General features: G+C 38.0%; 48 protein-coding genes (1 of these 48 cut by a window edge). 21 read left to right on the plus strand and 27 right to left on the minus strand.

Annotated features, from left to right (window positions below; translation table 11 throughout):
• The 11 genes from RBH95_RS10645 to RBH95_RS10695 form a co-directional block, all read right to left on the minus strand.
• On the minus strand, positions 1 to 427 hold the 5' portion of the coding sequence (locus RBH95_RS10645; protein WP_307899578.1) for a T9SS-dependent choice-of-anchor J family protein. 389 nt of this gene lie to the left of the window's left edge; only the first 427 of its 816 coding nucleotides appear in the window; it begins with the start codon at positions 425 to 427; its stop codon lies off the left edge, out of view.
• 209 nt (positions 428 to 636) lie between these two features.
• Positions 637 to 3,366, minus strand: a complete 2,730-nt coding sequence (locus RBH95_RS10650) for a fibronectin type III domain-containing protein (RefSeq protein ID WP_307899579.1) — start codon at positions 3,364 to 3,366, stop codon at positions 637 to 639.
• Positions 3,367 to 3,609: 243 nt separating this feature from the next.
• Entirely contained in the window at positions 3,610 to 6,771 is a 3,162-nt protein-coding gene (locus RBH95_RS10655; protein WP_307899580.1) for a GEVED domain-containing protein, read from the minus strand.
• Positions 6,772 to 7,054: 283 nt separating this feature from the next.
• Positions 7,055 to 7,873 carry an enoyl-ACP reductase gene (locus RBH95_RS10660; protein ID WP_307899581.1) on the minus strand — a complete coding sequence of 273 codons (819 nt, stop codon included), beginning with the start codon at positions 7,871 to 7,873 and terminating at the stop codon, positions 7,055 to 7,057.
• A 71-nt stretch (positions 7,874 to 7,944) separates the two neighbouring features.
• Positions 7,945 to 9,597 (minus strand): DNA repair protein RecN, encoded by a 1,653-nt coding sequence (recN, locus tag RBH95_RS10665; RefSeq protein WP_307899582.1) that lies wholly within the window; start codon positions 9,595 to 9,597, stop codon positions 7,945 to 7,947.
• 54 nt (positions 9,598 to 9,651) lie between these two features.
• Positions 9,652 to 10,542, minus strand: coding sequence for a DUF4835 family protein (locus RBH95_RS10670; protein WP_307899583.1), 891 nt, complete (start codon positions 10,540 to 10,542; stop codon positions 9,652 to 9,654).
• Positions 10,535 to 11,743 (minus strand): bifunctional phosphopantothenoylcysteine decarboxylase/phosphopantothenate--cysteine ligase CoaBC, encoded by a 1,209-nt coding sequence (coaBC, locus tag RBH95_RS10675; RefSeq protein WP_307899584.1) that lies wholly within the window; start codon positions 11,741 to 11,743, stop codon positions 10,535 to 10,537. Before coaBC ends, RBH95_RS10670 begins: the two co-directional genes overlap by 8 nt.
• An 8-nt stretch (positions 11,744 to 11,751) precedes the next feature.
• Positions 11,752 to 12,081: a DNA-directed RNA polymerase subunit omega gene (locus RBH95_RS10680; protein WP_307899585.1), complete on the minus strand. Its 330-nt coding sequence runs from the start codon at positions 12,079 to 12,081 to the stop codon at positions 11,752 to 11,754.
• Between the two features lie 12 nt (positions 12,082 to 12,093).
• Positions 12,094 to 12,909 (minus strand): outer membrane protein assembly factor BamD, encoded by an 816-nt coding sequence (locus RBH95_RS10685; protein ID WP_307899586.1) that lies wholly within the window; start codon positions 12,907 to 12,909, stop codon positions 12,094 to 12,096.
• 124 nt (positions 12,910 to 13,033) lie between these two features.
• The gene (gene dapA / locus RBH95_RS10690; RefSeq protein WP_307899587.1) at positions 13,034 to 13,912 is read right to left on the minus strand and encodes a 4-hydroxy-tetrahydrodipicolinate synthase; all 879 of its coding nucleotides are present in this window, start codon (positions 13,910 to 13,912) and stop codon (positions 13,034 to 13,036) included.
• A complete protein-coding gene (locus RBH95_RS10695) occupies positions 13,912 to 14,433 on the minus strand; it encodes a hypothetical protein (RefSeq protein ID WP_307899588.1) in 522 nt (173 codons plus the stop codon). The genes dapA and RBH95_RS10695 overlap by 1 nt, the downstream gene beginning before the upstream one ends.
• A gap of 70 nt (positions 14,434 to 14,503) precedes the next feature.
• Here RBH95_RS10695 and RBH95_RS10700 point away from each other — a divergent pair, with 70 nt between their 5' ends.
• Positions 14,504 to 15,259, plus strand: coding sequence for a 5'-nucleotidase C-terminal domain-containing protein (locus tag RBH95_RS10700; protein WP_307899589.1), 756 nt, complete (start codon positions 14,504 to 14,506; stop codon positions 15,257 to 15,259).
• A 38-nt stretch (positions 15,260 to 15,297) separates the two neighbouring features.
• Entirely contained in the window at positions 15,298 to 16,206 is a 909-nt protein-coding gene (locus RBH95_RS10705; RefSeq protein WP_307899590.1) for a bifunctional UDP-sugar hydrolase/5'-nucleotidase, read from the plus strand.
• 1 nt (position 16,207) lies between these two features.
• On the opposite strand, the gene RBH95_RS10710 is transcribed toward RBH95_RS10705, so the two are convergent.
• The 6 genes from RBH95_RS10710 to RBH95_RS10735 form a co-directional block, all read right to left on the minus strand.
• Complete coding sequence (locus RBH95_RS10710) at positions 16,208 to 16,966, minus strand: hypothetical protein (RefSeq protein ID WP_307899591.1); 759 nt, start codon at positions 16,964 to 16,966, stop codon at positions 16,208 to 16,210.
• A 201-nt stretch (positions 16,967 to 17,167) separates the two neighbouring features.
• Positions 17,168 to 17,887 (minus strand): hypothetical protein, encoded by a 720-nt coding sequence (locus RBH95_RS10715; protein ID WP_307899592.1) that lies wholly within the window; start codon positions 17,885 to 17,887, stop codon positions 17,168 to 17,170.
• A gap of 100 nt (positions 17,888 to 17,987) precedes the next feature.
• Complete coding sequence (gene ligA, locus RBH95_RS10720) at positions 17,988 to 19,982, minus strand: NAD-dependent DNA ligase LigA (protein WP_307899593.1); 1,995 nt, start codon at positions 19,980 to 19,982, stop codon at positions 17,988 to 17,990.
• Positions 19,983 to 20,171: 189 nt separating this feature from the next.
• Positions 20,172 to 20,762, minus strand: coding sequence for a TIGR00730 family Rossman fold protein (locus tag RBH95_RS10725; protein ID WP_307899594.1), 591 nt, complete (start codon positions 20,760 to 20,762; stop codon positions 20,172 to 20,174).
• The gene (gene prmC / locus RBH95_RS10730) at positions 20,759 to 21,643 is read right to left on the minus strand and encodes a peptide chain release factor N(5)-glutamine methyltransferase (RefSeq protein ID WP_307899595.1); all 885 of its coding nucleotides are present in this window, start codon (positions 21,641 to 21,643) and stop codon (positions 20,759 to 20,761) included. Before prmC ends, RBH95_RS10725 begins: the two co-directional genes overlap by 4 nt.
• The gene (locus RBH95_RS10735) at positions 21,622 to 22,134 is read right to left on the minus strand and encodes a GNAT family N-acetyltransferase (RefSeq protein WP_307899596.1); all 513 of its coding nucleotides are present in this window, start codon (positions 22,132 to 22,134) and stop codon (positions 21,622 to 21,624) included. The genes prmC and RBH95_RS10735 overlap by 22 nt, the downstream gene beginning before the upstream one ends.
• 10 nt (positions 22,135 to 22,144) lie before the next feature.
• Here RBH95_RS10735 and ribD point away from each other — a divergent pair, with 10 nt between their 5' ends.
• Genes ribD through RBH95_RS10755 form a run of 4 tightly spaced genes read left to right on the plus strand, consistent with a single transcriptional unit; the run spans position 22,145 to position 25,281 of the window.
• A complete protein-coding gene (ribD, locus tag RBH95_RS10740; RefSeq protein WP_307899597.1) occupies positions 22,145 to 23,197 on the plus strand; it encodes a bifunctional diaminohydroxyphosphoribosylaminopyrimidine deaminase/5-amino-6-(5-phosphoribosylamino)uracil reductase RibD in 1,053 nt (350 codons plus the stop codon).
• A complete protein-coding gene (locus tag RBH95_RS10745; protein WP_307899598.1) occupies positions 23,190 to 23,801 on the plus strand; it encodes an HAD family phosphatase in 612 nt (203 codons plus the stop codon). Before ribD ends, RBH95_RS10745 begins: the two co-directional genes overlap by 8 nt.
• Positions 23,801 to 24,661, plus strand: coding sequence for an EamA family transporter (locus RBH95_RS10750; protein WP_307899599.1), 861 nt, complete (start codon positions 23,801 to 23,803; stop codon positions 24,659 to 24,661). Before RBH95_RS10745 ends, RBH95_RS10750 begins: the two co-directional genes overlap by 1 nt.
• Positions 24,661 to 25,281, plus strand: a complete 621-nt coding sequence (locus RBH95_RS10755; RefSeq protein WP_307899600.1) for a YigZ family protein — start codon at positions 24,661 to 24,663, stop codon at positions 25,279 to 25,281. The genes RBH95_RS10750 and RBH95_RS10755 overlap by 1 nt, the downstream gene beginning before the upstream one ends.
• Here the strand turns inward: RBH95_RS10755 and RBH95_RS10760 are convergent.
• Complete coding sequence (locus RBH95_RS10760; protein WP_307899601.1) at positions 25,278 to 25,688, minus strand: thioesterase family protein; 411 nt, start codon at positions 25,686 to 25,688, stop codon at positions 25,278 to 25,280. The genes RBH95_RS10755 and RBH95_RS10760 overlap by 4 nt on opposite strands.
• A 198-nt stretch (positions 25,689 to 25,886) precedes the next feature.
• Here RBH95_RS10760 and dnaA point away from each other — a divergent pair, with 198 nt between their 5' ends.
• From dnaA to RBH95_RS10780, 4 genes are all read left to right on the plus strand, one after another.
• Positions 25,887 to 27,314 (plus strand): chromosomal replication initiator protein DnaA, encoded by a 1,428-nt coding sequence (gene dnaA / locus RBH95_RS10765; protein WP_053992583.1) that lies wholly within the window; start codon positions 25,887 to 25,889, stop codon positions 27,312 to 27,314.
• Positions 27,315 to 27,317: 3 nt separating this feature from the next.
• Positions 27,318 to 27,779, plus strand: coding sequence for a low molecular weight protein-tyrosine-phosphatase (locus RBH95_RS10770; RefSeq protein WP_307899602.1), 462 nt, complete (start codon positions 27,318 to 27,320; stop codon positions 27,777 to 27,779).
• 63 nt (positions 27,780 to 27,842) lie between these two features.
• Complete coding sequence (locus RBH95_RS10775) at positions 27,843 to 29,246, plus strand: PQQ-dependent sugar dehydrogenase (RefSeq protein WP_307899603.1); 1,404 nt, start codon at positions 27,843 to 27,845, stop codon at positions 29,244 to 29,246.
• 2 nt (positions 29,247 to 29,248) lie between these two features.
• Positions 29,249 to 29,965, plus strand: a complete 717-nt coding sequence (locus tag RBH95_RS10780) for an SAM-dependent methyltransferase (RefSeq protein ID WP_307899604.1) — start codon at positions 29,249 to 29,251, stop codon at positions 29,963 to 29,965.
• A gap of 21 nt (positions 29,966 to 29,986) precedes the next feature.
• Here the strand turns inward: RBH95_RS10780 and RBH95_RS10785 are convergent, their stop codons facing one another.
• The 5 genes from RBH95_RS10785 to dapF all read right to left on the minus strand — a co-directional run bounded on the left by RBH95_RS10785 (position 29,987) and on the right by dapF (position 34,024).
• Positions 29,987 to 30,661 (minus strand): peptidoglycan-binding protein LysM, encoded by a 675-nt coding sequence (locus tag RBH95_RS10785; protein ID WP_307899605.1) that lies wholly within the window; start codon positions 30,659 to 30,661, stop codon positions 29,987 to 29,989.
• Between the two features lie 107 nt (positions 30,662 to 30,768).
• A complete protein-coding gene (locus RBH95_RS10790) occupies positions 30,769 to 31,557 on the minus strand; it encodes a DUF2279 domain-containing protein (protein WP_307899606.1) in 789 nt (262 codons plus the stop codon).
• A gap of 125 nt (positions 31,558 to 31,682) precedes the next feature.
• Complete coding sequence (gene mltG / locus RBH95_RS10795) at positions 31,683 to 32,726, minus strand: endolytic transglycosylase MltG (RefSeq protein WP_307899607.1); 1,044 nt, start codon at positions 32,724 to 32,726, stop codon at positions 31,683 to 31,685.
• Positions 32,727 to 33,251 (minus strand): GNAT family N-acetyltransferase, encoded by a 525-nt coding sequence (locus RBH95_RS10800; RefSeq protein WP_307899608.1) that lies wholly within the window; start codon positions 33,249 to 33,251, stop codon positions 32,727 to 32,729.
• A complete protein-coding gene (gene dapF / locus RBH95_RS10805; protein ID WP_307899609.1) occupies positions 33,245 to 34,024 on the minus strand; it encodes a diaminopimelate epimerase in 780 nt (259 codons plus the stop codon). The genes RBH95_RS10800 and dapF overlap by 7 nt, the downstream gene beginning before the upstream one ends.
• Before the next feature lie 159 nt (positions 34,025 to 34,183).
• Here dapF and RBH95_RS10810 point away from each other — a divergent pair, with 159 nt between their 5' ends.
• The 7 genes from RBH95_RS10810 to rplS all read left to right on the plus strand — a co-directional run bounded on the left by RBH95_RS10810 (position 34,184) and on the right by rplS (position 40,907).
• A complete protein-coding gene (locus RBH95_RS10810) occupies positions 34,184 to 35,590 on the plus strand; it encodes a trypsin-like peptidase domain-containing protein (RefSeq protein WP_307899610.1) in 1,407 nt (468 codons plus the stop codon).
• A 149-nt stretch (positions 35,591 to 35,739) separates the two neighbouring features.
• Entirely contained in the window at positions 35,740 to 37,188 is a 1,449-nt protein-coding gene (locus RBH95_RS10815; RefSeq protein ID WP_307899611.1) for a glyceraldehyde-3-phosphate dehydrogenase, read from the plus strand.
• A gap of 404 nt (positions 37,189 to 37,592) precedes the next feature.
• Entirely contained in the window at positions 37,593 to 38,114 is a 522-nt protein-coding gene (locus RBH95_RS10820) for a hypothetical protein (protein WP_307899612.1), read from the plus strand.
• Position 38,115: 1 nt separating this feature from the next.
• Entirely contained in the window at positions 38,116 to 38,859 is a 744-nt protein-coding gene (locus RBH95_RS10825; RefSeq protein WP_307899613.1) for an LVIVD repeat-containing protein, read from the plus strand.
• Between the two features lie 130 nt (positions 38,860 to 38,989).
• A complete protein-coding gene (locus tag RBH95_RS10830) occupies positions 38,990 to 39,601 on the plus strand; it encodes a tRNA (guanine-N1)-methyltransferase (RefSeq protein ID WP_307899614.1) in 612 nt (203 codons plus the stop codon).
• A 145-nt stretch (positions 39,602 to 39,746) separates the two neighbouring features.
• Positions 39,747 to 40,424 carry a tRNA (guanosine(37)-N1)-methyltransferase TrmD gene (gene trmD / locus RBH95_RS10835; protein WP_307899615.1) on the plus strand — a complete coding sequence of 226 codons (678 nt, stop codon included), beginning with the start codon at positions 39,747 to 39,749 and terminating at the stop codon, positions 40,422 to 40,424.
• 132 nt (positions 40,425 to 40,556) lie between these two features.
• Positions 40,557 to 40,907: a 50S ribosomal protein L19 gene (rplS, locus tag RBH95_RS10840; protein WP_053992570.1), complete on the plus strand. Its 351-nt coding sequence runs from the start codon at positions 40,557 to 40,559 to the stop codon at positions 40,905 to 40,907.
• Between the two features lie 608 nt (positions 40,908 to 41,515).
• Here rplS and RBH95_RS10845 read toward each other — a convergent pair.
• Complete coding sequence (locus RBH95_RS10845) at positions 41,516 to 45,256, minus strand: glycosyltransferase (protein WP_307899616.1); 3,741 nt, start codon at positions 45,254 to 45,256, stop codon at positions 41,516 to 41,518.
• Positions 45,253 to 46,566, minus strand: coding sequence for a glycoside hydrolase family 2 TIM barrel-domain containing protein (locus RBH95_RS10850; RefSeq protein WP_307899617.1), 1,314 nt, complete (start codon positions 46,564 to 46,566; stop codon positions 45,253 to 45,255). Before RBH95_RS10850 ends, RBH95_RS10845 begins: the two co-directional genes overlap by 4 nt.
• Positions 46,567 to 46,745: 179 nt before the next feature.
• Here RBH95_RS10850 and RBH95_RS10855 point away from each other — a divergent pair, with 179 nt between their 5' ends.
• The 4 genes from RBH95_RS10855 (at position 46,746) to RBH95_RS10870 (ending at position 50,962) form a co-directional block, all read left to right on the plus strand.
• On the plus strand, positions 46,746 to 47,309 hold the full coding sequence (locus RBH95_RS10855; protein ID WP_307899618.1) for a pentapeptide repeat-containing protein: 564 nt from the start codon (positions 46,746 to 46,748) through the stop codon (positions 47,307 to 47,309).
• Between the two features lie 191 nt (positions 47,310 to 47,500).
• The gene (locus RBH95_RS10860; RefSeq protein WP_307899619.1) at positions 47,501 to 49,726 is read left to right on the plus strand and encodes an NADP-dependent isocitrate dehydrogenase; all 2,226 of its coding nucleotides are present in this window, start codon (positions 47,501 to 47,503) and stop codon (positions 49,724 to 49,726) included.
• A 185-nt stretch (positions 49,727 to 49,911) separates the two neighbouring features.
• On the plus strand, positions 49,912 to 50,730 hold the full coding sequence (murQ, locus tag RBH95_RS10865) for an N-acetylmuramic acid 6-phosphate etherase (RefSeq protein WP_307899620.1): 819 nt from the start codon (positions 49,912 to 49,914) through the stop codon (positions 50,728 to 50,730).
• Positions 50,720 to 50,962 carry a DUF6095 family protein gene (locus RBH95_RS10870; RefSeq protein ID WP_307899621.1) on the plus strand — a complete coding sequence of 81 codons (243 nt, stop codon included), beginning with the start codon at positions 50,720 to 50,722 and terminating at the stop codon, positions 50,960 to 50,962. Before murQ ends, RBH95_RS10870 begins: the two co-directional genes overlap by 11 nt.
• Before the next feature lie 80 nt (positions 50,963 to 51,042).
• On the opposite strand, the gene RBH95_RS10875 is transcribed toward RBH95_RS10870, so the two are convergent.
• Both RBH95_RS10875 and RBH95_RS10880 read right to left on the minus strand, forming a co-directional pair.
• Positions 51,043 to 53,760 carry a T9SS type B sorting domain-containing protein gene (locus tag RBH95_RS10875; RefSeq protein ID WP_307899622.1) on the minus strand — a complete coding sequence of 906 codons (2,718 nt, stop codon included), beginning with the start codon at positions 53,758 to 53,760 and terminating at the stop codon, positions 51,043 to 51,045.
• The gene (locus RBH95_RS10880) at positions 53,745 to 56,531 is read right to left on the minus strand and encodes an L-type lectin-domain containing protein (protein ID WP_307899623.1); all 2,787 of its coding nucleotides are present in this window, start codon (positions 56,529 to 56,531) and stop codon (positions 53,745 to 53,747) included. The genes RBH95_RS10875 and RBH95_RS10880 overlap by 16 nt, the downstream gene beginning before the upstream one ends.
• Between the last annotated feature and the right edge of the window lie 40 nt (positions 56,532 to 56,571).

Below are 56,571 nucleotides of genomic sequence, written 5' to 3' on the forward strand. Positions count from 1 at the left end.
CATCATCGTTCAATTCATTCTCATCCCAAGTTATAAGAGTATCAAAATCTGCTGGAGCTGTTTGAGAACCGGTAGAAATTCGAATTTGATATACAGTTCCATAATCATCATCAAATTCTTGACGTGTATAAAATCTCAGCTCCGCATTTGTTGCATTGGTCAAGTCTATTTGACTGGTAACCATCCAGTCTTCTGTATCGGCTACTGCAGCTTCATACATTATGTGAGCTGAATTGCTTCCTTCATAGGGATTACTTTGGTTGACAACCCAGTCTTCAACACCTAGTGCAGAACCAAATATGGCCCATCCCTCCGGAGGAAATCCATCTTCAAACCCTTCAAAAAAGCCTTCAAAAACTTGGGCTTTAGCATGAAAGTTAAATAACAGGGAAAAGATTGCACCCCATAAAAAAGTAGTTTTTTTCATAACATTAAATTTAATTGATTAAGCATAGTAAAATTACCTATAAAAACCTCAACCTCAATATGTTAAATAATTTTATCGTTTAAATTCTAATTATATCGACAAAAGCACCTATAAAAAACCACACGTTTTATATCACCCTAATAATCAGACTTATAAAAAGCAAAAAAGCGGCTTAAACAAGCCGCTTTTATCCAATTGATTAATTACTCTTAATGTTTAACAACCTTTATAGTCTCAACTATATTATCAATTGTAACTTGTACAAAGTACGCCCCAATACTCAATTGAGACATATCAATAGTACTTTCTATTTTTGCAGGATTCACCCTCAATACTTCTTGACCAACCATATTAAAAACTGACACGTTTTGGATTGTCGAAACTGACTTAATGTTCAAAACATTTTCTACTGGGTTTGGATAATATGAAAAACTACTTTCTTCAAAATGATCAACAATAGATAAAGTTGGGCTAAGGGTTGCCGTATCAGGACTGCTTACATCTATAGTAAAAGGACCTTCTGAGCCATCACTTGAACCACCGTAATACCCAATATTCACATAATACTGAACGCCTGCATCTCCCGTAAAAGAAACAGACTCTCCATCTCCAGAATATCCTGAATCACTACTAGTAACACATGTGAAATCTCCACAAGTTCCAGAGTAAACAGCCAATTCTAAATCCCAACCAGTTACTTCCGAAATATCAACTTCAATAGTACCACTCTCATCAACCATAAAAGTATACCAAACGCCATCATTCATGCCATACGAACAACTTCCAATAAAGCCATCATTATTGGTAGCTCCAATAGCATCTTGGCTAAAATTATATGGTAACTCAGATACTAATGTTGCGGAAGAACAAGCATCATTTTCTGGAGGACATGAATAATTAAAGCTATCTACTTCAAAGTCACAGTCCGTATTGGAGTGAACAGCTGAAATAGTAACTTCGGTACCATTTGAATAAGGACCAAAGTTATACAATGGTTGAGACTCAGATATCGTTTGCTCCTGATTCCCATCTGACAACGAAGTCAAATCTCCAAATTCGGTCACCAATACGTCAATATAGAACTGATCATTATCGCAATCGGGAACAACTGCCGCCGTCGTTTCAGCAGCCATACACATAACGCTTCCCAAACAAATATCGAAAGTATTATACTGTACACTTGAAGACCATCCATAAACTCTCACATAATAAAGTGTACCAACTTCCAATCCTTCTAACATTAAAGTATTTGGATCACTGTCGTCAATGATTGTCAATGCTTCACATCCATTGGTTGCATCATAAACGGCCATCCCCATATCTGTACTTGTACTTGTTCCTCCTCCAAGATTAACAACATTGCTAATTACAATTTGATGTATACTGGAAATGGCTTCAAATGAAAACCACACATCTGTATTGGGAGTCCCTGTAACATCATCTTCTTGAGAGGATGCCGTTGCGCCTAATGTGGTTGCACTTGTAACCTCTGTACATTCCAAATCCATATTAGCTATCAAAGAAATCGGAGCGGTGCAATCATCATTTGACGGAGGACAGTCATAAATGAAACTATCCACTTCAAAATCACAATATTCATCGGTATGAATGGCATCAATATCAACTTCAGAACCACTTATATAAGGACCAAAAATATATGTACCAGAACCAGTTACATCAATCGTTGTGGTTCCATCCGACAAATGCAAAATATCACCTTGATCAGTCACTTCAACTTCAATAGAAAACTCTCCATTATCACAATCTGCCACAATTGCCCCAGAAGCCTCTCCTTCCAAACAAGGCAAGGTTCCCACACAAATATCAAAGTTATTATATTGAACAGTGCCATACCATCCATAAACTCTCACGTAATAAGTAGTTCCTACGTCGAGGCCTTCCAAAATTAAAGTATTAGGATCGCTATCATCAACAAATACTAGAGCCTCGCATCCTGCTGTAGCATCATACACGGCCATTCCCATATCTGTACTGGTACTAGTCCCTCCTCCCTGATTCTCTACATTACTAATTTCAATTTCATGAGCTGGATAAGTTGCTACAAATGAAAACCAAACATCGGTATTAGGAGTTCCTGTTACCTCTCCCTCCTGGACAGATTCAGTAGCTCCTAATGTAGTCCCACTTGTTATTACGGTACATTCTAAATCTTCATTTACCGTCAAAGCAATCGCACCAGAACAATCATCATTTTCAGGAGCTACAGGAAGCGTGGAAAATGTATAAGGGCCTACCCAACCACTAGTACCATCAGACTCACAATCGGCCTGCACATAAAAATCATATTCGGTAAACGGTGTTAAATCGCTTTTGGTAAATCCGTTGGCAACACCTATATCAGTTGGTGTTCCAGTTGCTGTTTCTCCTTCCAAAACCACTTCTACATTATATAAAGAAGCTGTTCCAGATTCCTCCCAAGACAGTACTGCACTAGATGTAGTAATATTTGAAGCTGTTAAGCCTAAAGGTAATAAACAGCTCGGAGCATCTGGCACCGTAATCATTAAAGAAACTTCCAATTCAAGTTCGGGAGTATCTGGTTCCCAGTCAGAACTCACATCGTTATTGGAACCATCATCTGGACTATTTCCACCATTATCATTAAGTACTTCTCCATACGCTGTAATTGATATTAAAGTACCGTCCCAACTATCTGCAAACTTATCATAGCAGTTTACATAGTATACTCCAGGGGAAAGCTCAATATCTTCATTTATCAATCCTGCTCCGTTGGAATAAGTTCCATCTCCTTGGCCCCAAACCTGAGTGCCTGCACCATTTATTTCGGTAGTAATGTTTACCCATTTCTCTGAGGTATAAGAACCTCCTGATGTCGTTATGTTAATGACACTTTGAGCATTGCATAAAGAGAAAAAAGTTAAAAAGACCGTTAAAAACAGTAGTGTAGTTTTCTTCATAAAAGTTGTTTTTTAAGTGGTTGTTATGTTATTTATTCGCAAATTATTGCTTTAAAAATTTACCTACAACCACTAAAACACTTAATCGCTTAAACACCGAATACTTGGATAAAGTGTTAAATAAATTACACAATAAAACTAAATGTTATATAATTAACAATTTTAAAACTTCCCTTAATAGTATTAAACCACAAAAAAAGAGCCCAAATGGCTCTTTTTTTTTGAAAGTATTTATTTTTTAAATTACTCCTTTATAATTCTTACAATTTCAGAACTATCACCAATACTCACTTTTACAAAATAAGCACCTGTTTGCAATTGCGTCATGTCTATATCCGTTGAGGACGCATTTGGCATGAAATTCATCACTTCTTGCCCCAGCATATTGATAACCACAATACTTTCAATACTACTTTGTGAGCGAATCGATAATTTATCATTTACTGGATTAGGGAAATAAGTGAAGCTATTTGATGTTTCTTCAAAATCATTAACACTCAAACTTTCTGTTGACCATATTTTCAATTCAAATGTTGGGTTGGAAGGAACTGAAGAGCTATAAGCAAATACCCTTACATAGTAAGTTTCTCCAACTATTAGCCCTGTTGCTTGAATTTCTGGATCACTTCCGGTATCCTTACATGCTATATGTACTAACGAACCACATGTTCCCTCAAGTAACTCAACAACCCCATCAAACGCATCATCTAAAGTAATGTTCATATCTGTAGTCAATGCTTCAAAAGAATACCATACATCATCATTTGGGGTTCCAGTCCAACCATCACATGTTGGAGCCTCAACACCAGAATCTGTAGCTCCCAATATAGTTCCAGCTACTGGTGTGGCACTATCTGCATCTAGAACATCTGTTTCTTGAACCATAGTAATAGCCCCATCACACTCATCATTGTCTGGAGGACAATTGAAAACAAAAGTTCCCAATTCAACATTACAATCACTATCATCTCCATGAAGAAGCGTCAAAGTTTTACTGTCCCCATTTGCAAAGGGACCAATTTGCATTTCTCCAAGATCAGAAACTCCCCATGTCAAAACACCATCCGTAATTGCCGGAGAACCATCTCCCATATCAGTTACATCTATGACAATGAAAAATTGGTTATACTGACAATCTTCCTCTACAGAAACCGTAGCTTCAGCTGGCATACATGCCAATTGTGTTAAGGAAAAATCATAAGTAGTACTTTGGGGAGTCGCCCAAGTTGAAATAACAATATAATAGGTCGTTCCAGCTGTAAGCTCCACTTCAACAATTCTATCGGCTGTAGAAGAACTCCCTTCAAATCCAATACAGTTAGGAGAAGTCCCCGGACATCCGTCCAAAATATGTATCCCGGAATATGATGACCCTATGTTTGTTAAACTTGCAATATATATACCATCCTCACTAGGTGTAAATGTATATACTACATCATCCCCGTTCATATAATACGAGCTACAACTACTATCCCCATTCTCATAATCATCCATATAATTAGCGGTATCATCACTTGTGGTGTAAGGCAAAGAAGAAATTTCAATAGCTGTTTCACATATTTGACCAGGAACTGGACACGCATAACTATAATCACCAACAACAAAATCGCAGTCTTCAACTTCATGAACAGCAGAAATAGTAACTTCTGTTCCACTTGGATATGGACCGAAATTATACAAAGGCTGTCCTTCAGAAACCGTTTGTGTTTGAGTTCCATCAGTCAAATCAATTAAATCTCCAAAGGACGTTACTACCACATCCACATAAAATTGGTCACTATCACAATCTGGAACTGCTGCGGCCGCGACTTCTGCAGGAACACATGTAAGTTCTAGTATCTCTACCGTATAATCATGAGCTTCGCCATAACCAGAAGTGTTACAAGGTATTGGTTGTGATGAATATCGATTTCCAACTCGCATTCTATAAGTACCAGGCATTACAGACTCTGGAATAGTAATGGTACCATTGGTAACCGCATTTGCTCCAGAACCAGTACTTGCATCAATTGCCACTAATTCAATGGATCCTTCAGAATCATCAAACTCATAGTCTTGATTAAAATCAATCCAAATTCTCACTTTTTGACTTGAAAAGCCATGGCTTACATTATAATCATAGGAAGAATTATTAAAAAGGGAAATGGTCATATCTGAAAAATCACCATAAGCTCCATCCGAACATCCAGTATCTAAATGACTAAACTCTACTGCAGGTATTTCAAAATCATTAATTTGGTCCCCACTTGCACAACCACTAGAGAATACAGGTTCACAATAACAAAGCGTTTCACTTGTCGTAAGCATTGTTTCAGTGCATCCTTCCGATTCACCAACAGAGTTATAGGCTACAATCGTTACATAATATGTTGTATTGACCATTGGCTCAGAAATGCCATATGAAGTACTCCCTGCATTATCAACTGAATCAGCAATATCTGTTCCACCTGAAGTGGTTCCCACGGTTACATAGTAACCATCGGCATTAGCAATTTCAGACCATGTAATATCAAAATCATAATTCCCACAATCATTCATTTCTGTTGTATCAGAAGGACATTCTGGCAAAATCGTTGTTGTAAAACTTTCCTCTGCACAATCTGCGGCATTACCAAATGAATTATAAGGTACAATAGAAACATAATAAGTAGTCCCTGCAGACAAAGCTACATCATAAGTTAATTCATTCCCTACATCAACAGCATCCAAAACATCATTCCCTCCTGAAGTTGTTCCAACGGTAAGCCAATACCCTTCAACACCTCCTGTTGCTGCACTCCAAGTTAAACCGTTAAGTATGTTGGCATCAGTTTCTCCATCCGTTGGAGATGTAAGCATTGCATTACAGTTAGGAGGAGAAGTTACTTCTTGGTTAGCACTAAAATTATCCACATAAAAATAATAATCTCCAGCAACCCAAGTATTACTGATTCGTAATTTTATACCTGATCCATCTGGCAATGAAGCCCCAGGAATTACACCACTCATCGTAGCACAAACATTGCTAACCACATGATTATCATCATTGATTGTTAAGGCCGTGGTCCAAGTATCACCATCATCCAAGGAATATTGAAACTCAGCGGATCCCCAACCTGCAGGAGTTGGATCTACCGGGTTAGACCAGTTATAATTGACTATTTTATAATCAAATGAAAAGCTTAAATCTGTTTCATTTGATATGCCAGGATAATTGGGTGTAGTGATATTCCCAGTTGATGACCAACTGTAAAGATTGTCTCTTTCTGAGTTTCCTTCACAAGCCTGGGTCGATGAGTTGGTATAGGTGTCTACCCAACCGTCCGGTGTCCCAGAGTCAAAATTTTCATTAATTTCTATTTGTGCCATTCCTGCCTTGCAGAATATACCAAATAAAAAAATTGATAGCATCGTAGTTTTTCTCATAAATTGTTTAGTTTTTAGTTTTTAGAATTGTAATACAGCTAAAAGTATCAATATATTTTATCCTAAACTAGCAGCAATAATACTTAATCGACACATTACCAATATCTAACGATAAAACTCAGAATATTAGCATTTTTCTTACATTTTATAAAATTTTTAACAAGAAAAAACAACACATACACAACAAAAAACTACAAAAAACTACAATCAACTAATTAACTTAAATTTTGCAAACAAAAAAAAGGACGCTTAATAGCGCCCTTTTACTCAATATATATTTTTCTTATTGTTCCTTCACGAAAGCTTCCATGACTTCGGCACTTACTCCCATATTACTAAAACCTCCATCGTTGTATAAGTTTTGCAAGGTAACACGACGTGTTAAATCACTAAACATAGCCACAGTATAATTAGCACAATCTAAAGCAGTGGCATTTCCTAATGGCGACATTTTATCGGCATAGGCGATAAACCCGTCAAATCCTTTTACTCCTTGTCCTGCCGTAGTAGGTGTTGGAGATTGTGAAATAGTGTTTACTCTAACCTTTTTGTCTTTTCCAAAGAAATATCCAAAGCTTCTCGCAATACTTTCCAAATAGGCTTTGTTATCGGCCATATCATTATAATCTGGGAACACACGCTGTGCCGCCATATACGAAAGAGCTACAATACTTCCCCACTCACTCATAGCATCATTTTTATAAAGAACTTGCATCACTTTATGAAAAGATACTGCAGATACATCCCATCCTTTATGAGTAAAATCGTAGTTTTGATTTGTATAGTGGTTGCCTTTACGTACGTTTACCGACATACCAATTGAGTGTAACACGAAATCAATTTTGCCTCCTAAGATCTCCATTGACTTGGCTACAAGATTCTCAAGATCCTCCAAATTAGTAGCATCAGCAGGGATAATTTCAGATCCTGTTTTATCAGCCAACTCTTTAATTTGTCCCATGCGCATTGCAATAGGTGCATTGGTCAACACAAAGGTCCCTCCTTCTTCGTGAACACGCTCTGCGGTTTTCCAAGCAATTGAATTCTCATCCAATGCTCCAAAAATAATCCCTCGTTTTCCTTTTAATAAATTATATGACATGGTATTTATTATTTAGTCAATTGTTGTTTTTGGTTTTGTGGGCAAAGATACTATTAAAATGAGAATTTCCTCTAATTCAATAATTGTTTTGCATGCTCCAATGCTGAATTGGATACATCTATGCCTCCTAACATTTGTGCGATCTCCACAATACGCTCCTCATGGGTCAATCGTTTTAATTGTGTTTGGGTAACCTCATCAATATCGGTTTTAAACACCTTATAATGTGCATCCCCTTTTGCCGCTACTTGAGGTAAATGTGTAATGGTAAACACCTGCATGGTCTTACTCATTTCTTGCATAAGCACTCCCATTTTATCCGATATTTCTCCAGAAACCCCTGTATCTATCTCATCAAACATAATGGTTGGTAATTGTTGGTATTTACTCAAAATAGACTTAATCGCCAACATAATTCGTGAAAGCTCTCCTCCAGACGCCGCTTTTTTAAGTTCGTTAAATTGCCCTCCTTTGTTTGCAGAGAACAAAAACTCCAAATCATCCTTACCGTTATTATAAAACTGTTTAGACAATTCAAGTCCTATTTGGAATCTTGCATTTGGCATTCCTAAAACAGACAATAGCTTTTCCAATTGTTTCTGAAGTTCTGGAATTGCTGTATTTCTGCTTTTGTGAATCTTAAGAGCAAGTTCATTTAAATCCTTTTCGATAGCTTTCTGTTCTTGCTCCTTTTTAGAAATCACCTCATCCAAATTTTGGGTGATATTCACTTTTTCCTTCAATTCATCCCTTATGGCAATCAACTCCCCTACATTTTCAGCAACGTGCTTTTGCATCAAGTTATGAATCAACTGCAACTTGGTATTCACCACGCCCAATCTTTCTGGATCTGCCTCCAACTGATCTTGTAAACGCTCTATTTCAACAAAAACATCATCCAATTCAATTACCGTGCTATTGACTCTTTCAAACAACGATTCATAACTTTTGGAATAAGAAGACAACTTAGACAATTGGTTTTTAATTTCTGTCAAACTTGGAATTACCCCAACAGTTTCATCAATCAACAAACCATGCGAACTTCCTAAACGCTCACTGATTTCCTCAATATTGTTAAGTGTTTCGTATTCTTCTTCCAAAGCCTCCATTTCACCATCAATCAAATTGGCCTTTTCCAATTCTTCCAACAAAAATAAATTGTAGTCCAACTCTTTGGCTGCCTCATTTTTTTGTTGGTTTAAATCATTCAACTCACGTTGCACACCTTTATAAGCTTTCAGCTTCTTGCCATACTCAAGAATCACCTCTTGATTTTTGGCCAAAGCATCTATGACCTGAAATTGAAATGAATCATCCGTTAACTGAAGCGTTTGGTGCTGTGAATGGATATCCAATAGATACACCCCTAAAGTCTGAAGGTTCCCAAGAGTTACTGGGGTATCATTGATAAATGCCCTAGATTTCCCAGAAGGCAAAATTTCCCTTCTAATTATAGTTTGAGGTTCGTAATCTAAATCCTCCGATTTAAAAAGGGCTTTCAAATTATAATTGGTGATATCGAAAGTAGCCTCGATTACACATTTTTTGGATTCATCTTTAATGCTGCCCAAATCGGCTCTTTTTCCCAAAATCAACGAAAGCCCTCCTAAAAGGATGGACTTTCCTGCACCAGTTTCACCGGTAATTATAGATAAGCCGTTATTGAATGTCACATTCAGTTCATCAATCAGGGCATAGTTTTTTATTGAAAGATTTGTAAGCAAACGGAAATGTTTAAAATTAAACTATCAACTGAAATCGGATATGATCACAAAGGATCAATAACTTATGTTACGCCATTTTGAGGCGTAGGTTGGTGCAATTCTATTAAGAGAAGATACCACGTTGGTGATATTCACATTTGGTCCATCACTAAAGATTTCTTCAATCTCATCAGACTTTGCATCGAAAAACACACGCATCAAGAAAGAATTGGGTCTTTTGTTATGTAGCTTTTCCAAAGTCCCAATGGCAGTAGCAATCTCCTGCTTTCCTTTTTTAGGATTTTCATGCATCACATCCAAACCATTTCTGTGGTAGTTATACATCACTTCCCTGAACTGTTCAAAAGTTGGAGACATTAAGTTATCGATCAACACAAAACGGGATTGCGTACCATCTTCAAGTTTCCATCCCTTAAAGTTTTCCTGTTGTGAATAGTTTAAAATGGTTTGTGCCTGTTTAAAATACTCATCACCTCCATTAAGTTCAAATGTATCGGCATCCATCCCCAAAATCATGTAGATATGATAAGTTAATACCGAAACTAAGTTGGATTCGTATTGATTTGGATTGAATACTAAATTTTGGAATTCCAAATACTGAAACGTAAAGTTTCTATCGTTAAAATTGTAAACCGGCGTACTATAGGTTGAATTGAATACAGGTCTTGAAGATTGTACTTGTATGGAAGCCTGAAACACATCGGTATCATAATCTGCTATGGTGATGATCATGCTACAGTTAATGCGTTCCTGAGGTTTAAAGTCCTTGTTGGTCCAAGTAGTATTGTTGACAAACTCTGTTAATTGTCGCTCCAAAGTTCTAAACACCTGAACGTTTTCATTCCCAGTTTTTTGCGCATTAACCACTAAATTACAGTTAAGTTCCTGGGCATAACCAGATACAAAAAAGGCAACAAAAGAAATTACAAAAAAGACTCTATGCATTGAGTTGTTTAATTATTAGGTTCATTAAATCGCCTGCCACTTCGGCCTTCGATTTCAAGTCTTGACTCAAGACTTCGTTTGTATTGGTAATAAAAGTAACTTTATTTGTGGAAACCCCAAAACCTGCACCTTCATCATTCAGGGAATTTAGTACTATGACATCTAAATTCTTGGATTCCAACTTGCCTTTGGCATGTTCCAACTCGTTGTGAGTTTCCAAAGCAAAACCTACCAAGAATTGATTCTTTTTGATTTTCCCTAAAGATGCCAAAATATCTTGAGTACGTTCCAACTCTATACTAAACGTATCGGCCTTCTTTTTTATTTTTTTATCGGCCACATATTTGGGACGATAATCGGCCACTGCAGCAGACAAAATTGCAATGTCCACCGCTTTGAAATAGTTGTGAACTTCAGTGTACATCTCAGCCGCACTGAAAATTTTGATAAGTTTTATAAATTGGTTGTTGACTGTTTCGTGCGTTGGCCCTGTAATTAAAATCACCTCAGCCCCTAAATTGGCCGCCGCTTTAGCAATTTCAAACCCCATTTTTCCACTGGAATGGTTACCAATGAATCTAACAGGATCAATAGCCTCATAGGTAGGTCCTGCGGTAATAAGCATCTTTTTCCCCTTCAAAGGCAAACCTTCCAAAATATCCCTTTCAATTAAATCTACAATATCTTCTGGCTCTGCCATGCGCCCCTCTCCTACCAAACCACTTGCAAGTTCTCCGCTAGTAGCAGGAATCATAATGTTTCCAAAACTATTCAACAAGTCGAAAGAGCGTCTTGTAGTGGGATGTTTGTACATGTCCAAATCCATTGCCGGCGCAAAATAAACAGGACACTTGGCAGACAGATAGGTTGCCATGAGTAAATTGTCGCAAACCCCGTTGGCCATTTTGGCCATGGTATTGGCCGTAGCTGGAGCAATAAGCATGAAATCTGCCCAAAGCCCTAATTCTACGTGATTATTCCAAACAGCATCCTCCTCATCATGGGTAAATGATGAATATACGGGATTTTTTGATAAAGTTGAAAGAGTTAAAGGTGTAATGAAGTCTTTAGAAGCAGGCGTCATGACGACCTTTACGTCTGCGCCTGCTTTTATAAATAACCTTACTAGGTTAGCCGTTTTGTAAGCGGCAATACCAGCAGTAATGCCTAAAAGTACCTTTTTGCCACTTAATATCGACATTATTTTATTTATTCCTGAGTTTCTTCCTCAGTGTTTCTGTAGTAGATTTTATCATCATTCCACTCTTGAACTGCTAAAGCATGTGGCTTTGGCAATTTTTCGTAAAACTTAGAAACCTCTATCTGCTCTTTGTTTTCAAAGATTTCCTCCAAACTGTCATTGTAAGTAGCAAACTCCTCTAGTTTATCTACTAACTCTCTACGAATATCAGTGTTAATTTGCTCTGCTCTTTTAGCAATTACAGAAATTGCTTCATAGATGTTTCCTGTTGGAGCATCTATTTCATTTCTGTCATAGGTAACTGTACTGACAGGAGCATTGGTTTTCTTTAAATCCATCGTATTTATAAATTAACTTTTTGTTTCAAATTTATTTAATTCCAACTGCAATTCTTCATTCATTCTATTGGCATCCTCTGCAAATTTAGAATCTGCATAATACTTGATAAAAGAATTATAGTATCCTTGCGCCGTAATAAGTCGGGCTTCTTTTTTATACTCTACACTGTTTACTGCTAAACGATGAGCAGAATCCAATCGATAAAACATCGCTTCTTCCCTAAAAGTACTACCAGGATACTCCAATAAAAAGTTATCAAACGACTTTATGGCCGCCTCATAATCGGAAGCATCGTAGTATGCAATTTGGTTATACTGCTTTGCTATTTCAAAGGCTTTCCTTTCTAGCTTATAATCCAACTCTTTTACCATAGTATTAACTTCTGGTAAGTATTCTGAATCTGGGTATTTACTTAAAAAGAGTTGTAGCTTATCCAGAGCCACAACGGTTTCCTTTTGTTCTTTACTGTAAACTGGCGACAACATATAGTAGCTCTTTCCAGACAGGAAAGAAGCCTCCTCTGCCTTTTCGCTCCTAGGGTATGATGTTTCAAACCGTTCAAATTGGTAACCAGACAAATGGTAATCCCCCATTTCGTAGTATGTTTTAGCATACATATAGGTTAGCTTTTCAGCCTGTGGCTTCCCTCGATATTGAGGAATAATCTGTGCAAATAAACGGTTGGCTTTACCATACTTTCCTTGCTCATAAAGCTCGGTTCCTACACGAAACTTTTCAGCAACATCTTCGGATTTCAATGCTTTTTGAAATTCACTACAAGAAGTTAGCGAAAGTACCAGTAAAAATGTATAAAAAATGTTCTTCATAAAATGTAAACAGAATGCAAAAGTAATTATTTATAACGTATTATAAAAACAAAAGTTATATACGAAAATAACAGTTGCAAACTCTTTCACTATGTCTTTAAGTTAACTTTAACGTTTGGACAAATTAGTCCAAATTCCCGATAAAACTCTTAATTTTTTGTTTTAAACCTTCTGTTGCAGGTACTAACGGCAAACGTACAGTATCAGCAGCCAGATTTAAAGCCTCATAGACCGCCTTGATACCTGCCGGGTTGTTTTCTTCAAAAATGAACCCAACAATATCCATAAGCTTAAAGTGAATATCGTAAGCCTCTTTAGCCTTGCCTTCCAAACCTAATTTAATCATTTTAGAAAACTGCTTTGGCAATCCTTGTCCAATCACCGAAATCACGCCTGCTCCACCAGCCAAAACAACTCCTAGAGCCAAGTCGTCATCACCAGAAATAATCAAGAAATCTTCAGGCTTGTCTTTTAACAATCTAAAATATTGCCCCATATTGTTACCAGCTTCTTTAACAGCTACAATATTTTTGAAATCCTTAGCCAAACGCAAGGTAGTTTCTGGCAACATATTGGACGCTGTTCTTCCCGGAACGTTGTACAAAATAATGTCTACCGGACAAGCTTCAGAAATTGCCTTAAAGTGTTGGTAAATTCCTTCTTGGGTTGGCTTACTATAGTATGGAGACACTGATAGAATAGCGTCTATTTGTGATAAATCGGTAGACTTAATTTCTTCAATAACATTAGCCGTATTGTTTCCTCCAATTCCTAAAACTAAAGGTACTCTTCCGTTGTTAGCCTCTACAATTGTAGCTACGATGGCTTTTTTCTCTTCCTTGGTGATAGTCACGCTTTCTCCAGTTGTACCGCTTATTACCAAATAATCGGTCCCATTCTCCACATTGTAATTTACAATGTTTTTCAACGCTTCGTGATCTACGGACAAATCTTCATTAAATGGCGTAATCAAAGCCACTCCTGTCCCAAAAAATTTTGTCATTATAATTTATTTAGTACTGTTAGATATTTATGTAATTCTCTTTTGAAAAGGGAAAACTCTTTTGGGTGAACATCGAGGATTAGATCGTATAACCTGTCGTCGATCCCTGAAAGTCCCACTTTAAATCTTGACTTAGATTGTGCCGTGATAATATTAAGCTCCATACGGTCTTCCTTATAATAGCTTATCAACGCATCAAAATCCTTATCAACAAATGCTTTAAGGTCGCTATTCTTTATGGCTCCCTTCCATCCAAAATCCTTAGGTGTTACGTTAACGCCCCACAGGGTCTCTGGAGCCAACTTTTCGTCGGCAACAAAAACAATGATTGCAATTCTGTTTCGCTTCACTCCCAAATCTTCCAAAAATCTTTGAAAGTTCTCGAAATCAGAAAATTCATTTAAATTCAAAATCACTCCAACCGAATCAATCTTTTTATTGCCAACCTCTATATTCCTAGAATTTAACAATTTATTGATGTAATTTTGGTATGATTTTTCTTTAAATGCCTTTAAAATCATTTATCTTTATAATTTTTGCAAATGTAGTAAAAGTCACTACATGTTTTGTTAACTTTTCTCAAGAATCTAAATGAATCCAAAACATCTTTTTTTTGCTTCAATTCTGCTTACTTTCTTCTCTTGCCACCAAAGTCAACACCTGTACAAAATAGAAGGGAAACAGATTGCTATAACCGACAGTTTATCCTCCAATTCAGAAATTGACAGCTTTATAGCCCCATACAGGGAACACCTCAACAAAAGCCTGGACAGCGTGCTCTGCTATTCTGAAGACACCTATACCAAAGACGACACTAATTTTAACACGGCTATTGGCAATTTTATGGCGGACGCCATATACGAACAGTCAAACCCTATTTTTAAAAAACGAACAGGAAAAGATATTGATTTTGTGATGTTGAATCATGGCAGCATCCGTTCCATCCTGTCCAAGGGAAACATAACCATTAGAACCGCCTACGAACTCATGCCTTTTGAAAACACCATTGTTGTGGCCGAGTTAAATGGGGCGCAAATAAAAAAACTTTTGAATTATTTAACCCTGAGTAGCAAAGCTCATCCCATTTCCAAATTAAAAGTATCTGTAGATAAAGATTTCAACATCCTCTCCGCCACTATTAAAGACCAACCCATTGATTTCAATAAAACCTATTATGTGCTAACCAACAATTATCTATATAATGGTGGGGACCACATGGATTTTTTCAAACCTAATGATTCGGTGTACACCTTAGACTATAAAGTTAGAAATGCCCTTTTAGATTATTTCATAAAAAAAGACACCATTAGGTCTACCATTGATGATCGGTATATCCAAGTAGAATAACTTGCCCCATTAAGTGTTTACTTATAAACCTCAAGACTATGAAAAGAAGAGATTTTTTACAACAAACAGCAGCTACAACAACATTGGTTGGCCTGGGAAGCTTGGGATTTCAATCGTTTAGTGAAGCTAACAAAAAAATTACCATTCTGCACACCAATGATGTTCACAGCCATATTGATCCTTTTGGCCCAGACGACGGAATGAACCCCAATAAAGGTGGTGTCGCTAGAAGAGCTAGCCTAATAGAGTCCATTAAAAAAGAAAATCCACATACCTTACTCTTAGATGCAGGAGACATATTTCAAGGAACCCCTTATTTCAACTATTATGGAGGCGAATTGGAATTCAAATTAATGAGTATGCTGCAATATGATGCTGCAACCCTAGGCAACCATGATTTTGATAATGGCATCGACGGATTGTTTGCTCAATTACCACATGCCAAGTTTGATTTTTTATCGGCCAATTACGACTTTAAAAACACCATAATGGATACTCATACAAAACCCTACAAGGTGTTTGTTAAAGACGGTATTAAAATTGGCATTTTTGGATTGGGAATAGAACTAGATGGTCTTGTAGATAAGGATCTATACAAAGAGACTGTGTACTTAGACCCTATTGAGACCTCTCAAGAAATGACCAAAATTCTTAAGCAAAATGAACATTGTGATCTCATCATTTGTCTTTCGCATTTAGGATACCATTACGGAAAAAGTCCAAAAATAAGTGACCTTGAATTAGCTAAAGCCACAAAAGACATCGATTTAATCATTGGAGGCCATACACACACCTTCTTAAAAAAACCAACCGTCACCAAAAACGTTGAAGGAAAAAATATGCTGATCAATCAAGTTGGTTGCTACGGTATCAATTTAGGAAGAATAGACTTCTATTTTGACACTTTTAACAACAAATCGGCCGACGGCACTTCCATTATTGTATAACCTATGCTGTAGCATGTTCAGAGGAAGCCGATGACAGCTCTCCTCTATTAACAGTTTCCCGAACGGCCTTTCTATGGTGGTTACGCACATAGGCAACAAAAATTGACAAACCAGCTAAATGGAGCGCCACCGAAATCACCTCAAACAACCAAAAATATACATATAATTCACATATGTACTGGAGTACATCACCAAAGGCAAAACAAGCTATCGCCAATAAAAACAGGATGGACTGCTTACTTTCCCTGGTTAGATACAGCGCAAAGGATAAAAACACAAGAAACACAAGAATCAATGCCCTACCCACATAGAGCCACAGATTAACATCATTTAGAAAACTATCTTTTACTGCGCCGTAAAGCACGTATAACAAATAAGCATTGATTATAAAAATCAGGGACAGGTAAACCGAAATAATTCCTTCAAACTTAACTTTTCGAAGTTGACCAATCAATAAACCAAACAACAAAAGATAGCTACCCAAATAAGCCACTTCGGACAGTTGATTTGTGAATTCATTTTTATGAAATACCATAAAAACATCTCCTAAAAACGAGCACAAGAAAATTGTAAGAAAGATGTTGGCCATATATTTCATTCTTGCAAAATACAAGGTCAACAAAAGCGGAAGTACCACAATTTTTGCTATCCTGTCCAACATAAGATCATTCTTGACAATTGCCAGAACCTGCAGGGCAAACAAGGTACAAAAGACAATAATCAAGGATTTATTGGACATTATTTTATGCCAAAATTCCATAACTAGATTTTATAAGTAGGTCATACAAATATATGCGTTTTGTCAGTATTTTTTTGCATTTTATCGATTTTGAGAAATTTTCAATAAAACGACAAAAACTCTAAGAAAATAACAAACACTAAAACAAAACCTTTGTTTTAAGACAACATATAAACCTTTAAAACCGTAGGAAATTAGGGCAATTACAGGAAATATTATCCATTAAGAATTTACAAGCTGAAAGCTTTCTCCATATGTTAACCGCGACTGTAAATAAAAAAACACAAAGGCCAACACAAAAAAGACAGAACAAATAACATTTAGAATAGTTACCTCGGAAACATAGAAGTACGCCAATTGTAAAACTTCATAAAAAACAATACAAATAGAGCCTATTAAAAAATTCATTGCTTTTTTATCATCTCTATATAGGTATTGAAGCAATGCCAAAGACAACAACAGCATCAACACAGCATTATACACAAACTCCAATACAAATGGATACACGCCTAATTCTTCTTTGGTAGTATTTGTAACCACTACAACACAAAAACAATCCAGAACAAATAATACAAATGCATGGAATGGGAGTTTAACGACTACCTTTTTAACGTTGAGCGATGTAAGCAATTGGGCAATCAAAAACATATAGGATAAAATATACATAGCATTGCCTATGTAATAATAGTAGTCTCGTTCATTTTCCTCTAAATAATATTCCCATGTAAAAAAGTTAATAATATCGGAAAGGGTATAGGTTATTAAAAATAAAAAGAAAAAGAGCCCTCTATTCTTAACACTTACTGCATATAGCACAGTAAGAAACAATAGCAATATTGCCCTAAAGCCCATAGCATAATATTCGTATTCCAGAAGTTGTAGACCTAAAAAGCCCAAACTAAAAACCGTTAATATTGCAATTAATAAATTTCTCTTCAGCATAACCATTCGTGATTGGTTCCGGCCAAATATAAGATAAAAAATTGCAATTCAACGCAATAAAACGCATTTAATCGATAAAAAAAATACATTTTGTAGGATTTCACATAATCATTTGCAGAAATTCGGCTTCCGTAATAATTTCTAAATTCAATTGTTCAGCTTTTGTTCGCTTACTAGGGCCCATTTTATCCCCTGCAACAAGATAGCTGGTTTTGGAAGATATTGAAGATGAGACCTTTCCGCCGTTATCTTCTATTAACTTTTTAAGCTCATTCCTGGAAACCGTTTCAAAGACCCCAGATACCACAAAAGTCAGATTTTTCAATTTATCTGTCTGTTCGGCTAATTTTTCAGCAGAAATTTCCAATTGCAAACCAAATTCCCTTAACCGTTCAACGATGTTTATATTGGTTTCATCATTAAAAAATGCCAAAACACTTTCGGCAATTTTCACACCTATTTCATCCACATTAACCAAATCTTCCAATGATGCCAATCTCAAATTATCGATAGATTTATAATGCTTGGCCAATTTTTTAGCTACCGTTTCACCAACATAACGAATCCCCAAAGCGTACAATACTCTTTCAAAAGGAATCTGTTTAGAAGCCTCAATACCTTTCAGTAAATTATCAGCACTCTTTTCAGCCATTCTTTCCAAAGGGAGAATTTGCTCCTTGGTAAGCGCATACAAATCTGAATAATTATTAATCAAGCCCTCATTGACCAACAAAGCAACAGTTTCGCCTCCCATACCTTCAATGTCCATAGCCTTTCGGGAAATAAAATGCTGAATACGACCAATAATTTGAGGATTACACCCATTGTAATTGGGGCAATAATGCTGGGCTTCTCCTTCCTGCCTTACCAATTCAGTATCACATTCTGGACAGCGGGTAATATATTTTGTAGGCTGTGAGTCTATTGGGCGTTTGCTTAAATCCACCGCAATAATCTTTGGTATGATCTCCCCTCCTTTTTCTACGAACACTTCATCTCCTTCTCTGATATCCAATTTTTCGATTTGATCGGCATTGTGCAAAGAAGCTCTTTTCACTATTGTACCTGCCAATTCTACCGGATCTAGGTTGGCCACCGGAGTTATCGCTCCTGTACGTCCTACTTGGTAAGTAATATGGTTTAATCTGGTTGAAACCTGTTCAGCCTTGAACTTATAAGCCATTGCCCATCGAGGAGCTTTGGCGGTATATCCCAATTCCTCTTGCTGGTACAAATCATTCACTTTTATTACCACCCCATCTGTTTCGTACGGCAAATCAAAACGATTAACGTCCCAATAAGCTATAAACTCCAAAACCTCATCTATGGAATTAGCCATTCGGGCCGTATTTGGCACTTTAAAGCCCCACGCCCGTGCCCTTTCTAAACACTCAAACTGTGTATCTATTTTTAAATTGGAGGAGGTAATATTATACAAAAGACACTCCAGTGGCCGCTTGGCAACCTCAGCACTATCTTGCAATTTCAAACTTCCTGAAGCCGTATTCCTTGGATTTCTATAAGGCTCTTCCCCTATCTCAATACGTTCTTCGTTCATTTTATCAAACCCTTCAAATGGCAAAACTATTTCTCCTCTAATATCAAATTTGGGAGGATAATCTCCTGTTAATTGCAAAGGAACAGACTTAATCGTTTTTATATTGGTTGTAACATTATCACCCTGAAAACCATCTCCTCTGGTAACAGCTTTAATTAATTTACCATCCTCATAAGTCAAGCTTATGGAAGCGCCATCGTATTTGAGCTCGCAAGTATAGGTTATTGTACCATCTACCATTTTTTTGATTCGAGCTTCCCAATCCAATAAATCTTCTTTGGAATAGGAATTATCCAAAGAGTACATTCTGTGCTCATGGACAACCGTCTCAAAATTCTTGGTAATCTCTCCGCCAACCCTCAAAGATGGCGAACTGCTATCATAATACTCTGGATGCTTTGCCTCCAATTCCTGAAGTTCCTTCAACTTCATGTCGAAATCATAATCACTTATAATTGGAGTGTCCAATACATAATAGTTGTAATTATGTTTTCTGAGTTCTTCCCTTAAGGCAATAATACGTTGTTGAATATCCATTTGAAATTTATGAATGAGTGAGGTTTTACTATAAATTTTAGGGTTCCAAGATACTAAATTGCACTTGACGGAATACTTGCCACAAAAGTTTTATTCTAACAAAAGCATTCATAAAACAAGTCCCTTAAAACCAAGATCTTTTATCTTTTGAAAAGGAAATTAAAATTGAATATAATCTATGGGGTTACATTAAGTTCTATCGGCTTTTAACCATTGAGGCACTTCTTGAGGCTTAAACCGCTTCATTTTATCCAACAACCCATCCACATTATCTTCTACAATTAACAACTCTAAGTTTGAAATTTTAAGCAAACCTTTAGCTACCATGGTCTCAAACATTTTAATTAGATCATCATAAAAACCGTTGGAATTAAGCAAGCCAATGGGCTTTTGATGCAAGCCCAATTGTGCCCATGTGATAATTTCAAAAAGCTCTTCAAAAGTTCCAAAACCACCAGGTAGAGCAATAAAGCCATCCGACAACTCATGCATCTTCAACTTTCGCTCATGCATCGTGTCTGTGGTAATCAGTTCATGTAATCCCAAATGCACTACTTCCTTTAGTTTTAAAAATTCAGGGATAACCCCTATCACCTTTCCATTGTGCTCCAAAACAGCCTCCGCCACCTTCCCCATAATTCCAATCTTTGCTGCTCCATACACCAAGGCCATTCCTTCTTTCGCCATTACCGTCCCCAGATATTGCGCATCATGGATTACCTTTAAGTCATTGCCCTCGCTGCTTCCACAAAACACAGCTATTGATTTTAATGTTTTCATAACTTTTTTCCTTTAAGCATTCTGTCATTTCCAAACATATCCTGACGCAGTTCTACCTCCTTGAAATCATTGGCCAGCAACAACTCCTCCATTTCCTTCCCTAGATATTGATTAATTTCAAAAAACAACAGACCACTGTTTTTCAAATACTTATTAGCAAATTTAGTAATAACTTTATAAAATCGAAGAGGATCATGGTCAGGAACAAATAAAGCTAGTTCGGGCTCATACTCCAGTACATTTGGCTTCATCTCTTCCTTTTCCAACTCTCGCACATAAGGCGGATTGGATACAATAACATCAAAATTGAGATTCAAAAACCCAGATTCCAGAATCTCATAGTTAAGAATATCTCCCTTTATGAATTTTACCTCTACTTTATTCCGTTCTGCATTTTCTTCAGCAACTTTAAGAGCCTCCCCACTGACATCCAACGCATAAATTTCAGCATTTGGCAAGCAATTCCCCAAGCTAATAGGAATGCACCCCGAACCAGTCCCTATATCCAAAATACGCAGTGGTTCTGTCCTAGATTTACACATATCTACAATCCACTGCACCAATTCCTCAGTTTCTGGCCTGGGAATTAAAGTAAACTCTGACACCTGGAAAAGCAAACCAAAAAACTCCGTTTCCCCCAATATATGCTGAATAGGTTCTTGACTTTTCAATCTAGCTAGAGCCTCTTCCATTTTTATAGCCCCCAATTCATCAACCTCATAATTAGGATTCATAACCAAAGTAATGGGCTTTAGGTTAAAATAATATTCTATTAAAAACCTAAAAAAACTATCAACCTCTTCAACTCCATAAATAGGGTCTAACAATTGGTGAAACCGACTCTTTAAATTCTTTAATATCATAAGTTTTTTATCATCCATACATTACAGGAATAATGCCCTGTATTTCCCAATGGACCTTCCAAAGGTTCAAATCCTGCTTTTGCATATAGCTTTGTAGCAGCTTTCATATATGGCAATGTTTCCAAATAGCATTTTTCAAACCCAAATTCCTTTGCTTTGTTCAAACATGTCGCCATCATATCACTTCCCAACCCCGTTCCTCTAGCCTCTGGAAGAAAATACATTTTCTGTAACTCACAAATTCCTTCTTCTCCTTCCAAAGGAGCAATCCCTGCCCCTCCAATCACTTTGCCAAGATCATCCAACACATAGTAAATGGTCTTGGAAGCGCCATAAGTTTCAGTCATACAATCCAATGCGCTATCCGCATAAGCAGTACCTACTTTTGGAACTCCAAATTCAATTAATACAGCACGTATCATTTTGGCTACTTGAGCATCGTCTTCCCTCTTAATTTCTCTAATGACAATATTATTTTTGCTCACTTTAAATTGGTATTTTTGCCTCATCAAATTTGGGATGAAGATACACGAAAAATACATAAAACGCTGTATAGATATTGCCAAAAATGGCTTAGGCTACACAAGGCCAAACCCCATGGTTGGCTGCGTTATTGTTCATGACAACATAATCATTGGAGAAGGTTTTACAAGTCCTTACGGAGGAAATCATGCAGAGGTTAACGCCATTGAATCCGTACAGAACAAAAAACTCCTTAAAGAAGCTACGCTTTATGTAACACTTGAACCTTGCAGTCATTATGGAAAAACTCCTCCTTGCAGCGATTTAATTGTTAAATCAAAGATCCCGAATGTAGTTATTGGCACTGTTGACACCCACAGTAAAGTTGCCGGAAAAGGCATTGAAAAGTTAAAAGCTTCCGGTTGCAAAGTGACCGTTGGAGTTTTGGAACACGCTTGCAAAGAACACCACAAGCGCTTCTTTACGTTCCACAACAAACAAAGACCTTATATCATCCTTAAATGGGCACAGACCATCGATGGTTTTTTGGCCCCGGAAATACAGGACAAGCAAGAACCCGTATGGATAACCAATAATTTTTCCAGGCAGATTGTCCATAAATGGAGAACTGAAGAACACGCTATTTTGGTAGGCACCAATACAGTCATCAAAGACAATCCCAAATTAACCGTTAGAGACTGGAAAGGTCAAAACCCCATAAGAATTGTCCTTGATAAGGAAGGTAAGCTAGCAAAGGATTTAGCTATATTCAACACAGAATCCCAAACCATTGTTATTTCCTCTTCAAAAAATGAAAATGCAATAAATTCAAAAACAACCAGTACCCAATTTATAGATTGGGAAAACAAAAAGCACATTGCCAAACAAATCTGCGAGCTTCTTCACAAACAAGATATTCAATCCATAATTATTGAAGGCGGCGCAAAAACACTTCAAAGCTTTATAGGAGCAGGGCTCTGGGACGAGGCAAGAATTTTCACTGGTAGCGTTAGGTTTGGAAAAGGCCTTAAAGCACCCCAATTTTACGGCAATTTGGTTTGGGAGCAACAGATTTTGGAAGATAGCTTAAAAATATACCGCAATGATTAAAACCCTTATATTCGACTTTGGAGACGTCTTTATTAACCTAGATAAAGAAGGTGCTCTAGAGGCTACCAAAACAATGTTAAACCTTCAGGAATTTCCCGAAGAAATGATTTCCATTAATTGCCTGTATGAGCAAGGCCTTATTTCTACAACTGAATTTATGGATTTCTACCTTGAAAACTTTGAAAACCTAACCGAGGACTCTATAAAAACTACCTGGAATTATATTTTAAAAGATTTCCCTAATCATAAATTGGAATTTTTAAAACAATTGGCAAAGGAAGGAAATTACAAGTTGATTTTGTTAAGCAACACCAACGAACTTCATATAGATTGGGTAAAAGAAAACATTCCTTTCTTTGAAGATTTTAAAAATCAATTCGACCGGTTTTATCTTTCTCATGAAATCCAATTGCGAAAACCCAATACAAACATCTATGAATTTGTATTGAGGGAAAATAATCTGAAGGCAGAAGAATGTCTTTTTGTAGACGACTTAAAAGAAAATACAGATTCGGCAAATTCATTAGGAATCCACGTGTGGAATATCAACCCAAAAACGGAGGATGTCTGCACACTTTTTTCTACGCATAAAAACCTGTTTTAATGTACCTTTTACTGAGCATTCTGTCCTCAACACTTATTGTTGTCATTTTTAAGCTCATAAAAAAGAGCAAAGCTGATACTTTGCAAGCAATCGTTACCAACTATTTTACGGCATGTTCAATAGGTTTGCTTACCTACAGCAATCCCATAGACGTCCCTGATGTTATAAATTCAAAATGGTTTTTAGGAGCTATAAGTTTAGGAACTTTGTTTATCAGCATATTCTACATTATGGCCATTACCACACAAAGAAATGGTATTTCTGTAGCTGCCGTCGCATCAAAAATGAGTGTCGTAATCCCCGTAATATTTGGCATATTTGCATACAATGAAAGTACCGATATTCAAAAAGTATCAGGTATCGTTTTGGCACTAGTAGCAGTTTATTTGGCTTCTGTAAAAAACAGGGAAAAACTCAATTTAACATCGAATTTAACCCTACCTTTTCTCCTGTTCTTAGGTTCAGGAATTATTGACACCTCCATAAAATATTTAGAAACCACCTATGTTGGCGAACAAGGCATTCCATTGTTTTCAGCAACTATATTTTTTAGCGCTGCCACGATTGGCTCCTTAATACTTATTTACAAAAGGATGAAAAGTGAACTATGCTTCAGTTTTAAAAGTGTTTTTTGGGGAATCCTATTGGGTACAGCCAATTTCGCCTCCATTTATTTCCTACTGAAAGCCCTAAACAATGAGTTTTATGAAAGTTCAACTCTTTTCACTTTGAACAATGTAGGTATTGTAATGCTATCTACGCTCACGGGACTGGCATTATTTAAAGAGCACCTTTCCTACAAAAATTGGACGGGCATAGCCCTAGCCATTGTTTCAATCCTATTAATAACCCTAGCATAATGAGCACAAAAGATACTTACAAAACTATCGCCAAAGCCTCCGAAGAAGTGTTGTTTAAGGAAAAGAACAGTAAATTTTTTGGTTACGCCTTCCCTATTACGACTGAAGATGAAGCAAAAACACATATTGAATCCCTAAAAAAACAACACCATTCCGCACGCCATTGGTGCTATGCCTACCAAATTGGCACCAAAGAACCAAACATTAGCTTTAGAGCGAATGACGACGGGGAACCAAGCAACAGTGCCGGCATGCCCATTTATGGCCAAATACAATCCTTCGAGGTCACCAACATTTTAATAGTCGTGGTTCGCTACTTTGGAGGAGTCAAACTAGGTGTAGGAGGCTTGATTACCGCCTACAAAACTGCTGCCCAAATGGCATTGGAAGCTTCCAGAATAATCACCAAAACCATCAACTTAGAATTCTTGATCCATTTCGATTATGTAAACATGAACAAAGTCATGCGAATCATCAAGGAAAAGGACCTAAAAATCGTTAATCAAAAGCTGGAAATGGATTGCGAAATCACCATTTCGGTTCGCTTAAAAAACGCCGAAGAAATTTTCAAAATTTTCGATTCTTTGTACGAAATCGACATCAAAAATTTGAACGATTAATTTTGCAGTTGGTCTAAAATATATTTAGGACATCGCGTCGGGCGATTGCGTTCCATATCGATAAATGCCAAGACCGTTTTTCCAGTTGTTAACAATTCATTTTTTGAATTAAAAATCTCATAATCAAATTCAATTGATGCCGAAGGAATTTTCGCTAAAGTTGTAACCACCCGAATCTCATCATCATAACACGCTGACTTTTTGAATTTTACATTCAACGACACCACCGGAAGCATGATGCCACTCTCCTCCATTTGCCTGTAACTCACTCCAAATTTTCGGAGCCATTCCGTTCTACCCATTTCAAAATACTGCGCGTAATTTCCGTGATAGACAACGCCCATTTGATCGGTCTCTCCATATCGAATTCTAAATTGTATTTCATCTGATTTTAAAGCGTTACCCATCCTTTTTTAATTTTTTTTTTGTACTTTCAAAGAAATTTAAACATGGTAAAAAAATTCTAAAAATTCAACCCTTAATCCGTTTTTTTTTTAAGAATTTTGTTCACATATTTGTCATGTAAAAATTTGATCCAAGAGAAACTCTATTTTCTCTTTTTTTTACTAAAACTAAACTAACTAAACGACAAATAATCTTAGAGAATGGATGTAACTGCGCAATCAGTTTGGAATAATTGCCTGTCTTTTATTAAGGATAACATACAACCCCAAGCTTATAAAACTTGGTTCGAACCCATACAAGCGGTAAAACTTTCAGACAAAGCGTTAAGCATTCAAGTTCCCAGTAAATTTTTCTACGAATGGCTTGAGGAGCACTACGTAAAAATCCTTAAAGTAGCCCTTACCAAAGAGCTTGGTGACAGTGCCAAATTGGTATATGTAATCAAGATGGAAAACACCTACGGTAACAAGCAACCATTTACTGAAAAAATACCAAGTTCAAACCGTACAGCGGTAAAATCTCAGGATGTTGATATCCCATTTAACAACAAGAATCCAGAGCTTAAAAATCCATTTGTAATTCCAGGGATTAGAAATATCAAAATTGAGTCTCAACTCAACCCTAATTACAATTTTGAAAACTTTTTGGAAGGCGACTCTAACCGTTTGGCAAGAAATGCAGGTTTAGCTGTTGCTAGTAAGCCGGGAGGAACATCTTTCAATCCGCTTTTGATTTTTGGAGGCGTTGGTTTAGGGAAAACCCATTTGGCACACGCCATTGGTATTGACATTAAAGACAAATATCCAGAGAAAACAGTTTTATATATTTCTGCTGAAAAATTTACACAGCAGTACATTGATTCCGTAAAAAAGAACAATCGAAACGATTTCATTCATTTCTACCAAATCATTGATGTGCTCATCATTGACGATGTTCAGTTTTTATCTGGAAAATCAGGAACACAGGACGTATTTTTCCATATTTTCAACCACTTGCACCAAAATGGCAAACAGGTAATCCTAACTAGTGACAAGGCTCCTGTAGACATGCAAGATATCGAGCAACGTTTGTTGTCCCGCTTTAAGTGGGGATTATCTGCTGAATTACAGACCCCTGACTTTGAAACCCGTGTATCAATTTTAAGAAATAAATTGTATCGCGATGGTGTTGAAATTCCTGAGGAAATCATAGAATACATCGCTAAACATATCAAAACCAATGTTAGGGAATTGGAAGGCGCCATTATTTCATTAATTGCACAGTCTTCCTTCAACAAAAAGGAAGTTACCATTAACCTAGCCAAAGATATTGTTGAGAAGTTTGTCAAAAACACCAAGCGCGAAGTTTCTATTGACTACATCCAAAAAGTCGTTTCAGATTATTTTCAAATGGACGTAAGCACCTTACAGTCTAAAACCAGAAAAAGACACATTGTACAAGCAAGACAATTGGCTATGTTCTTTGCAAAAAAGTATACCAAAGCCTCACTAGCCAGTATTGGTTCACAAATTGGAAAACGCGACCACGCAACGGTTTTGCATGCCTGTAAAACTGTAGATAATCTAACAGCTACCGACAAGCAATTCAGAAAGTACGTAGAAGATCTTTCCAAGAAATTATCCGTTTAAAAAATGGCCATGACTAGGATTTTGATGGTTTGTTTGGGCAACATTTGCCGGTCGCCTTTGGCACATGGTATTTTGGAATCCAAACTCCCTAATGATCTTTTCTATGTAGATTCTGCAGGAACCTCTAACTATCATATTGGTGAGCGTCCAGACAGAAGGTCTATAGCTGTGGCCAAAACATACGGCATTGATATTTCCCATCAAACAGGGAGACAATTTAGTCTAAATGATTTTGATGCTTTTGATATTATTTATGCCATGGATCAATCGAATTATGACAACATCGTTAGATTGGCACGCAGTAGTGAAGACATTGCCAAGGTTCGAAAAATATTGGATGTCGATTCTGGATTATTAAACAAAAATGTCCCCGATCCTTACTACGGTGACCGGAGTGATTTTGAGCATGTATTTTCTTTGTTGGATTCTGTTTGTCTTAAAATTGCTGAACAACTTACCTCCTAGTTAACCTCTCTATTTTATCTCATTTTCGTATTTTGTTGCCTATAAGCACTATAACACCACAAAATGAGAATCATTCTATCTACTTTAATTGGCTTATGTTTTCAAATTAGCCTTTCACAAGAATTCGACATTGAAGTTTTTGCCACCAGTTTAGACAATCCCGTTAACATTAAACACGCTGGGGACGATAGACTTTTTGTTGTTGAACAAGCAGGTACTATTCAAATTGTAAACGCCGATGGCACCTTAAATCCCAACCCTTTTTTAGACATTACCTCTATTGTTTATGATGGAGCTAGCGAACAAGGCCTTTTGGGCATAGCCTTTCACCCCAACTACGAGACCAATGGATATTTTTATGTAAATTATATCAATAACAGCCAAGATACCGTAATTTCTAGATTTGAAAGAAGCGATACAGATACCGCCGACCCAGATTCCGAATTAATTCTTTTAACCATCTCACAACCTTACAACAACCATAACGGAGGCGATTTGGCCTTTGACACAGATGGCTATTTATACATTGCTACAGGGGATGGAGGAAACTTTGGCGATCCTCAAAATAGAGCTCAGAACCTTAACACACTTTTAGGGAAAATACTGAGAATAGATGTTGACAATCCTGATGGAACAAACAACTACGGAATCCCAACAGGCAACCCCTTTGTATCTAATACAAATGCTTTGGATGAAATATGGTCCTATGGCTTAAGAAATCCCTGGAAATTTTCCTTCGACAAAGATACTGGAGATCTATGGATTGCCGATGTAGGCCAAAATTTATATGAAGAAATCAATATGGTAACCCCTGAAGAATCTGCCAATGGCCTAAACTACGGCTGGCGCTGCTACGAAGGCAATACAGCGTATAATTCTACTAATTGCCCAGATGACAGCAATTTCACCTTCCCTATTGGAGTTTATGCCCATAGCGGAAATGGCGGCCCTACCAAATGTTCCATTACAGGAGGGTACAGATACCGTGGGATAGAGAATTCAAGTTTAACGGGACTCTACTTTTTTGCAGACTTTTGTAGCAACGAAATTGGGTTTCTACAAGCTAATGGCTCTGATTGGACTCTGACCTTTTCATCTCCTTATCTCAACAATGAGTGGAGTTGTTTTGGAGAAGATGTTAATGGTGAATTGTATATAGCGGGCCTAACTTCTGGAACCATTTACAAAATCACAGAAAACAGTTTAAGTACTTCAGATCAACAAATCAATAACATTAAATTGTACACTAATCCAGAAAACCAAACGATAACCTTAGAATTAAACAGTAATAACTCCATAAATCAACTAAATCTTTATGACATCCAAGGCAAATTCTTGAAATCAATTACTAATTTTGAGAGCTCAAAAGTCACCATATCTTCCGAAGGTTTATCTTCTGGAGTCTATTTATTAGAATTGCAAAAACATGATGGCTCTCGGTTTATAAAAAAACTAATTATTGATTAACCATGGAACACAACACCGGTAAATTATATCTCATCCCAACCCTTTTGGGTGACAATCCCCCCTTGGAAGTTCTTCCAATTTCAATAAAAAAAGTAATAGAACTTGTAGATTCTTATATTGTAGAAAATGAAAAATCGGCCAGACATTTCATCAAACGTGTTAGCCCAAAAAAATCGCAACCAAAGTTACACTTGCAAGTACTAAACAAATATACTGAGAGCATTGAAATCATTAATTTTTTAGAGCCCTGCAAACAGGGCAAAAATATGGGCCTACTTTCTGAGGCTGGATGCCCAGGGGTTGCTGATCCTGGTGCCGAAATCGTTAAATTAGCCCATCAAAACAACATTCAGGTAGTGCCATTAGTAGGACCTTCTTCCATAATTTTAGCCATGATGAGCTCTGGAATGAATGGTCAAAGCTTTGCCTTTAATGGCTACCTACCCATTGACAAACAAGAACGAAAAAGTGCTTTGAAAAAATTTGAACGCCGTTCGCAAGAAGAAAATCAAAGTCAAATTTTCATTGAAACTCCTTATAGGAACAATAAGCTACTGGAAGACTTGTGCCAAGTGCTGCATCCTCAAACAAAAATTTGTGTGGCTTGCGACCTTACACTTCCCTCAGAATACATTAAAACTATGCCCGCTAAACATTGGAAAACAACAAAGATTGACTTCCATAAACGGCCGTCAATCTTTATCATTCACAAGGATTAGGGTGTACCCTAATTGTATAACCTATAAAATGGCTTTAGCTCTTTTGTTAGCTACGATATTTGAGGTGTCGTAGCCTGAAAATCGCTTCATGTAATATTTTACAGAAGTTCCGTAAGCATCCTTAAAATTATGCACACCGGAGCTCCTAAGGAATTTTTTTACGCTTCCTGGTCCTGCAAGATGAGCCGCAGCCAAAATACCAGACTCTGTAACATTAATACCGTTCACTGTGGTTCCCACAAAGCGCTGAATGTCTTTACGTAAAATCCATTTATTGCGTTCGGCATTGGCCAGAAAAGCCTTCTCTTGCAATTCTGGGTTGTACAAAAACTGATTGGGATTGTAAATTCCTATCAATTTTAATGTTTCTGCACCAAATTGGTACTTTCCTAGGTAGCCAAGAGTGTTCACTGTAAAATAATTTCCTCTGGATTCTTTAAAAGCAATTGCTTCCTTGAATCCTATATAAGTTTTTCCTATATTTGGGAAATACACTTCCTCTGTAAAAGGAGTTATGGGGTCTTCAGTCTCATTGGCCAAAAATGCCAAGTCTTCTGAAACTGTAAAATCGAGTTCTAACCCTTCGGTTGAATAGTCGCCCATATCAACCACTTCTTGGTTAGAAGAAAGCGCCAAATAAATTAGCGCGAAAATTGTAAGAGGGATTACAAAAAAATTAGTTTTCTTTTTTATCATAATAGCTAATTTAAAAAGCCCTTATCTCCCTAAAAATCGGGCTTTAAATTTCAGCGTGCAAAGATATAACAATTTTTTAAACCCTGAAAATTAATCGGTTAAGTACGTTAAAAATAGATTCCGTGGAGCTTTATGTAATTTTCATCGGTGAACTCCACTGTAGGAAAAGGTATCTTAATAAGGTTAAAAACGTCAAAAATTGTTCTTAAAAAGTGTGAGTTTGTGTTAATTTTAGTTAAATCTACATCAAGGCTAAAAAAGTATTGCCGGTATCTGTTTTTTTCAACTATTTCTCCTGTATTTTCATTTTCGCTGCCATATAGCATTCCTTCCGCCCCATACCCAAATGCTACATTCAACCACTTAGGAATTTTAGTCTCCTTAAAAAAAGAATGTAAATTAATGCTCAGCCAATAAGTTTGTCCATTATAATCTTTCAGCACTTCCTCCAAAATTCCTTTACCAAGTGTTCCCGGACGCAAAGAGGCATACCGTGTTTGATGAAAGGAGTACTTTAAGGTCATTCGCTGTTCTTTCCAAAGCAGTTCTTGACCAATATACAGTCCTGTTCCTGTTGCATTGGCCATTACATCTCCCAAAGAAAATCCCCACTCTTCTGAAAATCCATCAAAAACCTCAACTGCTGTCAAAAAGGCAAAACCTAAAGTTCCTCCATACAACAATTGATCTTTGTTACTCACACCACTCCACTGCAACACATTTGCTCCCAACCTCCCCATTTGGTAAGACGTATAAACATGCCCCAGCTTATCCATTTGCAACCATTCTTGGTTGTCATTTAAGGTATGGAATTTTGATCGAGGATAATCGGCGTACCAAAGTTGATCCAAACCAACCAACGCCATGGTTGCCAGTGAAGCCTCGGAAATAACCACTGCATTTCTCCTTTTTATATTGAGAGTGTCACTTGGCTTAAGAAACTGATTTACCCCTGTTTGGGAATAGCTAGCCGTAACCGCAAAACAAAACAATATTATTTTAGTGAGACATCGGTTCACTCCTATCGTCTTATTCCTTGGGACGACAAATAGCTTTGGTATTCCCTAGCATTAATATTATGCTGCCTCAACGTTTTTGCAAATTTATGGAACCCCAAGCGCTTGGCGTCGGCCGCAAAATACAGGTAATTGTGTTTTTCGTAATTCAACACGGCATCAATAGCCGAAATATCTGGCATTGTAATAAGCCCTGGAGGGAGTCCAGCATATTTATAGGTGTTATACGGCGATTCAATTTCTTTATGAACATTTAAAACACGCTTTATCACGGTTCCTTGATATTCTGGCAATTGGTAAGCGGCATATTTTAAAGTGGGATCTGCCTGCAAAGGCATACCAATTTTAATCCTATTCATGTACACACCTGCAATTCTAGGTTGCTCACTGGCTTGTTTGGATTCTTCATGAACAATGGAAGCTAAGGTCATTACCTCTTCCTGGCTTAAACCTATCTTTTTGGCTTTGGCCTTTCGATCATCGTTCCAAAAACGATGGTACTCCCTGGCCATACGCTCACAAAATTGTTCTGCAGGAGTATTCCAAAAGAACTCATAACTGTTGGGAATATACATCCCCAAAGCGCTTTTTTCTGAAAATCCAGTCTTCTGTAAAAACGCTTTAGAAGTCATTTCACGTAATAAAGACAAACTATCAGCTTCAATTTGCACTGCAACTCTTCCCGCTAATTTGGCTAAAGATTCTTGATTGTTAAAAGACAACCTTATAGGAATATTATTACTTCTAATGGAATTGATAATATCGTTGTTGCTCATTCCTTTTTTAATAATATACTTCCCTGCCTTGATATTGGTTGTGTATTGCTTTCTATTGGCAAGAGCATCAAATTTGTCTATATCCAACAACAAAGGTTCCAATTGTTCTCTAACTTCTTGGTACGTGGCTCCGGAAGGAATATACACATAAGCCTGCTCATTATTGAAGCTTGTATTTGGCTTAAACATAGCCCCATAAATATAATATGCAATAAAAGCAGCAATGGCCAAACCTAAAAGGGCAATGGCCAACAGTATTTTTTTAAAGTACATTTAACTTGATATACGTTGAAATAAATATTCGTTTTTATAGGAACCGTCTACTAAGTTCCAATCTTTCTTAAGTCCCACCTTTCGGAAGCCATTGCTCTCAAACAATTTAATACTGGCCTCATTTTCTTCTGAAATATTGCAATACAATTGATGCAGGTTCAAGTATTTATCGCAATACCCTATTAGCAGCTTAAGAGCTTCATTTCCATATCCAATGCCGCGATGAACGACATCTTTAATCAAAATTCCGATACCGGCTCTTTTGTTCTTGAAATCAAAATCAAAAAGATCAATCAAGCCAATTATGGTATCACTATTGTTACAAATTGCCAATCGCAATTGTTTAACTTCAAAAATGTCTCGGTGGGCATTTTCCAAATACAGTTTGATGGCATATTTTGAATATGGAGTAATGGTGTTGCTAATTTCCCAAACCAACTCATCATTTTCAATGGCATGGACAAATTCTAGATCTTCCGGCTCCAATGCCCTTAAATAGATATGTTCCCCCTTGAGCGTTAGCATTCAACTTCTCCTTTAAACACAAATGTTGCGGGACCGATAAGCCAAACATTTTTGTAATGGCCGTTTACTACTTCAAAAGATACTTGCAATTGTCCTCCTTGAACTTGTAAAGCAATTGTTTCTTTATCAGTTTCGCCTGTGTTGTGCATAGCAATAGCTACAGCAGTAACACCTGTTCCGCAAGATAAGGTTTCATCTTCCACTCCTCTTTCATAAGTTCTCACAGCGAAAAAGCCGTCTTCAATTTTATTCACAAAATTGATGTTGCTTCCTGCTTTTCCATACAAATCACTATAACGGATTTTAGCGCCTTCAGTTTTAACATCCATGTCGTCCAAATTACCTTTGAATTCTACATGGTGAGGTGATCCCGTATTTAAAAACACATGCGAATCATGTTTCTCAACCAAATCTACATCCTGCATCTGTAGGTGCACAATATTATTGTCTACCGTGGCATGGTGCAATCCATCCACCGCCTCAAACGTAGCCTTGTCTTCAATAACTCCCAAATGTTTTGCAAATGCCACCAGGCATCTACCTCCATTACCGCACATAGAGCTTTCGTTTCCATCGGCATTGTAATACACCATTTTAAAGTCATATTCTGGGTGGTTTTCCAACAAAATCAAACCATCGGCTCCAATGCCAAAACGTCTGTCGCACAAAAAAGCTACTTGTTTGGTATCATTTTTGTCGAAAATTTGTTGACGATTATCAATCATCACAAAATCGTTCCCTGTTCCTTGATATTTATAAAAAGTAAGTTTCATATTGGGGACAAATATAGGAATAATCGACGGTAAATCCCGTTGTTAAATAGGCGTTAAAACCAACGTTAAAAAGCGTTAAATAGAAATTAGCCATTCAATAAAAAAGTAATTTTAAACGTTAAATTATTCAATATAGTAACCTTAAAATCCTAATAAACTATGAAAAAAATACTGTCTTTAGTTTTAGTTTCCGTATTAGGTGGAGTCATTACACTGTCTGCCTATAAATTGTATTTCGATCAAAACACTACCATCCAATCTACTACCCCGGTTGGCGAATCCACATATTTCCCGACCGTCCACAACGTTTCCAATATTGCCAATACTGTGAATGCCCCCAACTTTGTATCGGCAGCAGAAAAGACGGTCCATTCTGTGGTACACGTAAAGAATACGGCTATCATAACAGGACAAAACAGTTTTGAAGATTTCTTCTTTGGAAGACAATCGCAAAGAGCCCAAATTGGTACAGGAAGTGGCGTAATTATTTCTCCAGACGGCTACATAATAACCAATAACCATGTAATCAATGGAGCCAGAGAGATATCCATAACATTAAATGACAATAAAATTTACGATGCCCAACTTATTGGCTCTGATGAAAAAACCGATATTGCTCTATTGAAAATTGATGCAGATGAAGAATTGCCATACATTTCCTTTGGGGATTCTGACGAAGCAAAAATTGGCGAGTGGGTATTAGCGGTGGGAAATCCATTTAACTTAACCTCCACTGTAACAGCCGGGATCATAAGTGCCAAAGCTAGAGATTTATCTGGCAGAAATATGCAATCTTTCATACAAACAGATGCAGCCGTAAACCCAGGCAACTCTGGAGGGGCCTTGGTAAATGCCAATGGCGACCTTATTGGAATCAATACTGCTATTTCGTCCCAAACCGGGTCTTATATTGGATATTCGTTTGCCGTACCTAGTAATATAGCTAGGAAAGTGGTCGAAGATATTATGGAGTTTGGAGATGTACAAACCGGTATTCTTGGGGTAACGGGAATGTCATTGAATAGTGAATCGGCCGAACATTTTGGCGTGGATACCTCTGAAGGTTTCTACGTGAATGGCATCGAAGAAGATACTGGAGCCGATATGGCAGGCATAAAAGAAGGTGATGTAATCAAAAAATTGGATGATATCAAAATATCAAAGTTTGCCGACCTTAAGGGTTACTTAACAACCAAACGTCCAAATGACGTGGTAAATGTAACTTTGCTTAGAGATGGCGATACCAAAGTACTCCCAGTAACTTTAATGAAAAATTCTAATTTAACACTTCCTATCGTTGGACAGGTAAAAAATGCTAAAGCTTCCGACCTAAAAAAATACGGTACCAATAACGGCATTAAAATTTCTGCATTAGATAATACCTATGCCAGATATTGGAAAAAGAATGGCATTGAAGAAGGCAGTATTATAACGGCCATAAACGATGTTAAAGTGAGAAACATTGATGAAGCTAAAAAAATTATTACCGAAAATTCAAGTGGCGACCCTTTAAAGTTTGAAATAATCAACAAAAACGGTCAAAAGGAAAATTTTTACTGGAGGTAAGTTAAATTTCTTAAAAAGATAGCAATCCCCATATATGGCTTTAGGCTATGTATGGGGATTTTTATTTGTTAAAAAGCGTTACGAAAACGTTTGAAATAATGTACTTTTGCCAAAAATTTAATTTCAACAACACACTAAACATTAAAAAAATGAGTCTTAACGGTACTTATGAAAAGGAATTAGCTTTTCAGGCAGATAGACGTCGCGCCACTGTAGAGTTTATTAAAATTGTCAGTGACCTTTGGTATGACAAGTCTATAGAGCTTGTTTTGTTCAGAAACCAACTTATCGACAAAAACGTAAGTGAAATTTTGAACTTGCACGAATACGCTGGAGAGTTTGTTCAAAAGCCAATTTCCATTTTTGATTCGGTAGAAATTGCCCAAGCGATTAAAACCTTGGACCTACCTCCGGCTAAATTGGACATTGGAAAGCTAACCTATGAATTTCATTTAGAAGACCAAAAATATAGCAATGCTACCGATTTTGTTGCCAATAAATTAAAGGACGCTTACAGTAACGACTCCATTAAGCCGAAAGATGTTGTACTATATGGTTTTGGAAGAATTGGACGTTTGGTTGCAAGAGAGTTAATGTCTAAAACTGGAAAAGGAAGCCAATTGCGTCTAAGAGCCATTGTAACCCGTGGCGCTATTGACGAGACTGTTTTGGAAAAAAGAGCCTCTCTTTTGCGTAATGATTCTGTTCATGGAGATTTCTCAGGAACCGTCTCTACAGACATTAAAAATAATGCTTTAATCATTAACGGTACTACCGTAAATATTATCTCCGCCAATGCCCCTGAAGAGATTGATTATACTGCTTATGGTATTAAAAACGCCTTGATTATTGACAATACAGGAGCGTTTAGAGATAAAGATGCCCTTAGTAGACATTTAAAATCAAAAGGAGCTGATAAGGTATTGTTAACAGCTCCTGGCAAAGGAATCCCGAACATTGTACATGGTGTAAACCACTTGGACAACGACCCTGATAAAACAAAGATTTTTTCTGCCGCTTCTTGTACAACCAATGCTATTACGCCCGTATTAAAGGCCGTTGAAGATACTTATGGAGTGGTAAGCGGGCACTTGGAAACTATCCATGCCTATACCAATGATCAAAACTTGGTAGACAACTTCCACAAAAAGTACCGTCGTGGGCGCGCTGCAGGTTTAAACATGGTAATTACCGAAACCGGAGCAGGAAGTGCTGTTGCTAAAGCATTACCAGCTTTGGAAGGCAAATTGACTTCTAACGCCATCCGTGTACCTGTGCCTAATGGTTCTTTGGCTATTTTAAATTTAAATTTAGAAAAAGAAACCTCTGTAGAAAGCATGAACACCATCATGAAAAAATATGCTTTGGAAGGAGACTTGGTAGAACAGATTAAATATGAAATGAGCGATGAGTTGGTATCCAGCGATATTGTTGGAAGCTCGGCACCTTCTATATATGACAGTAAAGCTACTATTGTAAGACCTGACGGCAAAAACGCAGTGCTTTATATTTGGTATGATAACGAATATGGTTACAGCCATCAAGTTATCAGATTGGCCAAGTACATTGCCAAAGTTAGGCGCTACACATACTATTAGTAGATAAATTCAACTAAAAACTAAAAGAGCGGATTCAAATTGAATCCGCTCTTTTCATTTTTATATAACTCTTTTCCTATTTATTCAAGATCAACTAAATTGAATTTTCCTTCTTCCTTTTATCTGCCAGCAAACGAAATAATCTAGGAACCACAAATACAATGCCTGCAGTATATATTGAAGTCAGTAGTTCGGTATTCAGATAGAAATATAAAATCAAAAAAAGTGCTAGGGCACTAAATAAATAGGAAAGTGTTATTTTTTGCTCTGTCATAATCGTATTCTTTCTGTTGGCAATAGTACAAATTATTATTTTAAAAGCAATTTTCTTAAAATAGAAAGCAACCTTTTAACATTTTTAGCATCTTAGGAATATATTTTCAACTTAACACCAAACCATTCCTATGATTCAAAAAAAACTACTGGCTTTCCTTGCTTTGGCTATTATTCTGCAAGGTTGCTGGCCCATCAATGATGGTGAAGACGATGTAATTATCGAACCCTTTCCCGAATCCTACTACACCCCCGTTACCATGCCAAGAGAAGCTTTTGAAGTCTCTACGACTTTTGAAGCTCCAAAATCCATTATCAATTCGGGCAAAATTTATGTTAAGGACAACTTCCTATTCATTAACGAAAAAAATGAAGGCTTTCATGTTTTCAACAATTCCAATCCGGAGAACCCAATAAACATTGGTTTCATTAAAGTTTTGGGATCTTCAGACCTAGCTGTTAAAGGAGACATTTTGTATGTTAACAATGCAACTGATCTTGTTGCCATTCAACCCAACTTTGAAACGCAGACGGTATCCATTACCAAACGCATCACCAACACATTTCCTCAACTTTTCTCACCTGACGGCTTTCAATATTACAATTTAGGAGAGGACGAAATTATTATTAATTGGGTTTTAAACGATGAATAGCATGAAAACATATATCTCTATTGTAGTGGCTTTATTGTTGCTAACAGCTTGTAGTAACGACAGCAATGTTTCCTCTCAAGATTCGGGATACACCGAGTCAGGACAAGGAGGCTCCCTTGCCAGATTTGTAGTAAAAGGGGATTACCTATATACTGTAGATCTTTACGGCTTGCATGTTTTTAATATTACCAATATTTCTAACCCTGTTGAAGTCAATTCGGTGCCAATTGGATTTAATATTGAAACCCTGTTTGCTTATAAGGAATATCTATATGTGGGTTCTAGAAATGGCATGTACATTTATAGTGTGCAAAATCCTGAACTTCCCGAATACCTTTCCGATGTGCAACATTTTACGGCATGCGATCCGGTAGTTGCCAATGACACCCATGCCTTTGTAACCCTTCATGCTGATATTGGTTGCGGGAACACAATCAATGTTTTGGAAGTTTACGATGTATCGGATATAGTCAACCCCGTGTTAATTTCTTCAAGAAATTTAACCCAGCCCATCGGTTTGGGGCTTTACGGAAATTATTTGTTTGTATGCGATGATGAAGTAAAGATCTTTGATGTTTCTGATCCTGAGAACTCTACTTTGGTGAATTCTATTAATAAAAATGCTTTTGATGTCATTATTCATCAAGACCTTCTCATTTTAATTGGTGAAAATGGTTTATATCAATACAGCCTAAATTACAACGATATTCAAGACATAACGGAATTAAGCTCCCTAAACATCTAAAACTTCATTTGCTTCGTATATACCAATAGCTCCACCTAAACTGGGGCTATTGGCATAAAATAAAGCCTTACATCAATAGAAATTATTATATTGCCCCCCGATTAACTATAAGTAATTTAATCTAGCTGAAATGAATATTTTAAAAACTGTATTATTTTCCTCAATTTTTCTATTAAGTTTTTCTACTACACAAGCCCAAGAATCTAACAACGACGAAGACCAACTCTCACTAAACTCTGGTACGATTGACAACCAGTTTGACTACGTCATTCAAAAATCAAACAACTATCAAGATTATAAGGTTATAAAAAGAGCATGGCTTTACACGTTAAAGTCACACACTTTAGACTCTTTAAAAGCTGTTCATAAGGAGTTGGCAAATACACAGGTTGTTGTAGACTCTCAAGCAGTAGAAATAGCTAGTTTAAAAAGTAACCTAACCAATACACAAGAAACGTTGGATGCCACCAATCTGGAAAAAGACAGTATGTCGCTTTTTGGAATCCAAATGAGTAAAGGAAATTACAGTACACTGTTGTGGAGCATTATTGGAGGGCTATTTGCTTTCTTATTGTTCTTCATCTACAAATTCAACAATAGCAATGCGGTAACCAAACAGGCAAAACAATCTTTAGCAGAAACTGAAGAGGAGTTTGAAGAACACCGCCGAAATGCATTGGAGCGTGAGCAAAAAGTAAGACGCCAATTGCAGGACGAAATCAATAAACAAAAAAACGCTTAACCCCTGCGAAACACATTACACAAGGCCTTTGTATTTTATTACAGAGGCCTTTCTTTTTTCTGTAATTTGTATTATGCTAAAAAACTGCAAAGCCTGATGACCAAATGCCTACTTTTTCACATCTTTGCAGTTCATAATTTTGATCATGCGCATAGACATCATTACCGTATTACCAGAACTGCTCAAAAGCCCTTTTGAAGCTTCCATACTAAAACGTGCTATTGAAGCCAATTTGGTTGAAGTCCATTTTCATAATCTACGGGACTACACTACCGATAATTACAAAACCGTTGATGATTACCAATTTGGAGGAGGTGCTGGCATGGTAATGCTTATAGAGCCTATTGACAAGTGTATTTCAAAACTTCAGGCAGAACGTGACTACGATGAGATTATCTACATGACGCCAGACGGTGAATGTTTAAAACAAGGTATTGCCAATCAATTGTCACTTAAGGAGAACATCATCATTTTATGCGGGCATTACAAAGGCGTGGACCAACGCGTACGCGATAAGTTTATAACTAAGGAAATTTCTATTGGGGACTATGTACTCTCTGGAGGTGAATTGGGAGCAGCGGTACTTTGCGATGCCGTGATAAGATTGATCCCTGGCGTACTTGGAAACGAGACCTCTGCCCTAACGGATTCCTTTCAAGATAATTTGTTGGCACCACCTATTTACACAAGACCAAGGAGTTACCAAGGCATGGATGTTCCAGAAATATTGTTCAGTGGTAATTTCCCCGAAATCGAAAAATGGCGAGAAGAGCAAGCGTATCTTAGAACCAAGGAACGTCGCCCTGATTTGCTAGATGACTAGCTTTTATATAAAAAAACGTTTCTTTTCGTTGTAAATAATTAATTATTCACTATTTTTGCAGCCAATTTCAGATTAACCTCTGGCGATATCCGTGAATGTTGGTTTGAACATAACCATTTAAATTAAAAAGAAATGAATTCTTTAGTAAAATTTGTACAAGACGAATTTGTAACAAAAAAAGATTTCCCTGAGTTTGGAGCTGGTGATACCATCACTGTTTACTACGAAATTAAAGAGGGGGCTAAAACACGTACACAGTTCTTTAAAGGTGTTGTATTGCAACGTAAAGGTTCTGGAAGCTCTGAAACTTTCACCATCAGAAAAATGTCTGGAACAATTGGTGTAGAGCGTATTTTCCCAATTAACTTGCCTGCGCTTCAAAAAATTGAAGTTAACAAAAGAGGTAAAGTTAGACGTGCAAGAATCTTCTACTTTAGAGGTCTTACAGGTAAGAAAGCTAGAATTAAAGAGGTTAGAAAATAATTTTCCAATCTACTTACAATACAAAGCCTTGAAATTTCAAGGCTTTTTTTATGAACCAATGTGAACAAATAAGGTTCATAACAAGTGAACAATTAACACCGTAAAACCTTTGAAATCAGCTATTTTTATCGTATATTTACTTAACGTTATAATAACAATGCGATGTTGGTTTCAAATGAGTTATAATTTGAATTTATATTAAACGTTTAAAGACAACGTTCTTTAAAAATTGTTTTTTGAGGTTTGTTTAAAACCATGATACTTTATCAAGTACTGAATGTGCAAACAGTCAACAACTAATAGAGTTGAAAGTTTCCAAAGGAAATAAAAGCGAAAGTAATTATTAAGGTAGGAAACAATGTATAATACTATTTTATAATATTATACATCAAGAAAAACAATTATTTGAAACATCTATTAACACGGCAATACATTTTGAAAGTTAATTAATGTTTCATTGAAACAGTGAAACTTGAATTGAAAAGGACGATGGGAGCGTGAGTTCTAGTCGGCTGATTTGACAGTATGTTAATTAGGTCACGAAGTAACTGTTTCAGAAAGCCATGTCAAGGTAGTTTATCTACAATGATATGGCTTTTGTTTTTTGTTTATCTATAATCCAGTCGTGTTAAATAATTATACAATATTTCATCCCTTCTTACCGTAAGCAACAATCTGTAGTCTTGAAAATCCCTTGGCATTTCTATTTCGACCTTTGGTGTGTTTCCTACATAGTTTACCGTTAAAAATTCACCTTTGGAATTTGTTTTTACCAAAGCCCATTCAAAACTCTGCTCTCCACCATCATCATCGGGTATATGCCAACCAGAGCCATTGATATATTCCATTGCCGTATAGGTGAAATCATATCCCGGAGTTAAATTTTTGTACGGTTTTAAAACCTTAACTACAGGAGCAGTTTCCTCCTCCGTATTTAAATTTGAGTAACTCAAATAATCAAAATACTCTTTTTTAAAACGTCCTTTTCTATCTATTAAACCATCAAACGTAACCCTATTCACTTCAAATCTATCCTGCCATTCGGAAAGGCACATTGTTATATTATTAGGCTCTAATTTAATAAGGTCATCAACCTCTATATCCGATATCAAAAAATCTAAGGCATTACTTCTTAAATAATTTGACATTGGAGAATAGTAGTCCTTATTTACAACATGTAAGCCAATCACTAAATCACTGATCATCTCCCTATTGATGCTTTTAAGAGTTTTCATTCCTTCACGGTTTACCGTAACAGTCAAAGAAACCGGCCTAGATGGATCCTGAATATTTATTTCAGAAATTAAAGCATCCAACCACCTTAAATACGCTTTATTTTGAAAAAATTGCTCCTCTATACCATATACTTCATTTTGATATTTTATTATATCATTTTCTATAGCCCAAGAAACAATATGCTTTTGACTTTTTTGATCTTGAATTTTTTTTAAAATATGATCCTTCAAAAGTTTAGGTGCGATAGTATCCTTTAAAAAATCAACATGCTCTGGAATAAAAAAACTATATACGACCTTAAGGTCAAACTCATTCGAGATATTCAATAAATTATAATCATATGTTTCATTTTCCATAAATTTGATTGTATTTATACCCAACCTCTTCATTTCTGTAAAGTCCTCCTCTAGCCTTTGCCTAGTTAAAACGTGATAGTCTGTTTTCCAGTTTTGCCCCTTTTTGATATTAACTCCCTGAAAACGCTTCAACAAGAAACTCTTGTTACCTTCTCTTTCCTTTAAAATACCTCTTTCCAATTTGACACCTCCAACAATTGGAGAGATAGTACCTTGATTGTTTTTAGGTTTAAATTGCCTATAGGAAATCTTCTTTCCATTGATACTCCAATCAAAAGCCTCTTCCGATTCATAACCGTCGGGATGATTATTATCAACATAAGAATTAAAAAAGACAACGGCCTTTATTTCATCAAACTCCCCTCTTAGACAGCGGAATGCAGAATTCACCCATTTTTCCTTGTTGTTGTCATTTCCCAAAGAACCAAACTCACTTATCATTACAGGTTTATTACAAACTTCTTTAATTCCAATATGAAACGGGTCATAAATACTTTTGAAACTTTGCCCTTGCTTTGAGCCAAAACCGGTATCGTAATTCAGCGCATTCACTCCCACCCAATCCACATAATGATCTCCGGGGTAAAATGCTTTTATGTTTTCTGCTTTCCAAGGATTCCACACCCAAATAACGTTATCAGCATAAACCTCTATAAATTTGAAATACACATGACGCCATGCCTTCTTAAATTCTTCGGAGCTCCCTTCTCCTTTATCGTACCATGCATAAAATGGATTATCAAACTCATGAGCAAACCTGAGAAAAACAGGTCTTTTAAGCTCTCTTAGTCGTACTGCAAACTCAGATATATACGTGTCAAACTTTCCTTGATTAATGAGTTGAAAAACATTCTTTTCCTGAAGAGAATCATTTTCAAATGTATGTAACCATGGCTCCCAAGTAATCATTGGGATTGAATTTTTGGCATAAATAGAATCTAAATAAGACTTTGAGATGTCATTCTTCTCTATATTCCAAGCCACATAAAAAGATACAATGTCCAAAGAAGTTCCCAATTCCTCAGAAAAACTGAAAGCTTCCTTTAAAGAGGTCATTCCATTATCCTCATTGGGAACAAAAGCGCCTAACATTTTATACGGCTCCTTCTTCAAAAGCACCTGTGTTGCATATCCCCTTAGTTTAATGCGCTCACTTTGATATAGCAACACACCACTGGCCAATACAGCCAATACCGTAACGGGGACTGCCATCCTTTGCCATATATTAAATGTAAACACATTTAATTTCGAAAAAAAGCCTTGTTCAGTTGGCTTCCTCTTCGTCGTTCCTCCATAAGCAAAGGCCAAGGTATAAAACATATCAAATGCATTATAAAGAGCATAAACAGACATGAAAATGGAAAATGGTGTAAAATCTCTTCTAAGACCATAAACTACTGCTATTAAAGACAAGGATCCAAAGATTAAATTTGGCAATACGAGCTTGAAATTTGTTTTGGAAGAATTGGATTTAGGCGTAGCTATATAGGGAACTTTTCTTCGAATTATGGTATAAACTGTCCCCAAAATATAAACCCACCAAGCAGAATGCATCAACAAACCTGCCGTAAAATGCACTCCTCTTTCCTCCCGTTTGACAAGCCATTTTTGAACGTAAATTCTAATTCCAACCAAACAGCATAAAACAGGAAATGTTATAAATCCAAAATTATAAATATTACCTTTCCATGGTGAGGTACTATAAAAAAGCGCCAAAATTGGAATTAGCATACAAAACAGGTAAATAAACCCCGTTAAATAATGAAAAGGCAAAATGCCAAAGTGTAATTTTTGCCTCCAAGTAAACTTAGAAAACAATTTAGGGTATACACTAACCAACAATTCAAAAGTTCCCCTTGCCCATTTTAATTGTTGCTTGTAATAGGCACCAAGACTGCTAGGCACCAACCCTTTGGTTAACATTTTAGGCAAGTAAACCGACTTCCAACCTTTGGCATAAAGCTGCATACTGGTATGCATATCTTCGGAAAGCCCCGAAGCATGACCTCCTATAGAATCCAAGGCTTTTCGCCTAAATGCACAATTGGCTCCAATAGCATTGACAGTTCCATAAGTATTCATTGTCATCATCAGTGGACCATAAAAAAGATAAGTTTGCTCCGCTGCTCCTTTGGCCACCAAAGAATCTTCTTGATTGTAATAACCTTGTACAGTTTGTACAAAGCCTATTTTATCATTTTCAAAATAAGGCAGTATTTCTGAAATAAAATTTGGTTCTGGAATATGATCAGGATCTAGGATAACACAAATATCTCCAGAAGCTTGTTTAAGAGCGTTGTTAATGTTTCCTGCTTTGGCGTCTATTCGATTATCTCTAGTAATATGGACAACATCGTGAACTTTACAAAATTCCTTTAAATAATCATTATCTTCTTCATCACACAAGTATGCCGTATGTGCCCCCTCCATCCTTTTAATGGCCAATAAAGTTTTTTCAACCATTTGAATAGGCTCTCCTGGACAATAAGTAGTAAAAACATCTACTTTAAAAGCCTTGGTTAGTTCAGGCTTTTTCGGGACAGATAAATCCCAATAGTGATACCAAATATAAACTAACCTAAATACATCGAACAGTATAACACAGGTCAGCAACACAAAAAGAAATTTGTTTTCAACCAAATCTGGCTGAAAAAACCAGTACAAAAAGTTTAGTATACTAAGACAGCCTAAAACAATAAGAATTCTTAAATTCTTCTTTTCTCTTTGGGTTGGTTCTTGAAGTTGTTCTTTAATCATTCTTTTACAATAAAAAAGGGAATGTTGGCAGTTGCAAAATTTTGATTGTCATCATATACATAAGCCATTAATCTATAAGCTCCTTCTTCCTTTGGAGCTTGAAATTGAATCCTTTCCTTTCTATGAATAGCGATTGTATCCCCATTTAGCATATTGAGTTTCCTTTTAGATGAAGCTCCAAAACCTAACCCCTCTTTTAGAACCTCCCATTTAAATATATAATTGGAATCAGGTCTTTCCAATTTTAAAACAGCTTCCAAAGTATCCTTTGTACTATAGACTTGTAAATCTGAATCTAATTTTTGATTCAATAAAATTTGAGAAACTTCAGGAGCATCTTCTTCAAACTGTTCACCACTCCATACCTCTTTTAAAGCATAATACACATTGGACTTGCGTCCCTCTTCATCAATGATATTAAACCAGGTTGGTGTGCCTTCATTCTTTTGTCCCCAATAAAAGGCAATGCTTCCCAAACTTTCTTCATCCGATTCAATGTAAGTCTCATACTTTCTTTTATATATCTCCGATTTTTCAGCACTGGTTGGCTCTAATAATCTGCTCCATTGGGTATTTCTATGTTCCCAAGGCCCATGACCAGCCCATTCTGTGATATAATAGGGCATCACGTTTATTACCAAAGACAATTGTTTTTGGTTTCTTTTTATATTTTTTAATCCTCCAAAAATATTGTACCCTACTAAATCTAATTGAGGAGAATTTAAATGAATTGATAGAGTTTGCCCTCTTGATCCTCCCGCAACCGTGGTGCTTACAGGATGGTTAGGATCATCTTCATGAATTTGGTCGATCATATCATTAAATGTATCTATAAATTCATTGTCTCTCAAAGTTACAGGGTAGACAAGTTCATTTCCTAAATTCCACATTAATAAAGCAGGGTGGCCTTTATGTTGGTCGACAAACTTCTTCACTCCTGCTTTCATTGTCTTCACAAACTGTGCATCCTTATAAAGATTATTGCCTTTTCCATATTGAGGTAACCAGATATCCAAAATTACAGCAATGTTATACTTCTGTGCTTCATCCAGTATTTCGGCAGTGTTTGTAGTATCATATAATCGTAAGGTATTGGCTCCAGCTTCCGAAAGTTCCTTAAAAAATGGTTTGCCTCCAGCTCCTTTGATATAAAATGGCTCGCCGTTTCTAATAATTTCATAGCCTTTTTCAGTCTCAATAATCCTTACGGTTGCCTCCTCAGCCATAACATGTCTAGATGGTCTATTTATATATAGAAAAGTAGACAACAACATGATTACTAACAAAATAGAAATTGAGAGACGCTTCATACAAATACCACCACTAAACACTGATAATCAACAATATAAAATACCACAAAAATAAAATTTCAAATGTATAAAAACTTAAAGAGTGCGTAAGAATATATCTGTCGAATGGTCAATTAAAACAGATTAATGGATAATCCTCAAACTTTACTTACTTTCGCTACAAAAGAACTTCAAAGTGTATGAGCGTGGTTGACCAGGTATTCAAAAACAAAGATTTCGGGAACACTCCACTTCCAAAGGGCGAATATGACAGCTGTACTTTTGAAAATTGCAATTTTGCTGAAGGCGATATTTCAAATATTTCATTTTTAGAATGTGAATTTATCAACTGTAATTTGAGCAATGTCAATATGGCCCACACCTCTCTAAAAGAAGTTTTCTTTAAAGACTGTAAACTCACCGGTGCCCAATTTCATAAATGTGATCCCTTTTTGCTAAATTTCACCCCCAGCAACTGCCAACTGAACTTTGCATCCTTTTACAATTTGAATTTAAAGGGCATACAATTTACCGATTGTAACCTCCAGAATTGCGATTTCACTCAAGCCGACCTTTCAAAAGCGGTGTTCCATAATTGTGATCTAAAAAACAGTCAGTTTGACCAAACCAATTTAAAAGGCTCCGATTTTAGAACCTCATTCAATTACAATTTCAATCCCGAACACAATCAGCTAAAAGGGGCCAAATTCTCAAAAGATCAGGTGTTGGGATTACTTTCTCATTTAGGGATTAAAATAGATTAAAATTAGTACGAAAAATAGTTAAGCATATTTGAATTTTCCTTAAAAATTCCCTTTCATTTCTTTAGCAAAACCTATGATATTTTCAAATTGTCAACCTATTGTTACTCTACCGTAAATAACTTGTTGATTTTTGTATATTTGCAAGGCTTTGAAAAAAGCGCGTTTTAAATTAATTAAAATACAAACCTTAAATGTCAAACAATCCTACAATATTTTATACAAAAACTGACGAAGCTCCTGCATTAGCTACACAGTCATTTTTACCAATAGTTAAGGCGTTTACAAAATCGTCAGGAATTAATATAGAAACCAAGGACATCTCATTGGCCGGCAGAATTTTGGCAACTTTTCCAGAAGCATTAACCGAAGACCAAAAAGTTGAAGATGCTTTGGCAAAATTAGGAGAGCTTGTAAAGTTACCTGAAACCAATATCATTAAACTTCCAAACATCAGTGCCTCCATTCCTCAGCTGAAAGGAGCCATTTCAGAATTGCAAAGTCAAGGATTCGATATTCCAAATTATCCAGACGAACCAAAATCTGATGACGAAAAAACGATCAAATCTAAATACGATAAGATTAAAGGAAGTGCTGTAAATCCAGTATTGCGTGAAGGAAACTCTGATAGACGCGCACCAAAAGCAGTTAAAAACTACGCTAAAAAGAACCCGCACTCTATGGGTGCTTGGTCGGCAGACTCTAAGTCGCATGTAGCAACTATGGACCATGGTGATTTTGCACACAATGAAAAATCGGTAACCTTAGATCATGCCACTTCTGTAAAAATTGTTCATACAGATGCTAATGGGAATGAAACCATTTTAAAAGATAGTTTCCCTATTTTGGAAGGTGAAATCATCGACGCTTCCGTAATGAGCAAAAAGGCGCTTTTGGAGTTTTTGGAAGCTCAAATTGCAGATGCTAAAGATCAAAACATTCTATTCTCTTTACATATGAAAGCAACCATGATGAAGGTGTCAGATCCTATCATCTTTGGTCATGCTGTGAAAGTATACTTCAAGGAAGTATTCAGCAAACATGCTGAAACATTTAAATCTATTGGAGTTGATGCCAACAACGGACTTGGAAACCTATTAGCTAAATTGGAAGAACTTCCGGAAGACAAACGTAAAGAAGTGGAAGCCGATATCAATGCTGTAATTTCAAACAGTGCCGATTTGGCTATGGTAAATAGTGATAAAGGAATTACCAACCTTCACGTACCAAGTGACATCATCATCGATGCCTCTATGCCTGCCATGATCCGTACTTCTGGACAAATGTGGAATGCTAAAGGTGAGCAACAAGATACCAAAGCGGTAATTCCAGACAGCAGTTATGCAGGTGTCTATACAGCAACTATCGATTTCTGTAAAGAACACGGAGCTTTCGATCCAACTACTATGGGAACTGTTCCTAACGTAGGTTTAATGGCTCAAAAAGCTGAAGAATATGGATCTCACGACAAAACATTCGAAATCACTGCAAACGGTACTGTAAGCGTTATTGATGCAGAAGGAAATACCTTAATTCAACACAACGTTGAAGCTGGAGATATCTGGAGAATGTGTCAAGTTAAGGACGCGCCTATCCAAGACTGGGTAAAATTGGCCGTGACTAGAGCTAGAGCTTCTCAAACACCTGCCGTATTCTGGTTGGATGAAAACAGAGCACACGATGCTGAATTGATCAAAAAGGTAAATGCATACTTGCCAAACCACGATACCGAAGGATTGGATTTAAGAATCCTTTCTCCTATAGAAGCAACTAAGTTTACATTGGAGCGCATGAAGAATGGTGAAGACACCATTTCGGTTTCAGGAAACGTATTGCGTGATTACCTAACAGACCTTTTCCCTATTTTGGAATTGGGGACCAGTGCTAAAATGTTATCTATCGTACCATTGATGAATGGTGGTGGATTATTCGAAACTGGAGCTGGTGGATCAGCGCCTAAGCACGTAGAGCAGTTATTGGAAGAAAACCACTTGCGTTGGGATTCTCTTGGAGAGTTCTTGGCCTTGGCAGTTTCTTTTGAGCATATGGCCGTAACCCAAAACCATCCTAAAGCGCAAGTTTTGGCGGACACTTTGGATAATGCTACAGAAAAACTGTTGGAAAACAAAAAAGGACCTTCTAGAAAAGTTAACGAACTTGACAACAGAGGTAGTCATTTTTACTTGGCAATGTACTGGGCACAAGCTTTGGCAGCCCAAACTACTGATGCCGATTTGCAAGCAGTATTCGCACCTATAGCGCAAGCCTTAACAGACAACGAAACGAATATTGTTTCCGAACTTAACGAAGTTCAAGGACATGCTGTATCTATCGGTGGCTATTACGAACCTAGTTTCGAATTGGCAAGCAAGGTCATGCGTCCTAGCGAAACCTTCAACAACATTATCAATTCCTTGTAATTGTTATCATACACACAAAAAAAGGCTTCTTAATAGAGGCCTTTTTTTTATACCCTTTCTTTTCTATTTGGGCGTTCCCTTTTTTAACAAAAAGGGCGTGCTGTTCGCTTTATCTTTTGCAAAAGTCTTTGCAAAAGGATGCCGCGACCATCACTAACGCAATTAAAATTACGTATTTTTGAACCATGGAATTTATCAAGACAACAGAACAAGATTCAAATTATAACAACCTAGAGGCCATGAGCCTTTCAGGCCTATTGGTCAACATCAATGCCGAAGACAAAACCGTTCCTTTAGCCGTTGAAAAAGCCTTGCCACAAATTGAAGCTTTGGTCTCACAAATTGTTGCCAAACTTAAAGATGGTGGACGCCTTTTCTATATTGGAGCTGGAACTAGCGGCAGACTAGGAATTTTAGATGCTTCGGAATGCCCTCCTACTTTTGGAGTCCCACATGATTTGGTCATCGGACTTATTGCTGGAGGTGATTCCGCCATTAGAAAGGCGGTTGAATTTGCCGAAGACTCTACAACCCAGGCTTGGGAAGATTTATCTAAATACAAGATTTCCTCAAAAGACGTTGTCGTTGGTATTGCTGCATCCGGAACCACACCTTACGTAATTTCGGGATTGGAACAATGCAATCAACATAACATCATTACAGGCTGCATTACTTGTAACCATCAAAGTCCTCTATCCAAAACAGCACAATTCCCTATTGAAGTCATTGTAGGCCCCGAATTTGTAACGGGTAGTTCAAGAATGAAGGCAGGTACAGCCCAAAAATTGGTTCTTAATATGATTACCACGAGTACCATGATTCAATTAGGACGTATAAAGGGAAATAAAATGGTAGACATGCAATTGAGTAACGACAAGTTAGTAAATAGAGGAACGAGAATGCTAATGGAAGAACTCCAAATTTCCGAAGACAAAGCTCAGGAATTATTAAGCAAATATAAAAATGTACGTACTGCTATAGAAAATTACAACCATGGAAACTGAAACCAAACGCACCAATAAAACGATTCTCTTAAAAGGTATCAAAACAATGGCTCTTTCCCTTGTTTGTATGTTCGCGGGGCCTACCTTGTTATATATCGCCTTTAGCAATACTGAAAAACCTTTATACATTCCCATTTTGCTAGCGGCACTCTTTATATGTGGTTTGGCCATATACTTTGCTTTTAAAGGACTTAAAACTATTATGGATAGTATGTTTCAAAAACAAAATTGATTAGCTCAATTTCCAAATAAAAATCCCGAACCATATAGTTCGGGATTTTTTGTATCGTTTTATTTTATTTTGAACACTTATTAACGTTTCAGGGTAAAGTGCGCCTTGAACTCTTTGCTCTGCCCCGTCGATGGTTCCACGTACTCCACAACAAACCAGTAGTCGCTGCTCGGCATCGCTGCTCCGTTGTACGTTCCGTCCCATCCTTCGCTAGATGGTGAGATCTGCTTTATAAGCTTTCCTTGCCTGTCGAAGATGAAGATCCTAGTCGCCGATTGGTCACTAAATCCAACAATGTTCCAAGTGTCGTTATAACCGTCACCGTTAGGCGTAAAGAATAACGGATAATCCAATACTGTCACTCTGGTGCTAGCCTCTCCACAGCCCAAAATATCTCTTGCAGTTACCGTATGCTCTCCCCATGGCACGTTCTCGAACACACCGCTCTCCTGCCATGGCCCGTCGTCCAGACTGTACTCATAGCTGCTGTCTCCGCTGGCCGTGGCCACCACGACATGGTTGTCTGCAAAGGCCTCGGTCACCACTTCCGCTACAATGCTCGGCGGTGCGCTCTCGATCACCTCAGTGGTGTCCGTGCGCTCGCACATGGTCACCGTAGAAGTCGATACGTCGATTACCGTTACACTGTAGATTCCCGCTTCTGTCGGTTCATAGCTACCGCCGGTAGCCCCCGCAATCTCCTGACCGTTGAAGTACCAGATGAACAGATAGTCAGGTTCCGTTAGCCCTGTCTCCAATACCGGTGGGTCGATCGCCTCGGTTCCGTTGGTATCCAGACACAGCACATAGCTGTCGTAAAGGTCGAACACCGGCTGTGGGTTCACCTGAAGGGTCAGCTCTGCCACCGCGTAACAGATGGAGTCCGGTGTGGTATCGTTGTCCACACGGGCATAGATCACCTGTGGGTTGACCACGTTCTCATAAAGGGTCGGCAATGGGCTTGTACCCGCTTCGGCATCCGCCTCGCTGGCATAGTAGCTCACCGTATAGTTTGCTGGGTCCTGTCCGTCCAACAGTTCCGCGTCCATGGCAGACAGGTCGAACTGCACGCTGTCGTCGGTCGGATCTCCGTCCACTTCCATATTGTCATCACAAAGCTCATAGAGGATGGCCTCCATGTCCGGATTGGCCTCCGCCGCTTCCTGTACCTCCACAAAGAAGCTCTGAGTACTTATCGAACAGCCTGTATCCAGATTGGTGATCGCCACAAAGATCTGCTGCGGGTTCACGGTGTTGGTGAACGGGCTCACAAGGTCGTTGTCCCCATTGTCCGCATCCAACTGCGATACGTGGTAGCTCACCCCATAGAGCGCAGGGTCCTGTCCGCCCAGCACCTCTTCGTCCTTCTGAGACAGGTCGAAGGCATAGGCCCCTTCCGTGTTGTTCTCACAGGCCACGATGTCCGTTACGGCAACTGCCTCCGGCAGTGGGTTCACCAAGATATCAAAGTCCACGATCGTATAACAGTCCGTGATGTCGTTGGCCACGCGCACATAGATGGTCTGTGGGCTGGAAATGTTCCCATAGGCCGTTGGGTCAGGGATTGCATTGGTATCCTGTTCCGCATCAAAAAGGCTCTCGTGGTAGCTCGCCGATACACCGGCCTCTCCGTTGATGATATAGGTCTCGTTCTCCGTAAGGTCGAACAGCTCCACCTCGTCTCCCGTGTTCTCATCGTCGCACAGTGCAATATCAGATGGGTCCTGGCTCGGGGTAGGGTTCGGCAATACGCGGATGGTCAAGGTCGTCTGGTCCGTACAGCCCGTGTCCGTATCGGTAACCACCACATATAGGGTCTGTGGGTTCGCCGCCACTCCGTTAACCGAAGTGTTCACATAGGCCGTTGGGTCCGGGATCGCATTGGTCCCCGCATCGGCATCAGCCTGGGTCTCGTAGTAGCTTACGCTCCAGCTCCCCTCATTGCCCGTGATCTCCCCGTCCTTTACCGTAAGGTCGAACACCGTCAGCTCATCCGCAACATCGTCGTCGCAAAGCTGCAGCGGCGTTGGCTGCACCGCTACCGGTGGCAGTTCCACACGGATCTCAAACTCGCCCGTGCTCACACAGCCGTTGTCAAGGCTCTCCAGCCTTACGTATATCATCTGTGGGTTGGTCTGGTTCACATAGCCCCATGGATTGGCGATCGGTGCCGCTCCGGACTCTGCGTCCGCCATGGTAAGGTGGTAGCTAAGCTCGAACTGCGATGGGTCCTGCGCACCGAGGATCTCGGCATCCATACCGGTCAAATCGAAGCTTGCATAGCCGTCCGTGTTCGTATCGCAGATTACATAGTCCTCGATGGCCGTTGGCACTACCGGTGACGGCAGTACGTTAAGCTGTAGGCCAACCACGCTGTGGCAGCCCGTTACCATGTTCTCCGCTCTGGCATATACCACCTGGGCATTGGCCACTATATTGTCATAAGGGCTCAAGAGCACATTGTCCCCGCTCTCGGCATCCGATATCGTCTCATGGTAGGTGATGGCAATGTCCAGCTCACCGTTGATGATCTCCTGCGTGCGCTCCTCCAAATCGAAGCTCGCATAGCCGTCGTTGTCACCGTCACATTCCTCCAATGGCGTCGGGTCTGCCTCCGGTGACGGGATCGGGTTCACCCTCAGGTCCAGGATCACCGTGCTGTAGCAGCCCGTATTGCTGTTCTCCGCTCTCACGAAGATCGTCTGTGGGTTGGCAATGTTCGTATAGGGGCTCACAAGGGCATTGTCGCCGTTTTCGGCATCTGCCAGCGTAAGGTGGTAGCTCAGTACAATACCCACCTGTCCGCCAAGGATCCCGTCGGTACTCTCCTCAAGTACAAAGGACTCCTGCTCGTCGCCCGGGTTGTTGTAGTCACAAGCTCCAATGGCAGCGGCTGCATCAATACCGGTAGGGCGTTCACGATAAGCTCCAATGGCACGACCTTGTGGCAGCCGTTGGCACTGTCCTCAACGCGTACCCACACCTGCTGTGCAAACGGTACCGTATTGGTAAAGCTCAATGGATTGGGAATGGCAGAGGTGCCCGATTCGGCATCGTCCTCAGTCAGGTAATAGGATACGCCGTACTGTACCGGGTCAAGCCCGTCAAGTACCTCCGCGTCCTTGAGCGTCAAATTGAACTGTGCATAGCCGTCGCCGGAGGCGTCGTCGCAGACCTCAAGGGCCGTTGGCTCCTCCAACTGTGGGGTTGGGTGCACCACAAGCACAAGCTCCACGATCGTCGCACAGTCCGTTGCGATCGTTGCGCTCTCAACACGCACATAGAGCGTCTGGGTATTGGCCACAATATTGTTGTAAGGGCTCGACAGGGCGTTCACGCCGTTGTCCGCATCCGCCTGGGTCTCGTGGTAGGTAAGTACCAGTCCCGTCGTACCTCCCGTGATACCGGCATCCGCATCAGACAGGTCGAACACGCCAAAACCGTCGCTGTCCGCATCACAGTACTCCAATGGATCCGGAATGTTCGCCTCTGGGGCCTGTTCCACCGATAACTCTACAGTTGTGGTTGTATAACATCCTGTTATAGTATTTAACAATCGAGCATAAATAGTTTGCGGATTAGTAATGTTTGTATAAGGAATTGGTAATGGATTAAAATTGTTATCAGCATCATCTTGTGTTAAAAAATAACTTACAACATACCCTGGAGTTCCTCCTGTAATATTGTTATTCACCAACGCCAAATCTATTGAAGTCAATCCATCTGCTATGTTATCATCACAAACTTGCAAACTAGGATTGGCCTCGGCTACAGTTGGTTCAGGAAGTATTGTTACAGTTCCACTACTAGTACTTCCACAATTTTCATTGGTAGTATATTCAACAGTGTATTCTTCCCCCGGTAATCCTCCCGTAATAGTACCTGTTAAAGGATCTATTATACCTGGACCTGCCGGAGACACAATTACATAAGTCCCACCTGGTGTTACTGCTGTTGCTGTAGCACCATCACAAGTTGGTTCCATAACGAAGGTAGCATCATCTAGATCTGAAAATGATATCGTTTCCGAAACATCCAAAGCCGTGTAACAATTAGGCAATTCAATAATATACTCCACACCATCAATCCAAAAATATCCATTAAGACTAATAAAGGTGAGCATATTTGTATCCTGCCCCGTTACAAATGTGACATATTGAAGGACATTAACCGTACCTGTATTAATAGTTTGAGAATTGGTTCCATCGGAAACACTCATTTGTGCCGTACTATTATTTTTTGCCACACTCAAAATGATTTCAGTACCTGCAGGCACCGTTTGATCCAACAATAAAACACAAGATTGGTAAGTATTGGAGATTCTTGCAGAATTTGCAGATGTAGCTGTTGTACCTTCCGGCTCTATTGGACCTTCAGCATTGGTTGGATCTATCCCCCCATAAGCGGTTTGTCCATTTCCTGAAATTGTAGGAGTAGGCGCATCAATTCCAACGAGTGTCATTGTGGTATTCTCCGTTGAAGCCATAACCAATACAGACGCTAGTCCTGTATCATCCAACACTATGGTTTCTTCTACCCCATCATTTATTACATAAGAAACCGTGCTGTTAGCAGGCCCTGTAATAATAAACTCTCCATCGTCGCCAGGACAAACTGTAGGATTTACCGCTTCTACTTCTGCTGTCGCTTCAGGCATTACAACTACATTAAAACTCTTTGTTAGAATATCTCCACAATTATCAGTTATAGATACAGTGTAGGTTGTGTCTGCCGTTGGTGAGAATACCGGATTGGGAAGCGTAGGGTCACTAACACCCTCTATTGGAGACCATTCATAACCTTGAGCTCCATCATAGGTAGCATCAATTGTATCAATACTTCCACCAGCACAAACTTGTTTATCTGATAAGGAGCCTATTGTAGAAAAGGAAATATGTTTAAAACACAACTGTTGCAAATTATATGCAGCACCCGTAGATCCTGCAAACCCAAAGTATACTTCTGAAGTTCCATTAAATATGGTATTTATAATATCTGAAGAATATGAGATACGTTCGCTACAATCAAATGTTACACTAAAAATCTGTGCCGTAGCATCCCAAGCTACCTTCACTTCATGGTAATTTCCGTCCTCAATATTCATTGAAGTTTCTGAAGCTTGAATTGGCCCCGATAGATTATTGGCAGAATTATGGTATGTACTCCCATTCTTCATTAAAGCCATATGGTCTGCAGTTATGTCTCCACGATTCCCATTAGTCCAAGTATCAAACTCCACAATTAACGATTGAGGAATGCCTTCGTAGCCAACGCCTCCCCCGGATAGACCTATCTCAGGTGTAGAAGTAGTTTTCATTACAAAAGCCATTCCATCTGCTCCATTGGCATCATTACTACCAAAGTTCGCGTCAAAAATTATTTCAAAATCAGTATTGAGATCAATTACATTATTGTACCAGACAGATCCACTTTGCTGTGGAGTATTTTGAGTAATCCTATAACAGTTATCACCCAGAGATACAGCATCACCGAAATATTCCGGTATCAATTGGGCAAATATGTTAAAAGAAAAGCAAAAAAAGAACGCTAGAAGAGTATACTTCCTCATAAATATTTTAGTAAGTTGAAAGTTAATTATCTCGCTAAAA

The organism is Mangrovimonas sp. YM274 (assembly GCF_030908385.1).
Classification (GTDB): domain Bacteria; phylum Bacteroidota; class Bacteroidia; order Flavobacteriales; family Flavobacteriaceae; genus Mangrovimonas_A.

Coding starts and splice junctions, on each gene's coding strand:
- RBH95_RS10860 (WP_307899619.1), top strand. CDS start 47,501: ATGTCAAACAATCCTACAATATTTTATACAAAAACTGACGAAGCTCCT.
- RBH95_RS10755 (WP_307899600.1), top strand. CDS start 24,661: ATGAGCACAAAAGATACTTACAAAACTATCGCCAAAGCCTCCGAAGAA.
- RBH95_RS10750 (WP_307899599.1), top strand. CDS start 23,801: ATGTACCTTTTACTGAGCATTCTGTCCTCAACACTTATTGTTGTCATT.
- dapF (WP_307899609.1), bottom strand. CDS start 34,024: ATGAAACTTACTTTTTATAAATATCAAGGAACAGGGAACGATTTTGTG.
- RBH95_RS10710 (WP_307899591.1), bottom strand. CDS start 16,966: ATGGAATTTTGGCATAAAATAATGTCCAATAAATCCTTGATTATTGTC.
- RBH95_RS10785 (WP_307899605.1), bottom strand. CDS start 30,661: ATGATAAAAAAGAAAACTAATTTTTTTGTAATCCCTCTTACAATTTTC.
- RBH95_RS10825 (WP_307899613.1), top strand. CDS start 38,116: ATGAAAACATATATCTCTATTGTAGTGGCTTTATTGTTGCTAACAGCT.
- coaBC (WP_307899584.1), bottom strand. CDS start 11,743: ATGTCGATATTAAGTGGCAAAAAGGTACTTTTAGGCATTACTGCTGGT.
- RBH95_RS10725 (WP_307899594.1), bottom strand. CDS start 20,762: ATGAAAACATTAAAATCAATAGCTGTGTTTTGTGGAAGCAGCGAGGGC.
- dnaA (WP_053992583.1), top strand. CDS start 25,887: ATGGATGTAACTGCGCAATCAGTTTGGAATAATTGCCTGTCTTTTATT.
- RBH95_RS10770 (WP_307899602.1), top strand. CDS start 27,318: ATGGCCATGACTAGGATTTTGATGGTTTGTTTGGGCAACATTTGCCGG.
- ligA (WP_307899593.1), bottom strand. CDS start 19,982: ATGGATATTCAACAACGTATTATTGCCTTAAGGGAAGAACTCAGAAAA.
- RBH95_RS10780 (WP_307899604.1), top strand. CDS start 29,249: ATGGAACACAACACCGGTAAATTATATCTCATCCCAACCCTTTTGGGT.
- trmD (WP_307899615.1), top strand. CDS start 39,747: ATGCGCATAGACATCATTACCGTATTACCAGAACTGCTCAAAAGCCCT.
- RBH95_RS10815 (WP_307899611.1), top strand. CDS start 35,740: ATGAGTCTTAACGGTACTTATGAAAAGGAATTAGCTTTTCAGGCAGAT.
- RBH95_RS10705 (WP_307899590.1), top strand. CDS start 15,298: ATGAAAAGAAGAGATTTTTTACAACAAACAGCAGCTACAACAACATTG.
- RBH95_RS10695 (WP_307899588.1), bottom strand. CDS start 14,433: ATGATTTTAAAGGCATTTAAAGAAAAATCATACCAAAATTACATCAAT.
- RBH95_RS10650 (WP_307899579.1), bottom strand. CDS start 3,366: ATGAAGAAAACTACACTACTGTTTTTAACGGTCTTTTTAACTTTTTTC.
- RBH95_RS10670 (WP_307899583.1), bottom strand. CDS start 10,542: ATGCATAGAGTCTTTTTTGTAATTTCTTTTGTTGCCTTTTTTGTATCT.
- RBH95_RS10760 (WP_307899601.1), bottom strand. CDS start 25,688: ATGGGTAACGCTTTAAAATCAGATGAAATACAATTTAGAATTCGATAT.
- RBH95_RS10715 (WP_307899592.1), bottom strand. CDS start 17,887: ATGCTGAAGAGAAATTTATTAATTGCAATATTAACGGTTTTTAGTTTG.
- RBH95_RS10655 (WP_307899580.1), bottom strand. CDS start 6,771: ATGAGAAAAACTACGATGCTATCAATTTTTTTATTTGGTATATTCTGC.
- RBH95_RS10820 (WP_307899612.1), top strand. CDS start 37,593: ATGATTCAAAAAAAACTACTGGCTTTCCTTGCTTTGGCTATTATTCTG.
- RBH95_RS10680 (WP_307899585.1), bottom strand. CDS start 12,081: ATGGATTTAAAGAAAACCAATGCTCCTGTCAGTACAGTTACCTATGAC.
- murQ (WP_307899620.1), top strand. CDS start 49,912: ATGGAATTTATCAAGACAACAGAACAAGATTCAAATTATAACAACCTA.
- RBH95_RS10870 (WP_307899621.1), top strand. CDS start 50,720: ATGGAAACTGAAACCAAACGCACCAATAAAACGATTCTCTTAAAAGGT.
- RBH95_RS10880 (WP_307899623.1), bottom strand. CDS start 56,531: ATGAGGAAGTATACTCTTCTAGCGTTCTTTTTTTGCTTTTCTTTTAAC.
- RBH95_RS10745 (WP_307899598.1), top strand. CDS start 23,190: ATGATTAAAACCCTTATATTCGACTTTGGAGACGTCTTTATTAACCTA.
- RBH95_RS10735 (WP_307899596.1), bottom strand. CDS start 22,134: ATGAGGCAAAAATACCAATTTAAAGTGAGCAAAAATAATATTGTCATT.
- RBH95_RS10810 (WP_307899610.1), top strand. CDS start 34,184: ATGAAAAAAATACTGTCTTTAGTTTTAGTTTCCGTATTAGGTGGAGTC.
- ribD (WP_307899597.1), top strand. CDS start 22,145: ATGAAGATACACGAAAAATACATAAAACGCTGTATAGATATTGCCAAA.
- RBH95_RS10660 (WP_307899581.1), bottom strand. CDS start 7,873: ATGTCATATAATTTATTAAAAGGAAAACGAGGGATTATTTTTGGAGCA.
- mltG (WP_307899607.1), bottom strand. CDS start 32,726: ATGTACTTTAAAAAAATACTGTTGGCCATTGCCCTTTTAGGTTTGGCC.
- RBH95_RS10800 (WP_307899608.1), bottom strand. CDS start 33,251: ATGCTAACGCTCAAGGGGGAACATATCTATTTAAGGGCATTGGAGCCG.
- RBH95_RS10830 (WP_307899614.1), top strand. CDS start 38,990: ATGAATATTTTAAAAACTGTATTATTTTCCTCAATTTTTCTATTAAGT.
- dapA (WP_307899587.1), bottom strand. CDS start 13,912: ATGACAAAATTTTTTGGGACAGGAGTGGCTTTGATTACGCCATTTAAT.
- RBH95_RS10685 (WP_307899586.1), bottom strand. CDS start 12,909: ATGAAGAACATTTTTTATACATTTTTACTGGTACTTTCGCTAACTTCT.
- prmC (WP_307899595.1), bottom strand. CDS start 21,643: ATGGATGATAAAAAACTTATGATATTAAAGAATTTAAAGAGTCGGTTT.
- RBH95_RS10850 (WP_307899617.1), bottom strand. CDS start 46,566: ATGAAGCGTCTCTCAATTTCTATTTTGTTAGTAATCATGTTGTTGTCT.
- RBH95_RS10775 (WP_307899603.1), top strand. CDS start 27,843: ATGAGAATCATTCTATCTACTTTAATTGGCTTATGTTTTCAAATTAGC.
- RBH95_RS10700 (WP_307899589.1), top strand. CDS start 14,504: ATGAATCCAAAACATCTTTTTTTTGCTTCAATTCTGCTTACTTTCTTC.
- RBH95_RS10845 (WP_307899616.1), bottom strand. CDS start 45,256: ATGATTAAAGAACAACTTCAAGAACCAACCCAAAGAGAAAAGAAGAAT.
- rplS (WP_053992570.1), top strand. CDS start 40,557: ATGAATTCTTTAGTAAAATTTGTACAAGACGAATTTGTAACAAAAAAA.
- RBH95_RS10855 (WP_307899618.1), top strand. CDS start 46,746: ATGAGCGTGGTTGACCAGGTATTCAAAAACAAAGATTTCGGGAACACT.